Origin of the sequence: Microbispora sp. NPDC049633 (assembly GCF_040675265.1) — a bacterium.
Lineage (GTDB): Bacteria > Actinomycetota > Actinomycetes > Streptosporangiales > Streptosporangiaceae > Microbispora > Microbispora maris.
Genome location: NZ_JBFAOO010000037.1, coordinates 1 through 50060, shown reverse-complemented (window position 1 = coordinate 50060; position 50060 = coordinate 1). Strand labels below are relative to the sequence as shown.

40 protein-coding genes are annotated in these 50060 nt (G+C 72.5%); 16 read left to right on the top strand and 24 right to left on the bottom strand.

Going from position 1 to position 50060, the window contains the following annotated elements:
- Positions 1–100 precede the first annotated feature (100 nt).
- The 3 genes from ligA to AB0J39_RS12740 all read right to left on the bottom strand — a co-directional run bounded on the left by ligA (position 101) and on the right by AB0J39_RS12740 (position 4324).
- On the bottom strand, positions 101–2284 hold the full coding sequence (gene ligA / locus AB0J39_RS12750; RefSeq protein WP_363463777.1) for an NAD-dependent DNA ligase LigA: 2184 nt from the start codon (positions 2282–2284) through the stop codon (positions 101–103).
- A 380-nt stretch (positions 2285–2664) separates the two neighbouring features.
- Positions 2665–3096, bottom strand: coding sequence for a hypothetical protein (locus AB0J39_RS12745; RefSeq protein WP_363463775.1), 432 nt, complete (start codon positions 3094–3096; stop codon positions 2665–2667).
- Positions 3097–3319: 223 nt separating this feature from the next.
- A complete protein-coding gene (locus tag AB0J39_RS12740) occupies positions 3320–4324 on the bottom strand; it encodes a methionine synthase (RefSeq protein ID WP_363463774.1) in 1005 nt (334 codons plus the stop codon).
- Between the two features lie 19 nt (positions 4325–4343).
- Here AB0J39_RS12740 and AB0J39_RS12735 point away from each other — a divergent pair, with 19 nt between their 5' ends.
- Positions 4344–4976, top strand: coding sequence for an MBL fold metallo-hydrolase (locus tag AB0J39_RS12735; protein WP_363463772.1), 633 nt, complete (start codon positions 4344–4346; stop codon positions 4974–4976).
- A 1-nt stretch (position 4977) separates the two neighbouring features.
- On the opposite strand, the gene mnmA is transcribed toward AB0J39_RS12735, so the two are convergent.
- Positions 4978–6063 (bottom strand): tRNA 2-thiouridine(34) synthase MnmA, encoded by a 1086-nt coding sequence (gene mnmA / locus AB0J39_RS12730; RefSeq protein ID WP_363463771.1) that lies wholly within the window; start codon positions 6061–6063, stop codon positions 4978–4980.
- A gap of 76 nt (positions 6064–6139) precedes the next feature.
- Between mnmA and AB0J39_RS12725 the strand changes: the two genes are divergently transcribed.
- The 3 genes from AB0J39_RS12725 (at position 6140) to AB0J39_RS12715 (ending at position 8770) form a co-directional block, all read left to right on the top strand.
- Entirely contained in the window at positions 6140–7180 is a 1041-nt protein-coding gene (locus AB0J39_RS12725; protein WP_363463769.1) for a DUF695 domain-containing protein, read from the top strand.
- 118 nt (positions 7181–7298) lie between these two features.
- Positions 7299–8219 carry a Rieske 2Fe-2S domain-containing protein gene (locus tag AB0J39_RS12720; RefSeq protein WP_363463767.1) on the top strand — a complete coding sequence of 307 codons (921 nt, stop codon included), beginning with the start codon at positions 7299–7301 and terminating at the stop codon, positions 8217–8219.
- A gap of 14 nt (positions 8220–8233) precedes the next feature.
- Positions 8234–8770: a hemerythrin domain-containing protein gene (locus AB0J39_RS12715; protein ID WP_363463766.1), complete on the top strand. Its 537-nt coding sequence runs from the start codon at positions 8234–8236 to the stop codon at positions 8768–8770.
- Between the two features lie 56 nt (positions 8771–8826).
- Here the strand turns inward: AB0J39_RS12715 and AB0J39_RS12710 are convergent, their stop codons facing one another.
- The gene (locus tag AB0J39_RS12710; protein ID WP_363463764.1) at positions 8827–9981 is read right to left on the bottom strand and encodes a cysteine desulfurase family protein; all 1155 of its coding nucleotides are present in this window, start codon (positions 9979–9981) and stop codon (positions 8827–8829) included.
- A gap of 103 nt (positions 9982–10084) precedes the next feature.
- On the opposite strand from AB0J39_RS12710, the gene AB0J39_RS12705 reads away from it, so the two are divergent.
- Both AB0J39_RS12705 and AB0J39_RS12700 read left to right on the top strand, forming a co-directional pair.
- Positions 10085–10576: a TetR/AcrR family transcriptional regulator gene (locus tag AB0J39_RS12705; protein ID WP_169984248.1), complete on the top strand. Its 492-nt coding sequence runs from the start codon at positions 10085–10087 to the stop codon at positions 10574–10576.
- A gap of 137 nt (positions 10577–10713) precedes the next feature.
- A complete protein-coding gene (locus AB0J39_RS12700; protein WP_363463762.1) occupies positions 10714–11925 on the top strand; it encodes an MFS transporter in 1212 nt (403 codons plus the stop codon).
- A gap of 286 nt (positions 11926–12211) precedes the next feature.
- Here the strand turns inward: AB0J39_RS12700 and AB0J39_RS12695 are convergent, their stop codons facing one another.
- The 3 genes from AB0J39_RS12695 to AB0J39_RS12685 all read right to left on the bottom strand — a co-directional run bounded on the left by AB0J39_RS12695 (position 12212) and on the right by AB0J39_RS12685 (position 15207).
- Entirely contained in the window at positions 12212–13165 is a 954-nt protein-coding gene (locus tag AB0J39_RS12695) for an electron transfer flavoprotein subunit alpha/FixB family protein (RefSeq protein WP_363463760.1), read from the bottom strand.
- Positions 13166–13176: 11 nt separating this feature from the next.
- Positions 13177–13956 (bottom strand): electron transfer flavoprotein subunit beta/FixA family protein, encoded by a 780-nt coding sequence (locus tag AB0J39_RS12690; RefSeq protein WP_363463759.1) that lies wholly within the window; start codon positions 13954–13956, stop codon positions 13177–13179.
- Between the two features lie 306 nt (positions 13957–14262).
- Positions 14263–15207, bottom strand: a complete 945-nt coding sequence (locus tag AB0J39_RS12685) for a helix-turn-helix domain-containing protein (RefSeq protein WP_363463758.1) — start codon at positions 15205–15207, stop codon at positions 14263–14265.
- A gap of 112 nt (positions 15208–15319) precedes the next feature.
- On the opposite strand from AB0J39_RS12685, the gene AB0J39_RS12680 reads away from it, so the two are divergent.
- Positions 15320–16348, top strand: coding sequence for a saccharopine dehydrogenase NADP-binding domain-containing protein (locus AB0J39_RS12680; protein ID WP_363463757.1), 1029 nt, complete (start codon positions 15320–15322; stop codon positions 16346–16348).
- 26 nt (positions 16349–16374) lie between these two features.
- Positions 16375–16887 (top strand): hypothetical protein, encoded by a 513-nt coding sequence (locus tag AB0J39_RS12675; protein WP_363463755.1) that lies wholly within the window; start codon positions 16375–16377, stop codon positions 16885–16887.
- 62 nt (positions 16888–16949) lie between these two features.
- On the opposite strand, the gene AB0J39_RS12670 is transcribed toward AB0J39_RS12675, so the two are convergent.
- The 9 genes from AB0J39_RS12670 to AB0J39_RS12630 form a co-directional block, all read right to left on the bottom strand.
- A complete protein-coding gene (locus AB0J39_RS12670) occupies positions 16950–17897 on the bottom strand; it encodes a hypothetical protein (protein ID WP_363463754.1) in 948 nt (315 codons plus the stop codon).
- Positions 17898–17962: 65 nt separating this feature from the next.
- Positions 17963–19219, bottom strand: a complete 1257-nt coding sequence (locus AB0J39_RS12665) for a serine/threonine-protein kinase (RefSeq protein ID WP_363463752.1) — start codon at positions 19217–19219, stop codon at positions 17963–17965.
- Positions 19220–19496: 277 nt separating this feature from the next.
- Entirely contained in the window at positions 19497–21407 is a 1911-nt protein-coding gene (locus AB0J39_RS12660) for a serine/threonine-protein kinase (RefSeq protein WP_363463751.1), read from the bottom strand.
- A gap of 11 nt (positions 21408–21418) precedes the next feature.
- Positions 21419–23719, bottom strand: coding sequence for a protein kinase (locus AB0J39_RS12655; protein ID WP_363463750.1), 2301 nt, complete (start codon positions 23717–23719; stop codon positions 21419–21421).
- Between the two features lie 106 nt (positions 23720–23825).
- Complete coding sequence (locus tag AB0J39_RS12650; protein ID WP_363463749.1) at positions 23826–24341, bottom strand: YbaK/EbsC family protein; 516 nt, start codon at positions 24339–24341, stop codon at positions 23826–23828.
- Positions 24342–25922 (bottom strand): FAD-dependent oxidoreductase, encoded by a 1581-nt coding sequence (locus AB0J39_RS12645; protein WP_363463748.1) that lies wholly within the window; start codon positions 25920–25922, stop codon positions 24342–24344. It lies immediately after the preceding gene.
- A gap of 51 nt (positions 25923–25973) precedes the next feature.
- Positions 25974–26828, bottom strand: coding sequence for a M55 family metallopeptidase (locus tag AB0J39_RS12640; RefSeq protein WP_363463747.1), 855 nt, complete (start codon positions 26826–26828; stop codon positions 25974–25976).
- Positions 26813–28033 (bottom strand): DUF6395 domain-containing protein, encoded by a 1221-nt coding sequence (locus AB0J39_RS12635; RefSeq protein WP_363463746.1) that lies wholly within the window; start codon positions 28031–28033, stop codon positions 26813–26815. Before AB0J39_RS12635 ends, AB0J39_RS12640 begins: the two co-directional genes overlap by 16 nt.
- Before the next feature lie 12 nt (positions 28034–28045).
- Positions 28046–28414 (bottom strand): hypothetical protein, encoded by a 369-nt coding sequence (locus AB0J39_RS12630; RefSeq protein WP_363463745.1) that lies wholly within the window; start codon positions 28412–28414, stop codon positions 28046–28048.
- Positions 28415–28522: 108 nt separating this feature from the next.
- Between AB0J39_RS12630 and AB0J39_RS12625 the strand changes: the two genes are divergently transcribed.
- Together AB0J39_RS12625 and AB0J39_RS12620 are read left to right on the top strand one after the other, a co-directional pair.
- Positions 28523–31249 (top strand): AAA family ATPase, encoded by a 2727-nt coding sequence (locus AB0J39_RS12625; RefSeq protein ID WP_363463743.1) that lies wholly within the window; start codon positions 28523–28525, stop codon positions 31247–31249.
- Entirely contained in the window at positions 31230–32114 is an 885-nt protein-coding gene (locus AB0J39_RS12620; RefSeq protein WP_363463741.1) for an alpha/beta fold hydrolase, read from the top strand. The genes AB0J39_RS12625 and AB0J39_RS12620 overlap by 20 nt, the downstream gene beginning before the upstream one ends.
- On the opposite strand, the gene AB0J39_RS12615 is transcribed toward AB0J39_RS12620, so the two are convergent.
- The 3 genes from AB0J39_RS12615 to glgP are packed head-to-tail and all read right to left on the bottom strand — an operon-like array spanning position 32101 to position 36606.
- Positions 32101–32874 carry an enoyl-CoA hydratase-related protein gene (locus tag AB0J39_RS12615; protein ID WP_363463740.1) on the bottom strand — a complete coding sequence of 258 codons (774 nt, stop codon included), beginning with the start codon at positions 32872–32874 and terminating at the stop codon, positions 32101–32103. The genes AB0J39_RS12620 and AB0J39_RS12615 overlap by 14 nt on opposite strands.
- A gap of 22 nt (positions 32875–32896) precedes the next feature.
- Positions 32897–33955 (bottom strand): glycosyltransferase family 4 protein, encoded by a 1059-nt coding sequence (locus tag AB0J39_RS12610; protein WP_363463738.1) that lies wholly within the window; start codon positions 33953–33955, stop codon positions 32897–32899.
- Between the two features lie 53 nt (positions 33956–34008).
- Positions 34009–36606: an alpha-glucan family phosphorylase gene (gene glgP / locus AB0J39_RS12605; protein WP_363463737.1), complete on the bottom strand. Its 2598-nt coding sequence runs from the start codon at positions 36604–36606 to the stop codon at positions 34009–34011.
- Between the two features lie 381 nt (positions 36607–36987).
- Between glgP and AB0J39_RS12600 the strand changes: the two genes are divergently transcribed.
- The 4 genes from AB0J39_RS12600 to glgB are packed head-to-tail and all read left to right on the top strand — an operon-like array spanning position 36988 to position 44425.
- A complete protein-coding gene (locus AB0J39_RS12600) occupies positions 36988–39036 on the top strand; it encodes an alpha-1,4-glucan--maltose-1-phosphate maltosyltransferase (RefSeq protein WP_363463735.1) in 2049 nt (682 codons plus the stop codon).
- Positions 39037–39067: 31 nt separating this feature from the next.
- Positions 39068–40804, top strand: coding sequence for a maltose alpha-D-glucosyltransferase (gene treS / locus AB0J39_RS12595; RefSeq protein ID WP_363463733.1), 1737 nt, complete (start codon positions 39068–39070; stop codon positions 40802–40804).
- Positions 40801–42150, top strand: coding sequence for a phosphotransferase (locus AB0J39_RS12590; protein WP_363463729.1), 1350 nt, complete (start codon positions 40801–40803; stop codon positions 42148–42150). Before treS ends, AB0J39_RS12590 begins: the two co-directional genes overlap by 4 nt.
- Before the next feature lie 46 nt (positions 42151–42196).
- Positions 42197–44425 carry a 1,4-alpha-glucan branching protein GlgB gene (glgB, locus tag AB0J39_RS12585; RefSeq protein ID WP_363463728.1) on the top strand — a complete coding sequence of 743 codons (2229 nt, stop codon included), beginning with the start codon at positions 42197–42199 and terminating at the stop codon, positions 44423–44425.
- A gap of 125 nt (positions 44426–44550) precedes the next feature.
- Here the strand turns inward: glgB and AB0J39_RS12580 are convergent, their stop codons facing one another.
- Positions 44551–45534, bottom strand: coding sequence for an NAD(P)-dependent alcohol dehydrogenase (locus tag AB0J39_RS12580; protein ID WP_363463726.1), 984 nt, complete (start codon positions 45532–45534; stop codon positions 44551–44553).
- Between the two features lie 163 nt (positions 45535–45697).
- Between AB0J39_RS12580 and AB0J39_RS12575 the strand changes: the two genes are divergently transcribed.
- Complete coding sequence (locus AB0J39_RS12575) at positions 45698–46402, top strand: DUF2306 domain-containing protein (protein ID WP_363463724.1); 705 nt, start codon at positions 45698–45700, stop codon at positions 46400–46402.
- A 14-nt stretch (positions 46403–46416) separates the two neighbouring features.
- Here the strand turns inward: AB0J39_RS12575 and AB0J39_RS12570 are convergent, their stop codons facing one another.
- Entirely contained in the window at positions 46417–47046 is a 630-nt protein-coding gene (locus tag AB0J39_RS12570; RefSeq protein WP_363463722.1) for a cysteine hydrolase, read from the bottom strand.
- 52 nt (positions 47047–47098) lie between these two features.
- Positions 47099–48418: an MFS transporter gene (locus AB0J39_RS12565; protein WP_363463720.1), complete on the bottom strand. Its 1320-nt coding sequence runs from the start codon at positions 48416–48418 to the stop codon at positions 47099–47101.
- Between the two features lie 134 nt (positions 48419–48552).
- Between AB0J39_RS12565 and AB0J39_RS12560 the strand changes: the two genes are divergently transcribed.
- Positions 48553–49488 carry a LysR family transcriptional regulator gene (locus tag AB0J39_RS12560; RefSeq protein ID WP_363463719.1) on the top strand — a complete coding sequence of 312 codons (936 nt, stop codon included), beginning with the start codon at positions 48553–48555 and terminating at the stop codon, positions 49486–49488.
- Between the two features lie 18 nt (positions 49489–49506).
- Here AB0J39_RS12560 and AB0J39_RS12555 read toward each other — a convergent pair whose 3' ends face one another.
- On the bottom strand, positions 49507–50013 hold the full coding sequence (locus tag AB0J39_RS12555) for a response regulator transcription factor (RefSeq protein ID WP_363463717.1): 507 nt from the start codon (positions 50011–50013) through the stop codon (positions 49507–49509).
- Positions 50014–50060: the final 47 nt, after the last annotated feature.

Here is a 50060-nt window from a genome sequence, read left to right as displayed (position 1 = left end):
CGTTGGCGCTGCCCTGTGCTCCCGCCGGCGCTGCCCTGTGCTCCAGCCGGCGCTGCCCTGTGCTCCCGCCGGCGTTGCCTCGGCTTCCCCAGGACGCGGGTCACTCCTCGGGGGTGACGGCGGCGGCGCGGGCGGCGTCGGGGCCCTCGCTCAGCAGGGTGTGGAAGCCCTCCTCGTTCAGGATCGGGACGCCGGCCTTGACCGCCTTGTCGTACTTCGACCCTGGGTTGTCCCCCACCACCAGGAAGCTTGTCTTCTTGGAAACCGATCCGGTGACCTTGCCGCCCCTGACGGTGATGGCCTCGCTCGCCTCGTCACGGCTGAAATCCGACAACGTCCCGGTGACGACGAACGTCAGCCTCTCCAGCGGACGCGGCCCCTCGTCCTCGGGCGACTCGTCGGCCATCCGGACACCGGCGGCCCGCCACCTGTCGACGATCTCCTGGTGCCAGTCGACCGCGAACCACTCCTTGATGGTCGCGGCGACCCGCGGGCCGATGCCCTCCACGGCCGCGAGCTCCTCTTCCGACGCCTTGGCGATGGCGTCGATCGAGCGGAACTCCGCGGCGAGCGCGCGGGCCGTGGGCGGCCCGATGTGCCGGATCGTCAGCGCCACGAGCACCCGCCACAGCGGCTGGTCCTTCTTCTGCTCCAGCTGCTCGAGGATCAGCTCGGCGTTCTTGCTCGGCTCTCCGGAGATGTTGGCGAAGAAGGAGACCACCTTCGGCTCGCCGGTCTCCGGATCGGTCTTCGGCAGCCCCGTGTCGGGGTCGCGGACCACCGACCTGATCGGCAGCAGCTTCTCGACGGTCAGGTCGAACAGGTCGGCCTCCGTGCGGACCGGCGGCTCCTGCGGCGGCAGCGGCTGGGTCAGCGCGGTCGCCGCGACGTAGCCCAGACCGTCGACGTCGAACGCGTTGCGCCCGGCCGCGAAGTAGATCCGCTCGCGCAGTTGCGCGGGGCAGGATCGGGCGTTCGGGCAGCGCAGGTCGGCGTCGCCCTCACGCTCGTAGGCCAGCTCGGTGCCGCACTCGGGACAGTGCGTGGGCATCACGAACTCCCGCTCGCCGCCCTGCCGCAGGTCCACGACCGGGCCGACGATCTCGGGGATGACGTCGCCCGCCTTGCGCAGCACCACGGTGTCGCCGATCAGCACCCCCTTGCGCGCCACCTCCGAGCCGTTGTGCAGCGTCGCACGCTCGACGGTGGACCCGGCCACCACCACCGGCTTCATCACGCCGAACGGCGTGACCCGGCCCGTCCTGCCCACGCCGACCTGGATGTCGAGGAGCTTGGTGGTGACCTCCTCCGGCGGGTACTTGAACGCGATCGCCCACCGCGGAGCCCGGCTGGTCGAGCCGAGCTGCCGCTGCACCGGGATGCGGTCGATCTTCACGACCACGCCGTCGATCTCGTACTCCGGGTCGTGGCGGTGCTCGTTGTAGAAGGCGATGAACTCGCGGATCTCGTCGAGGCCCTCGACCACCCGGTAGCGGTCGCTGACCGGCAGGCCGAAGTCGCGCAGCCGCTCGTAGACGGCCGACTGGGTGGCGGGCGGCGGACCGCCGCCCTCCCACTTCCCGACGCCGTGCACGATCATCCGCAGCGGGCGCTGCGCGGTGATCCGCGGATCCTTCTGCCGCAGCGAGCCGGCGGCCGAGTTGCGCGGATTCGCGAACGGCGGCTTGCCCGCGTCCATGAGCTGCTCGTTGAGCTTCTTGAAGCCCTCGACCGGCAGGAAGACCTCGCCGCGCACCTCCAGCAGGTCGGGGACGCCGTCCCCGGTGAGCCGGTGCGGCACGTCGCCGAGCGTGCGGATGTTGGGCGTGATGTCGTCGCCGGTGCGCCCGTCGCCCCGGGTCGCGCCGCGCACCAGGCGGCCCTTCTCGTACATGAGCGCGACGGCCAGGCCGTCGATCTTCAGCTCGCACAGGTAGGGGCCGGGGTCGGCCTCGATCAGCCGCTCCGCCCTGGCCTGCCAGCCGGCGAGGTCGGCGTCGTTGAAGGCGTTGTCGAGGCTCTCCATGCGCTGGAGATGGGTGACGGGAGCGAACTCGGTGGAGATCGGCGCCCCCACCTTCTGGGTGGGCGAGTCGGGCGTGCGCAGATCGGGATGCGCCTCCTCCAGCGCCAGGATCTCCCGCATCCAGCCGTCGTACTCGGCGTCGCTCACCGTGGGCGAGTCGAGCACGTAGTAGCGCCAGTTGGCGTCCTCGAGCAGCTCCGTGAGCTCGGCGTGCCGCTCCCGTGCCTCGGCCGGCGCGCTTTCGGCACTCCCCGTGATCCCGGCGGCGCCCGTCACACTTTCGACCTCGCTCGCGGCCTCCGCGTGCCCGTCCGCCGCGTCCCCGGGCGTGGCGCCGTCGAGCTCGTCAGCCTCGTAAGCCCTGTCGGTCACGTCGCCCGTCTCCCCTCGTCAGACACCCAGGGCAACCGTATCTCCGGCGACCGACAGTTCGCGCAGGACGGGGGCGGGAGCCGCGCCGAGGACGTGGGCGGCTCCCGCCGGACCGCTCGGCGAGAGGGCCGCTCCAGACCGCGCGGCCCCTCGTCTCATTGAGCGATCGAGAATTACGGTAGACCGCTTGCAGCCCACTTTCATTCCTTTTTGTCCGGGTGTACTCGGGCCGGTCTCCGTGGATGGGGAGGGGACCGGCCCGAGGGTCATCCTCCCTGGGTCCAGACCCGCTCCCAGCGAGAGCACTTGCCGGTGACGCGGGTCGCGCTGCCCCGGCAGACCATGGCCTTGGCGAGCAGCATGTACCCGGCGTTCACCGTGAACCTGCGCGGAGTGGACTGAGAGCAGTTCCGGTAGGTCGCCGTGCGGTACTTCCCGCGGTCGGTCAGCCACTTGATCTTCACCCACGAGCAGGTCTTCGCCCCGCCCGCGTCGTAAAGGTCGCCGACGATGCGCAGGCCCGACGAGCCCGACCGGACGTGCCCGTTCGCCCAGCCCCTGGTGTCCGAGGACGCCGTCGGTCCCCACTTCCAGGTCTCCGCCGCGGACGAGGCCGAGGCCTGCGCGGGAGCCGCGGCGAGACCGGCGGCCAGAGCGGCGGTGGCGAGAGGGAGCAGAAGGCGCGCGGCGCTTCGCATGGGGTCTTCTCCTGAACGTCCGAACTTCCAGCACGTCAAGAGATACGTGACAAGGCTTGTGAATCACTTGGGGATGAGCTGGGAGGCCGCTTGGATCGCTCGTGGCGGCCCTGCTTCCGCCCGCACTCCCCGCGCCCTCACTTCCCGCGCCCGCAAGCCCGGCGCACGCGCACGCCGCGCCCGCACGCCCGGCGCACGCGCACGCCGCGCGCCCGTACCGGCCTCACTCGCCGGGGTCCTCGCGCAGCACCAGGGCCGCCTCCCGGCACCGGGCCAGCGCCGCCCTGGCGTACGCCGGAGAGGCTCCGGCCAGGCCGCACGCGGGAGTGAGCACGACCTGCGCGGCGAGCCTCGCCGGTGCGAAGCCGAGCCGCCGCCACAGCTCCACCGCCGGCTTGGCCACCACGCCGACGTCGGCGAGCCGGGAGTCGGTCCCCGGCACGACGCCGAGGAACAGCGCGAGCCCCTTCTCGATCGTCTCCCCGATGGCGTCCTCGTCGCGGCGGCGCAGCAGCGCGGCGTCCACGGACACGCCCCGCGCCCCCGCCGTACGGATGACGTCGTACGGCACACCCGGCGCGCAGCAGTGGACGACCGGGAAGGCGGGCCCGAGCGCGGAGAGCACGGTCTTCAGCCGTTCGGCCGCGATCGGGGACTCCACGGCGCGCAGCCGCCCGAAGCCGGACGCGGTCGGCACCGTGCCCGCGAGCACCCCCGGCAGCCCCGGCTCGTCGATCTGGACGACGAGCTCGGCTCCCGGGATCCGGCGCCGGATTTCCGCCACGTGCTGCGCCAGGCCCTCGGCCAGCGACTCGGTCAGGTCGCGTACGGCTCCCGCGTCGGCGAGCACCTTGTCGCCGTGCCTGAGCTCGATCGCCCCGGCGAGCGTCCACGGTCCGCACGCCTGGATCTTGAACGGCCCCTCGTAGCCCTGCGAGACCTCCTCCAGCCCGTCCAGGTCGCGGGTGAGGTGGTCCCTGGCCCGTTTGAAATCCCGTCCCGGCCGGTCGCTGAGCCGCCAGCCGGACGGCTGCACCTCCACGGGCAGCTCGACCAGCAGGGACGCCGTACGCCCGATCATGTCGGCCCCGACGCCCCGGGCGGGCAGCTCGGGGAGGTAGGGCATGGGAAGTTCGCCGAAGGCCGTCCTGACCGCCTCCAGATGGTCCTCGCCCGGATAGGACCCCACCCCGGTTGCCGTGGCCTCGTTCCACGGATACTCACTCACGGTGACTAGCTTAAGGACTATGAAACTCACCAAACTCGGTCACGCGTGCTGGCGGCTGGAGAAGGACGGCCGGACCCTCGTCATCGATCCCGGCGCGTTCAGCGGCGCAGGGCTCCTCGACGGGGCGGACGCCGTGCTGATCACGCACGAGCACTTCGACCACGTGGACGTGAATCTGTTCAAGGACGCCAGCCCGGACCTGGAGGTGTACACCTGCCAGGCCGTCGCCGACCAGCTCGGTCAGGTCCCGGCGAAGGTCCGGGTCGTCACCCACGGGGACGCCTTCGACACGGCGGGGTTCCACGTGCGGACGGTCGGCGAGTGGCACGCGCTCAACCTTCCCGACGTGCCGCCCGTGCAGAACGTCGGCTTCTTCGTGGACGACGAGGTGTTCTACCCCGGTGACGCCCTCACGCCGCCGGGCGCCGAGGTCCCCACACTGCTCGTGCCGACCAACGCGCCGTGGCTCAAGGGGGCGGAGATGATCATGTATTTGCGCTACGTCCGTCCCGCGCGGGCCTACTCGACCCACGACGGGCTCGTGAACGACATCGGCGCGACCCTGATCGACAACTGGCTCGGCATGGAGGCCGGAAAGCAGAAGGCCGACTTCCGCCGGATCCCGGTCGGGGAGTCCGTCGAGCTCTCGTAGTTCAGCCGGCCGAGGCGATCGTGGCGGAGCCGATGACGACGTCGCCGTCGTACAGGACGGCGCCCTGGCCCGCCGCGACGCCGGTCGCCGGGCGGTCGAGCTGGATGTGCAGCTCGCCGCCGGACACCTGGGCGCGGCAGCCGTACACCTCGCCGTGCGCCCGCAGCTGCACGGTGCAGGTGATCGGCTCGTACGGCTCCGGCAGCGGCCCGTTCCACACCGGCCGCTCCGCCGCGATGGAGGTCACCTCCAGGGATGCGCGCGGACCGACCGTGACCGTGTTGGACACCGGCTCGATCGACAGCACGTAACGCGGCCTGCCGTCGGCGGCCGGCCGGTCGATGTGCAGGCCCTTGCGCTGCCCGACCGTGAAGCCGTACGCCCCCTGGTGGCTGCCGACCACCCGGCCGGTGAGCGCGTCGACGATCGGCCCCTCCGACGCGCCGAGGCGCTCGGCGAGGAACGCCCGGGTGTCGCCGTCGGCGATGAAGCAGATGTCGTGGCTGTCGGGCTTGTCGGCGACGGTCAGCCCGCGCCGCGCGGCCTCCTCGCGCACCTGCGCCTTGGTCGAGCCGCCGAGCGGGAAGATCGCGTGCGCGAGCTGCTCGCGGGTGAGCACCCCCAGCACGTACGACTGGTCCTTGGCCTCGTCGACGCTGCGCCGGAGCACACCGTCCTCCAGCCGCGCGTGATGGCCGGTGGCGACGGCGTCGAAGCCGAGCGCGAGCGCCTTGTCGAGCACCGCCTCGAACTTGATCTTCTCGTTGCACCGCAGGCAGGGGTTCGGGGTGCGGCCGGCGGCGTACTCGCTGACGAAGTCCTCGACCACGTCGCGGTGGAACCGTTCGGCCATGTCCCACACGTAGAAGGGGATGCCGATGACGTCGGCGGCCCGGCGGGCGTCGCGGGCGTCCTCCAGCGTGCAGCACCCGCGCGCGCCCGTGCGGTAGGACTGCGGGTTGGACGACAGCGCCAGATGGACGCCGGTCACGTCGTGCCCCGCCTCGGCGATCCGGGCGGCGGCCACCGCGGAGTCGACCCCGCCCGACATGGCGGCGAGGACACGGAGCTTTCCTGTGGGACCCATAACACATCGAGGTTACCCCCCACGGGAGCGCGCCCGCGTTGGCATCGGGGCGGGCGGGCTGGGAGGATGCGGGGTCATGCGACTGTTCGGGCGCAAGAGCGAGTCCGCCGACCCCGCCGAGGCCATCGCGGAGTTCTGGACCTGGTGGGACCAGGCCCGTCCCCAGATCGACGCGTACGTCGAGGCAGAGGACCCGGAGGCCCTGGCCGAGGTGATCGGCCCCGCCGTCACCGCACTCCATCCCTCCCTCGTCTGGGAGATCGCCCCCGGCCGCATGGCCGTGCACGCCCTGGTGGTCAGCGCGTCGAACGACCCGGAGCTGCGGCCGCTCGCCCACCGGTGGGCCCTGGCCGCGCCGCCGGCGGACGCCATGTGGGAGTTCTATCCGTCGCGGCAGGCGAATCCGCAGGCCGCGGACCTGACGGTCGACGTCGGCGGGCGGGAGTTCGGGCTCGACCGGCTGGTGGTGGCGCTACGCGTGCCGCCCGGCACCCCGCGCGTGGACGTGACCGCCTTCCACCCGATCTTCCCCGACGTCGACGACGACACGCGGACGGAGGCGACCTTCCTCGCGCTCGACTGGCTGCTGGGCGAGGACGAGGTGGCCCGGTGGCTGGGCGAGATCGTGGCCGCGGAGTTCGAGCCGATCGACGCCCTCCCCGCGGTCCACCTGCCCTCCGTCGTCGCCGACGTGGCGGATGGCTTCAAGGAGGAGCAGTGGGCGCTGCTCGAAGGCCACACCGCGACCGGCGGCCGGCTGACCGCCGCCGCCCGCTATCCCCTCAGGCCCGTGGACTTCCCGCTGTTCGACCAGCACATCGCCGTCACGCTGCCGTACCGCGAGGCCGACGGCGACGGGCTGCCGGCGGGGGCATCCCTGGACGCGCTGCGCGACTTCGAGGAGCGGCTGACCGGCCGGCTGGCCGAGGCCGGCTCGGCCGTGCTGACGGCCCACATGAGCGCCGACCGCAGCCGGGTGCTGCACGTGTACGCCGATCCCGCGGCGGCCGTGCCGCCCGTGGTCGAGGAGATCGCCGCCGAGTGGAAGGAGGGGCACGCCCGCGTCGACGTGGCCGAGGACCCCTCCTGGAGCGCGGTGGCCCCCTTCCTGACCTGAACCGGATATTCGGCGCGTTTCACCGCATACGGAGCGGGCACGTCGCAGGAGCACCGCGCGGGCGTGCGCCCGCGTTCCACCCGTTCCCGCAGGCCGCGGGCCGGATTGGGGTTCGGACATGGCTCAGCGCGCACTGGACCGGCTGCCGAACGCGATCGAGGGTGACGGCCGCCTCGACCGGCCGGGGCACCGGCTCGAACAGGGCCTCGCGTTCACGGAGAACCTCCTCGGGATAACCGGAGGGCGCGCCCGCGGCGTCCTGCACGGCGTCTGGCTGGGGCACCCCCTCCATCCGGTGTTCACCGATCTCCCCATCGGCTGCTGGACGACGGCGCTGGTCCTCGACCTCACCGGGCAGAGGCGGGCGGCGCGCGCGGCCGTGGGAGTCGGCATCGCCGGAGCGCTGGCCGCGGCGGTGACCGGCCTGCACGACTGGCAGCACACGCATGACGACGCGCGGCGCGTCGGGATGGTCCACGGCACACTCAACACGCTCGCCCTCGGCCTGTACGGGGTGTCGTGGTGGCAGCGGGGCCGGGGACACCACCTGCGCGGGCTGCTCGCCGCCCTGCTCGGCTATCCCGTGATCATGACGAGCGCCTTCCTGGGCGGCACGCTCGTCTACCGTCACCGGATCGGGGTCGACCATACGGACGAGAGGCTCGAACCCCGCCACTTCACCCGCGTGATGGCCGAGCGCGACCTGCCCGACAGAAGCCCGCATCGGGCGCGGGCCGGGGCCGTGGAGGTCGTCCTGGTCCGCGCGGAGGGCCGCATCCACGCCCTGCAGAACGCCTGCCCGCATCTGGGCGGCCCGCTGTCCCAGGGCTGGCTCAGGGACGGCTCCCTCACCTGCCCCTGGCACGGCTCCCGGTTCGAGCTGTCCAGCGGGGAGAGCCTGAACGGCCCCGCCACCGCACCCGCGCCGTGCTTCCAGACCCGCGTACGCGACGGGTGGATCGAGGTGCGCAGGGCGCCGGCCGTGACCACCGCGGCGCCCGGGAGCGCCCTGGTTCACCAGCAGGAGGTGCAGCCGTGAGGAGGAGGTCGCAGGTGCTCACGGAGGCCCCGGGAGTGCCGGCCGAACAGGGGCGGAAGACGGCGACACGGGTGCTCGTGGAGCACCACGAGGTGGTGCGGGGGCTCATACGGCGCCTGCGGGAGACGCCGCGTTCCCAGCTCGGACGGCGGCGCGCGCTCACCGGCGAACTGTTCGACGAGCTGTGGATGCACGAGCGGATCGAGGAGGCGATCTTCTATCCCGCCCTGCGCGACGTCACCCCGGCCCTCGCCGCGGCCTGGTCCGAGCACCGCCAGCTCACCGACCAGCTCGCTGCGCTGGTGCGCGCCGACCCGCGGACCGAGCGGTTCGACCGGGAGCTGGACGCGCTGCGCGACGTGCTGGAGTCGCACGCCCATCTGCACGAGGAGCGGCAGATGTTCCCGGAGATCGAGCGCTTCGCGGACGAGGAACTGCTCGTCGAGCTGGGCGACCGGCTCCAAGCCCGCCTGGGGCGGCTGCGCTCGTCACGGCGCACCCGGGCGGTCCTCCGCCTGCAGCGGGCGCTGCTGCGCCGTACGGCCCGGTAGGCGTACGGCCCGGTAGGAGGCGTACGGCGCAGTAGGCCTGCGGCGTGGCGGGCGGGTTATGACAGACCGGCACGCCGGGCGCGCTCGACGACGTGCCCGATGACGTCCGCGACCCGGTCGACGTCCTCCTCCACGGACGTGTGACCGAGGGAGAAGCGCAGCGAGCCACGGGCCCGCACGCCGTCCTGGCCCATCGCCAGCAGCACGTGGGACGGCTGGGCCACCCCGGCGGAGCAGGCCGAACCGGTGGAGCACTCCACGCCCTTGGCGTCGAGGAGCATGAGCAGGGCGTCCCCCTCACAGCCGGGGAACGAGAAGTGGGCGTTGCCCGGCAGCCGGTTCACCGGGTCGCCGTTCAGCACCACGTCGGGCACGGCCCGCCGTACGCGCTCGATCAGGTCGTCGCGGAGCGCCGACAGCCGCTCGGCCGTGGCGGGCTGGCGCGCGACGGCCGTCTCGACCGCCGCCGCGAACCCGGCGATGGCCGGCGCGTCGAGAGTGCCGGAGCGGATGTCGCGTTCCTGCCCGCCGCCGTGCAGGACCGGAACCGGGTCGACGCCGCGGGCCAGCAGCAGCGCACCCACGCCCACGGGACCGCCGACCTTGTGGCCGGAGACGGTCATGGCGTCCACGCCGGACTCGGCGAACGAGACCGGGAGCTGGCCCACCGCCTGCACGGCGTCGGTGTGGAAGGGGATGCCGTACTCGTGCGCGATTGCGGCCAGCACGCGCACCGGCTGCACGGTGCCCACCTCGTTGTTGGCCCACATGACGCTCACGAGCGCCACGTCGTCCGGGTCGCGGGCGATGGCCTCGCGCAGCGTCTCCGGATGCACCCGGCCCTGCTCGTCCACCTCCAGCAGCTCGACGCGGGCGCCGTGGTTGTCGCCGAGCCAGTGGGCGGGGTCGAGGGCGGCGTGGTGCTCGACCGAGCTGATCAGGATCCTGGGCCGCTTCCTCGCCCAGTAGAGGCCCTTGATGGCGAGGTTGTCGGCCTCGGTGCCACCGGCCGTGAACACGACCTCGCTCGGGCGGGCGCCGAGTGCGCAGGCGATGGTCTCGCGCGACTCCTCGACGACCCGCCGGGCGCGGCGGCCGGCCGCGTGCAGGGACGAGGGATTGCCGACCTCTCCGAGCTGGGCCGTCATCGCCTGGATCGCCTCGGGCAGCATCGGCGTGGTCGAGGCATGGTCCAGATACGCAGTTCCCACGACCCCTCCCTGACACGTATTCAGCCCACCAAGCGTATCCGGGTAGAGGGAGGACACCGATAACGTGTCGCGGCTGAACCGTCCAGACGGTACAGTAGGCGGCATGAGGAGGGACGAACTGCTGGACGCGGCCGAGGGCCTGCTTCAGGACCAGGGCGCCCAGGCCCTGACCCTGGCGGCGGTGGCCGAGCGCGCCGGCGTCAGCAAGGGCGGCCTCCTCTACCACTTCGCCAGCAAGGAAGCGCTCGTCAAAGGCATGATCGAGCGCCTGATCGCCGACTTCGACGCGCTGATCGAGGCGCAGTCGGAGAGCACCTACACCCGGGCGTACCTCGCCGCGACGTTCGAGGCCGTGGAGACCGGCCGGCTGCGACGATGGGCCGTGGTCACGGGCGCGGCCGGCGATCCCGAACTGCTCGCGCCGCTGCGCGGGGCGATGGCCCGCTGGATGCGGGACGGCCTGGACGACGAGCCCGATCCCCTGGCGTCCCAGGTCGTACGGCTGGCCTGTGAGGGCGTCTGGGAGGTCGCCACCCACTGTGCGGCGATCATCGACTACGCCGCGATCCGCGCCAGGCTGCTCGCCCTGTTGTAGCGCGGCCTGTGATCCCCTGAACACCCATTTGGTGGTCGCCCTTCCTTCCGGCCTTGCCGTGAAAGGGCGACCTGCTGGTGTCTGCCCGTAAATCCGGGCTCGGAAACCCACTTGACACACCTGGAAAGGAAGCTGTGATGACCCGCGCTTTGAGGAAGGCCCGTCACGGGGCAGTCCTCACCTTCGTCCTGGCCGGCCTGATGTGTGGAACTTTCACCGTGCGCCTCCCGGCGCTGGCCGACCGGCTCCGCCTGCCGGAGTCGTCGGTCGGGCTCACCCTGCTCAGCTGGGGGCTCGGCGCGCTGCTCACCATGCAGCTCATGCGCGTCGTCCTGGCCAGGTTCGGCAGCCGCGGCGTCCTGCGCGCGGCCGCCCCTCTGTGCGCGGCGTCACTGGTCCTCGTCGCGTTCGCGCCGTCCCTCCCCGTGCTGGCCGTGGCCGCCGCGTTGTTCGGCATGGCCTTCGGCGCGGTCGACGTCGGCATGAACGCCCAGGGCTCGGCCGTCGAGCGCGCGTACGGCCGGCCGATCATGAGCGGCATGCACGCCGGATGGTGCGTGGGCGCGATCTCGGCGGGCCTGCTCGGCACGGCGGCCATCGCCCTGGGGCTGTCCCTCACCGCCCATATCCTGGTCGTCGCCCTGGTGTCGGTGCCCGCCGCGCTGGCCCTCAGCCGCATGCACCTGCCCGATGCCGCGCAGCGGACGGCCGGCGCCGCGTCGTCCGCCCGCTCCCGGCGCAGGCTCCCCGGGGTCGTCTACCTGCTCGGTGCGATCACCTTCGCCGCGTTCATGGTGGAGGGCGTCGTCGCCGACTGGAACGGCCTCTACCTGATCGGCACGCTGCACGCCTCCGAGGCGGTCGCCGCGCTCGGCTATCCGGTGTTCGAGGCGGGCATGCTGCTCGCCCGGCTGGCCGGCGATCGGCTGCGCGGCCGCTACGGCGCCCGCGGGCTGGTCATGTTCTCCGGCGCCGCCACCGCGCTCGCGTTCCTCGCGGTCATCGCCGCGCCGGTGACCGTGGCGGCCGTGGCCGGGCTGTTCTTCATCGGACTGTCGGTGGCGACCATCACGCCGATGGCGCTGTCGCTGGCGGGGACCGCGACGCCCGAGCCCGGCCCGGCGATCGCGCAGGCGAGCGCCATGGGCTACGCGGGCCTGCTGCTCGGTCCCGTGATGATCGGCTTCCTGTCCAGCGCGGCGTCGCTGCGGGCCGCGATGGGCGTGGCGGTCGTCCTCGGCGTCGTCATCGCCGTGGCCGCACGGCTGCTGCCCGCGTCCCGTACGGAGATCGTCCCGCTGCCGGTGCGGGCGGGAGACGAGGAGACCCCCCTCCGCGCGGCCGCCTGACGCGTGGGCGATGCTCAGGCCTGATCCGCGGGGGCCCGGCGGGAGGTCAGGAACTCACGGATCTGGCTGCGGTTGTCCACGCGGTCCAGGCTGGGCGGCCTCCCAAGCGGCTGGGATGCCCTGGCAGCACACCTTTCGCCGGCGCCTTCCTCCCCACCTGACCGGCTCTTTCACCGGGCAGTGGCGCATAGAACGCGCCGGCGCCCGCCGGGTGACCTGACCCGGCGGGCGCCGTCGATGAGCCTCCGGTCCGTGCCGTGTGGACCCACGGCACGGACCGGACGCGTCACTTGCGCTTGTCGATCTCCTCGGTGAGCTGCGGCACGACCTGGAACAGGTCGCCCACGACACCGAAGTCGGCGATCTCGAACAGGGGCGCCTCGGCGTCCTTGTTGATCACGACGATGGTCTTGGAGGTCTGCATGCCGGCCCGGTGCTGGATGGCGCCGGAGATGCCGGCCGCGATGTAGAGCTGCGGGGACACGGTCTTGCCCGTCTGCCCGACCTGGAACTGGTGCGGGTACCAGCCGGCGTCGGTCGCGGCCCGCGAGGCGCCCACGGCCGCGCCGAGCGCGTCGGCGAGCTTCTCGATGATCGCGAAGTTCTCGCCCGAGCCCACACCCCGGCCGCCGGAGACCACGATCGCGGCCTCGGTGAGCTCGGGACGGGCGCCCTTCTCCTGGACGACCCGCTCGACGATCCTGGCCGCGCGGGCGGCGTCCGACAGCGCGACCTCCACCTTCTCCTCGGCGCCGGCCGCGGCGGCGGCGACGGGGGCCGTGCTGTTCGGGCGGACCGTGATGATCGGCATGCCCTTGGTCACACGGCTGTGGACGTTGACGCCGCCGCCGAAGATGGACTGCTCGGCGACGAAGCCTTCGCCGACGCCCACCGCGTCCGAGATCACACCGGAGTCCGTCTTGATCGCGAGGCGGCCGGCGATCTCCTTGCCCTCACCGGTCGCGGCGACGAAGACCGCGGCCGGGGAGCGCTCGGTCACCAGGTGCGCCAGCACCTCGGCCTTGGGCGCCGCCACGTAGTCGCCGATCTCGTCGGCCGCCGCCACGTAGATCTTCTCGGCGCCGTACTCGGCCAGCCTGGCCTTCGCGGCGTCGGAGTAGCCGGGGCCGGCCCATACGGCGGCCGGCGTGCCCAGCGACCGGGCCAGGGTCAGCAGTTCGAGGGTGACCTTCTTGACGTCACCGTCGACGTGCTCGACGAGAACCAGAATCTCACTCATCACGGGGCCCCTCAGATGAACTTCTTCGACGCGAGGAACTCGGCGGCCTTGGCCCCGCCGTCGCCCTCGTCCTTGATCACGGTGCCCGCGGCACGCGGCGGGGCGGCGGCGAACTCGACGACCTCGCTCCACGAGCTCGCCAGGCCCACCTGGTCGGCCGCGATCTCCGCGTCGGCGACGCCGAGCGTCTCGACGGGCTTCTTCTTGGCGGCCATGATGCCCTTGAACGACGGGTAGCGCGGCTCGTTGATCTTCTCGACCACGGACACGACGGCGGGCAGCGACGCCTCGACCTTGTCGTAGCCGTAGTCGGTGATCCGCTCGACCCGGATCGAGGTGCCCTCGACCTCGACCTTGCTGGCGAGCGTGAGCTGCGGGGCGCCGAGCCGCTCGGCCAGCATCGCGGCGAGCATGCCGGTGCGGGCGTCGGTCGACTCGGAACCCAGGATGACCAGGTCGTAGCCGATCTTCTTCAGGGCCTGGGAGATGGCGTAGGAGGTGCCGAGGGCGTCCGAGCCGTGCAGCGCGTCGTCGTGCAGGTGCACCGCCTTGTCGGCGCCCATCGCCAGGGCCTTGCGGATGGTCTCGGTCGCCTTGGCGGGGCCCATGCTGAGGACGGTTACCTCGCCTCCATGGGCCTCCTTGAGCCGCAGCGCCTCCTCGACCGCGTACTCGTCGAGCTCGTTCACGACGCCGTCGGCGGCGTCGCGGTCGAGCGTCTTGTCATCGGACCTCAGCTTGCGCTCGGTCGCCGTGTCGGGGACCTGCTTCACGCAGACGACGATGTTCATGGCCGGTGGCCGACCTCCCCTTTCCGTACGGCTGACGCCGCGGTTCTCGGTACGTGGCGCGGGGTACGCGCACGTGATGCAAGACTGCCAGGTGCTCGCGGGCGCGCCTGTGCAGGTGGCCCGGGTGTCGAGATGACCCTGGTCCCCCCAGGCGGTATGTTACCCATCGGTAGCTTAGGTGCAAACCTCCAGGTTTTTACGGCCGCGTCCTTCGGTTGAGGAATTCCCAGAACCCGGTCACGCCCACACCCCACCCTACCGAACTATGTTCCGGAGTCGTCGTGGGAGGTCCCTGTCGCCGGGACCTCAGGGGCGGGTTCGCGAGCGGAAGGTACGGCGGTAGGTGTCCGGAGGCACGCCCACCGTGCGGTTGAAGTGCCGGCGCAGCGTCGTGGCGGTGCCCATGCCGGTGGCCACCGCGATGGTGTCGATGCCGTCGTCCGTGGTCTCCAGCAGTTCCTGGGCGTGGCGGATCCGCTGGGTCAGCAGCCATTGCAGCGGGGTGGTGCCGGTCACCGACCTGAAGTGGCGGTTGAGGTTGCGCGAGCTCATCCGCGCCCGGCGGGCCAGGTCCTCCACGGTCAGCGGCCGGTCCAGCCGTTCGATCACCCAGGGGAACAGATCGGCGAGCGGGTGGTTGCCCGGGGCCGGCACCGGCGTGGTGACGAACTGCGACTGGCCGCCGTCCCGGTGCGGGGGCACGACCAGGCGGCGGGCGACCGCGTTGGCGACCGACGAACCGTGGTCGAGGCCGACGAGGTGCAGGCACAGGTCCATGGCCGCGGCCTTGCCCGCGGAGGTGAGCACGCTGCCGCTGTCCACGTACAGGACGTCCGGGTCCACCTGCACCTGGGGGTAGCGGGTGGCCAGGTCGCGGGTGTGCGCCCAGTGGGTGGTCGCCCGCTTCCCGTCCAGCAGGCCGGCGGCGGCCAGCACGAACGCCCCCGTGCAGAGGGAAGCCACCCGCGCGCCCGCCTCGTGGGCCGCGCGCACCGCGTCGACCAGGCCGGCGGGCGGGTCGACGTCGACGTCCGCCCACCCCGGGACGATCACGGTGTGGGCCTGCCGGAGCCGGTCGAGGCCGTAATCGGGCTCCAGCAGAAACCGCCCGGCCCGTACGGCGCCCGGCCCGCAGACGACGAGGTTGTACCAGGGATCGGCCAGGCCGGGGTCGGTCCCGAAGACCTCGTACGCCAGGGACAGCTCGAAGTGCAGCATTCCGTCGGTGGCGGCCAGCGCGACATTGATCACGTCCGAAATTGTACGAGTGATGGCGTTCCAGACACTCACGGTGGGATGCCCGCGATCGCCAGGATTGGTCACAACAGATCGCGGCAGACGATCCGGATAGAAGGAGAACCCCATGGGATCGGGGCTCACGGTGGCGGTGTTCGGCGCGTACGGGCACACCGGGCGGTTCGTGGTGGCGGAGCTGCTCGAGCGCGGGTTCGTACCGGTTCCGTCCGGGCGCGACGCCGACAAGCTCATGAAGCTGGCGTCCGAATTCGGGCTGGAGGCCCGCCCGGCGTCGGTCGACGACCCCGCCTCGCTCGACCGCGCGCTGGCCTGCGCGGCGGCGGTGATCAACTGTGCCGGCCCCTTCGCCACGACGGCAGCGCCGGTCATCGAGGCCGCACTGCGCGCGGGGATCCCGTACGTGGACGTGGCGGCCGAGATCGAGGCCAACGCCGACACCTTCCGGCACTTCACGGACCGCGCCCGCGCCGCGGGAGCGGTGGTCGTCCCCGCGATGGCCTTCTACGGCGGCCTCGGCGACCTGCTGGCGACCGCCGCGATGGGCGACTGGAGCGCGGCCGACGAGGCGCACGTCGCGTACGGGCTGAGCAGCTGGCACCCCACCGCCGGGACACGCGCATCGGGCACGGTCTCCGGGCAGCGGCGCGCCGGCCGGCGCGTCCGTTTCAGGAACGGCCAGCTGGAGTATCACCACGACGACCTGCCGACCCTGGAGTGGCCCTTTCCCGGCCCGATGGGGCCTCGGGCCGTCATCGGGGAGTTCACGATGGCCGACGTCGTCACCATTCCCAGCCACCTGTCCATCCCCGACGTGCGCACCTACATGACGGTCGAGGCGGCCAGGGACCTGTCGGCCCCGGACACCCCGGCGCCCGCCCCCGTGGACCGGCACGGGCGATCCGCGCAGACCTTCCTCGTCGACGTCGTCGTTCGCTCCGGTGGGGCCGAACGGCGCGCCGTGGCGACCGGCCAGGACATCTACGCCGTCACCGCGCCGCTCGCGGTGGAGGCGGTCGATCGCATCCTCACCGGACGGATCAGGACCGACGGCGTCGCCTCCGCCGGCGAGATCTTCGACGCCCCCGACTTCCTCCGCGCGCTGTCCCCGCACATCTCGCTGGAACTGCACTCCTAGGGCGGCGGTGCGGCGACGCCGGAGAGTTGCCCGCGCTCGGCGAGGACCACTTCGCCCGGGCCGGCGCCAAGATCCCCGCGATCCAGCGGCTGCGGCTCGGCGTCGCACAGGCCCGGTTCCACCTGCTCGGCGACGACGCGCCCGCCGCCCGCCCGGCCCTGGACGACGCACTGCGTACGGCGGACCGGCCGGACATGCCGCTCAGGGGCACCCTCGAGGCGTGGGCGGGGCTGGCCGAGGTGCTCTGGGCGCTGGAGGCGGACGACCCGGCCGTCCGGACAGTGCTGCGCCACATGTCCCGGCTGGCTCGCCGTACCCCGTCGGCGGCGGCCCGCATGGGCTGGGCCGCGGCGCTGACGCACGAGGCGGCCGGTCGGCGGCCGAGGGCCCGGCGGGCCGCCGGACATGCCCTGGCCGCCGCTCGCCGTCTGGGCATCGCCTTCGACGAGGCCAGGTCGCTCGAAGTCCTGGGCGAGACCGAGGAGGCCGCCCGGATCCACGCCCGCCTGGGCACCACGCCGCTCACCCGGCCCCGCTGATGGCCGCGGCTCGCGCCGGGCGCCGGGGTCGGCGCGTCGTCCGCCGGCGGCCATCCGAGCCGTCAGCCGGCGAGGACGTAGCCCCCCACCGAGGACGGGATGACGAAGGAGTCGAGCCGGCGCAGCTGGTGCGTGGCGCGGTTCACCCGATACCAGGTGTGCGTCCGGCGCAGGTCACCGTGCACGTGACGGTCGGACCTGGTCAGGACGTCGAGGTGGCCCGCCCTGTCCCAGCGCGCCTTCAGAGCCTCCTCGCCCGCGTGGAGCCGGATGGGGATGCTGCTCTTCTTCGCCGTGGCCAGGTTGCGGGTGAGGACCACGTTCTTGACGGTGCCGCCGGTCTTCGTCCACTTCGGCGAGGCCACCGTGACGCCGTCGGGGGCGAGGTCGCCCCGCATGTAGACGGACCGCCGCAACTTCACCGACCACGTGCCGGTCGCGTACAGCACCGCCGTCCGGTTGTCACCGGCCATCATGCGCTTCCCGTCCGGGCTGAAGTCCCAGGACTGGTATCCCCTCGGCAGGGTGAAGACCTTTCCGCTGGTCGTGTCCACGACCCGCTCGATCTCCCACTCGGCGGCGTTCACGCCGCGCATGCCGACGAACCGGCCGCCCGGGGCGAGGGTCAGCGCGTTCATCTGGAGGTCGTCCGGCCACGTCACCGCGGGAATCTCACGCGCCCTGCCGGTGGCCGCCTCCCAGATCGTGAGCACGCCGTCCTTGCCCGCGAAGTACGCGGCCTGGGCGCCGTCCTGGGAGACCGCGACGACGGCGGCGACGGTGTACTCGCCGGGCGCCACGGTCCTGCGTGCGCCGGGGAGCGCGACGACGCGGCCGTCGCTCAGCCAGAGCTTCAACGGGCCGCACGGCTGCCGGCCGCCGTCGGTCTGAAGGCAGGACCCGAGACCCGCGTAACGGATCACCGGCTTGGCCGCGGCGGCCTCGGCCTGGGGGATGGTCATGAACGCCGCGGCGGCCGTCGCCGCGGCCAACGCTACTCGGGACAGCATTCCGTCATCTTCGCATGATGCGGACGAAGAATCTCGGGTCGTGACAGGGACGGAAAAGGCGGGGTTCAACTCGCGAACACGAGCATGACGAGCAGGAACAGGACGGTCCCGACGGCCATGAGGAGCGTCGCCGTGCTGAACAACGTGGAGAGCAGCGCCCACACCGCGACGGCCCCGGCGCCGCCCGCGAGGTCCACCACGAGCCGCCGCCTGGACTTCCCCAGCAGCCCGAACCCCGCGTCCACCAGCAGGCCGATCCCGTAGAGCACCAGCAGGAGAAGCGACACCTCGGGCAGGTTGGCGCGCGCGGCGGCGGCGAAAAGGCCCACGACCACCGAAGAGCCGATCACCCACCGGCGGTGCAGCCTCTCCCGGCGCGCGGCACGCGTGTCGTCCACCTCTCCCCGCCGGGGACGCCGGGAAGGCCCGCGGTCGCTCTGCCGCTCACCACCGGGGCGCCGGCCACCGGGCCGCCACTCCTGGGTCGGCGCCTCGGACAGCGCGGGCCGCGCCGGCTCGATCCCGTCCAGCGCCGGCGCCGCCTCCTTGAGTAGCCCGGTCAGCTCCTCCGTCGCCGGCCGGTCCGCCGGGCCGGTGCTCAGGCACCGCTCGACGATCGGGACGAGCCAGGACGGCACGCCCGACAGGTCGGGCTCGCGGTGGACGACCCGGTAGGCGATCGCCGCGGCCGGCCCCGTCCCGTACGGCTGCCGCCCCGACGCGGCGAAGGCCAGCGTCGCCCCCCAGGCGAACACGTCGGCCTCCGGCCCGGCGTCCCGGCCCTCCAGCACCTCGGGAGCCAGGTAGCCGGGCGTTCCGGTGACCGCGCCCGACGCGGTGACCGAGGCCGACTCCAGCGCGCAGGCGATGCCGAAGTCGATCACGTACGGCTCGCCCTCGGAGACGATCACGTTGGCCGGCTTGAGGTCGCGGTGGACGACACCGGCCGCGTGGATGGACTCCAGCGCCTCCGCCAGCCCCAGGGCGAGCCGCAGCAGGCCGGCCCCGGCGACGGGACCGTCCTTGGCCACGACCGTGCTGAGCGGCCTGCCCTGCACGTACCGCGTGACGATGTAGGGCCGCTCCCCCGACAGCGAGGCGTCCAGCACCTCGGCGACGTGCGCCCCGCGAACCCGCCGCATCGTCTCCACCTCGCGGGCGAGACGGGCGATCGCGAAACCGTCCGAGGCGACGTGGGGATGCAGGACCTTCACGGCGACCGTACGCCCGTCGGGGTCGAGCGCGAGGTGGACCTCGCCGAACCCCCCGGCGCCGAGCGCGGAGACCAGACGATAGGGACCAAGCCGTTCTGACGTGCCCAAGCTGTGTCTCCCGCTTCGCTCGTCGGGACGCTCTTATCCGGTATCTTCCCTCGTCGCTCGGAGTCGCTACGCTCCCCGCTCGCTCCTCAGTCCAGACACCGGCGCGCCCCTCCGGCTCGCTCGGTGCCTCCCACTTCGCTCGTCGGGACGCTCTTATCCGGTATCTTCCCTCGTCGCTCGGAGTCGCTACGCTCCCCGCTCGCTCCTCAGTCCAGACACCGGCGCGCCCCTCCGGCTCGCTCGGTGCCTCCCGCTTCGCCGTACGGGACCGGGCAGGTCAGGTCCAGAAGGTCAGGAAGCGCAGGCCGATCCTGTCCATGAAGTCCCCGACCACGCCGCCGATCAGGTTGACGACCGTGTCCTGGCCCCTCTGCTTGAGATCCGCGACGATGTGGTCCACCGCCACGGACGGCGGCCGCCAGGGGACCCAGGAGGCGTCCGCGGACAGCGCCGTCATGACCGCGAACAGCGCGACCGTGCCGACCGCGATCGTCACGATCATTCCCGCTCCGGGGCTCCGGATCACCGCGCTCAGCGTCCGGGACACGGCCTTCCGGGGGGCCTTCCCCCCGGGCAGGAGGAACAGCCCGGCCACGAAGGCTCCCGCGGCGTACGCGGCGGCGGGGTCGGGCCTGACCCCGCCGAGGTAGTGGAAGCCGCCCCACACGCACATCGCGAACATCGCGGCCAGCGGCACCTGGACCACCGTCGCCAGCCCTGCCTTGATCAGCGCCCACGGCGTGCCGAGCACCGCGAGGAGCGGGTCGGTCCCGCTCGCGCCCCGCGCGGCCCGGCGGTCGGCCAGGTCGCCGAGCAGGTACTGCCCCACCCGCAGGCACAGCGCCGCCACGACGGCGAACAGGCCCACCACGACCGGCAGCAGGCAGGCCAGCGCCACGAGCGTGGCCAGCAGCAGGGCCGCGAGCACCGGATGCGGCGCCCGGTAGGGGGCCCGCTTCCGCTCGGGTTCGTACGGCGCGGCGGGAGCAGGCGGCGGCGCTACCCGGGGCTCCGGGTAGCCGGCCACCCGCTGGTCGGGATACGGCGGCGGCGGGTACACCGCGGGCTGGTACGGCGGCGGGTGCGGGCCCCCCTGACCGTACGGCGGGGCCTGCGGATGCGCAGGCGGCGGCGCGGACACCGGGCGGCGCTGCCTGGGCGCCCGGGGCTCCCGGCGGGGCCGTTCCGGCTCCACGTAGTTCACCGGCGGCAGCAGGTCGGAGTAGCTGTCGTCGCCGGCCGGCAGCTTGCCGGTGCGGCTCGCGCCGCCTCCGTTCACCCGGCCGCCCGCATCCCTCCGCGCCGGCTCGTCGAGCACCCGGGTGCCGTCGAGGAGGCGCGTCCCGCCGTCACGCGGCGTCTGGGCGCTCTCCTGGAGCACCGTGACCGAGGGGTCGAGCGAGCGGCTGTGCCGCAGCAGCGACGCGGCGCTGGGACGCGACGAGGCGTCGGGCGCCAGGGCGAGGCGCAGCCAGCCCCGCAGCCAGGCCGGCGCGAGGTCGACCTGCGCCTTGCCTTCGAGGATGTTGTAACAGACCGACTCGAACGTGCCCGAGCCGAACGGCGCCTTGCCGGTGGCCGCGAAGAAGACCGTGGCCGCCAGCGCGTGCACGTCGGCGGCCTGGGTGATCGCGGTGTCCCGGATGATCTCCGGGGCGAGGTAGCCGGGCGTGCCGACGAACATCCCGGTCTGGGTCAGCCTTGTGGCGTTGACCAGATGGGCGATGCCGAAGTCGATCACCAACGGCTCGCCGTCCACGAGCATCACGTTGGCCGGCTTGAGGTCGCGGTGGATGACCTCGGCCGCGTGGATGGCGACCAGGGCCTCGCACAGGCCCACCGCGAGCCGGATCACGGCGTCGTCGGAGAGCGGCCCGTCCTCCAGCACCGTCTGCTCTAACGTCCGCCCTGGGGCGTACCGCGTCACGATGTACGGCGCGGCGCCGGTCAGGTCGGCGTCGAGCACCTCGGCGACGCGCTTGCTGCGCACCCGCCGCATGGTCTCGACCTCGCGGGTGAGCCGGTCGCGGGCCTTGAGGTCGGTCGCGACGTGCGGGTGCAGGACCTTGACCGCGACCTCGCGCCCCTCCGTGTCCAAGCCGAGATGGACCACCCCCATGCCGCCCTCGCCGAGCTGCCGCAGCAGCCGGTAGGGCCCGATCCTCTCGGGAGCCTCAGTAGCCGACATGTCGTCCCCCGTCACCCATTCCCCGCCTGGTTACGCAGGTCTTCCAGCCGTTCCTGTATTGACAGAACGTCGATCGGGCCCCAGAAGTGCCCTGCTGTCTGTTTACCCAGGAGACTGGAGATCGCGATCGCCGCCGTCAGCGCCGCGAGCGCGCCGACCCCCCAGGCGAGGCCCTTGGCCGCTCCCTCACCGGGCACCAGCGAGGCGAGCGTCCGCCGCATCTGCCTGCTCGGGCCCACCACCCCGGGCCCCGCGCAGATCGTCCACAGCGCCGTCGCGGTCCCCCAGCTCAGCGCCGCGATCCGGAGCGCGGGCGTGTCGCCGAGGAGGACGGCGAGCAGCAGCGTCACCGGCAGCCCCAGGACCAGCGCGTACGGCACGAGCGCGATCGTGACGCCGATCGACTTGACGAGCTCCGCGGGGCGGCTCAGCACGCGCAGCACGTCGGCCGCCGCGGCGCCGGCCGGACGGCGGGAGTTGAGGTGCGGCTGGGCCATGTCGGCGGCCCGCAGCAGCACCGCGACCGGCACGGCCACCAGGCACACCAGCAGCGGCGCCATGACCGCGGCGGACGTCATCACGACGAGCAGCAGCGCGCTCGTCACGCCGTACGCCTTCGAGCGCTGCAGCAGCCCCCCGGACGGGAACGGCATTGGCGGCACGGTCGGCGGCGGCACCCGCACCGTCGGCATGAACGGCGCGGGGTTCGGCTGGTGGATGTGCGGAGTCCGCTCGTAGATCTCCGGCACGCTCCCGAACAGGGCCCGCTCACGCGCCGCCGCGTCCCCGTGCTCGCCGGCCCCCTGGTGAGAGGACGCCGCGCCGCGCGGTCCCATGGTCTCGCCGGTGACGGCCTGGCGCACCTCCTCGGAGGTCACCCGGCGCGTGGGGATGTCGCCCTCAGGGCGCCGCATCGGCGTCTGCCACTCGTCCGGCTGGGCGCGCGGCGGCACGGGCGGCCCATCGGTGACCGGGCCGCTGCCGGGAGCTGGGCCGGTGCCCGAAGCGCCCGGGAACGCGGACGGGCCGGTGGTGCGGGGCGGGGGCATCCGGGTCGGGATGTCGCCCTCCGCGAGGCCCTGCAACGGGCCCTGTGCCGAACCCTGTGCCGGGCTCTCGGGCGGGGTGGACGGCCCGAGGCCCGCCCTGCGCAGGTCCTCTCCGGTCACCCGTACGGTCGGGAAGGGGTCGCCGGCCTGGCCGCCCTGGGGCGTCTCGCGCAGCAGCGAGACGAACTCCTCGGCCCGGCCGCCCCCGGTGGACGGGGTGACCGGCGGCGTCGCCACGGGCGCCACCGGCGGCGTGATCGGCGGCACCGGCGGCGTGACCGGCGGCGCCGGCGACCCGGTGGACGGCGCGCCGGCGACGGGCCTGCCCGGACCGTGCGGGCCCGCGGCGGGTGCGCCACCGGTGGGCGGGCCGCCCGGAGAGCCGAAGCCGGGCACCTGCTGGCCGCTGGTGTCGTCGACGTTGGGCACCGTGGTGATCTCGTCGGGCACCCGGGGCCTGCCGCCCGGAGTCTGGGGCATGAGCCGCGCGAGCTGCCGCACGAGCTCGGCCGCCGTCGGCCGCCTGGCCGGGTCGCGGTTGAACGCCGCGCGCAGCATCGGCTGGATCGGCGCGGGGGCGGCCTCGACGTTGGCCCGGCCGGAGGTGATGTTGAAGAAGATCATCTCCAGCGTGCCCTTGCCGAACGGCGGCTGGCCGGTGGCGGCGTAGAGCACGGTGCCCGCCCAGGCGTGCACGTCCACCTGCGGCCCGGCCTCGTGGCCCTCGATGATCTCCGGGGCGAGGTAGCCGGGCGTGCCGATGAACATGCCGGTCTGGGTGAGCCGGGTGGCGTCGACCGCCTGGGCGATGCCGAAGTCGATCAGCACCGGCTGGCCGTCCAGCATCAGCACGTTGCCCGGCTTCAGGTCGCGGTGGATGACCCCCGCGGCGTGCACGGCGGCGAGGGCCTGGGCCACCCCGACGGCCACCTTGAGCACGGCGCCGAGGGGCAGCGGCCCGTCGTTCTTGACGACCTCGTCGAGCGGCCGTCCCGGCACGTAGCGCGTGACGATGTACGGCCTGCGCCCGGTGACGTCGGCGTCGACGACCTCCGCGATGTTCGGCCCGCGCACCCGCCGCATGGTCTCGACCTCGCGCGACAGACGTCTGCGCGCGACGTCGTCGCCCGCCACCTCCGAGCGCAGGACCTTGACGGCCACCTGCCTGCCCTGCGGGTCGAGGGCGAGGTGAACCACGCCCATGCCGCCCTCACCGAGCCGCCTCAGCAGCCGGTACGGGCCCAGTCGGTCGTCCTGATTCATCGCCTAAGCACCATACCGACTAAAAGAACGCCCATGAGTGAACCATCGCGCCACATCTCCGCTCCGCACAACGGAGGAAAGGCGCAAACGGGTTCCAGGCGGACGGTCAAACGGTGAGCGCGAGGACCTCCCCCCGGGTCGCCGCGACCAGCGCCTCGCCGGAAAGCGCCAGCTTGGAGCGGCGGACGCCGCTGCCGATCACGACGAACCGCCGCCGGGTCACGTTTTCGTCAACGAGCACCGGCCAGCCCTCGGGCAGCCCTATCGGGGTGATGCCGCCGTACTCCATCCCGGTCAGTTCGACCGCCTCCGCCTGCGGGGCGAACGACGCCTTCCGCGCGTCCAGGTGGCGGCGCACGATCCCGTTGATGTCGGCCCGACCGGTGGCGAGCACCATGACGGCGGCGTACCGCGTCTCCCCGCCCCGCTTCGCGGCGACGATCACGCAGTTGGCCGAGTCCTCCATCGCCACGCCGTACCGCTCGCAGAAGGCGGCGGTGTCGGAGAGCGCGGGATCGATCGCGGCGACCTCCACCTTCACCCCGAGAGAGGCGACGGCCTTGGCGACCGGCTCGGCGAGCAGGTCCGGACGGTCGGACGCGGGAACCCATTCGAGCGGCATTCAGCCCTCCTTGACGGCGCGCTCGTGCAGTCGGGTGACCACCTTACGGGCCGACTCCAGTGCCCCCGCCTGCCAGGCGACGAGATGGGTGAGCCAGTCGCCCGCGAAGTACACCCGGCCGGCCGGTTCCTGCAGGAGCGCGAAGGCGCCCTCGTAGGAGGGCCAGGCGACCCACGCGCCCTCGATGTACGGCTGCCGCCGCCAGGCGATCGAGACGCTGGACAGCAGCTCCGACCGGTACTTCTCGCCGTGGATCTTCCTGCCCTGCGTGAGCGCCCGCCGCTGCCGCTCCGCGTGGGTGAGGCGGCCGTACGCGTCGGCGTCCTCGTCGAGGTTGTAGTAGCCGACCACCAGCCCGCGCGTGCCGTGGAAACCGTACGAGGGATACCAGATGTGGGCGATGTCCAGGTCGGTCTCGGTGATGCCGCCGTAGATGCGGTCGTCGGTCTCCCACCAGCGGCGGCGGTACTCCAGCCCGATCTTCCCGGCCGACACGGGGGTGGGCGTGCGCAGGGCCGCGACGACGCGGGCGTCCAGGTTGCCGGGGATCCGCGCGAGCACGTGCGGCGGCAGGGCCGCGACGCAGTAGTCCGCGCGGGTGCGGCCGCCCGTGTGCTCGACCTCCACGCCGTCGGGCAGGTTGGTGATCTTCTTGACCTCGGCCGAGGTGCGGACGCGGTCGCGGCCGACGGCGTCGGCCAGCGCGACCGCGATGGCGTCCATGCCGCCGACCGGCTGGAACATCGGCATGGCCTGCTCGAAACCGAACGGGAACGCGATCGACCGGCCGAGTCCGTAGCCGAGCACCTCCGACAGGGCCGGCGGGCCGCCGAGCGGCACCCCCGCGCCGGCGCCGGGATAGGTCGCGAAGCCCCTGCGCTCCGACCCCGTGTAGACGTAGCGCCTGCCGATGTCGCCGAACTCCGACAGGAAGTGGAGCAGGCGGTCCTTGTCCGCCGCCGACAGCCGCCGGTCCAGCGCGCCGGTCCTGGTGGCCTTGGCCAGCAGCTCGCTGATGTAGCCGTAGGTGTCCGCACGCGCGGTGCGGGCCCGCACCGGGGCCTTCATCCCGTGGTTGTAGACGTACGCGCCGGAGTTCTCGTTGACGAACAACTCGATGGGCACGCCCAGCTCGCGGCAGTAGTCCAGGGTGACCATCCACTGGGCGATGCGGGCCGGCCCGGCGTTGAAGTAGACGCCCTCCCCGAATCCCGCCTCCTGCGTCGCACCGGACAGCTCGGGCAGCCGGTCGCCGCCGCGCAACGTGAGGCTGCGCCCGCCGGCCCGGTCCCTGGCCTCCAGGATCGTGCAGTCGTACCCCGCCTTGCCGAGTTCGTAGGCGGTGGCCAGGCCGGCGATCCCCGCGCCGAGGATCACCACGGACCCGGCGCCCCTCCCGCTGAGCGCGAAGTCGGAGCGGCTCGGCGGCGTGTAGTCCTTCGGCTGATGGTCGGGCGCGAGCCCGAGAGCGCCCATGGCCGCGTACATCGCCCCGGCGCCTCCGGCCGCGCCGATCCCCACCAGGAAGGCGCGGCGCGTCAGCGCACCCGTACGTTCACGGGTCGCGCCGTCACTGCCCACCCTGCCTGCTCTTTCTTCTTGGGGGAAACCGGATCCGGGGGGGATCCGGCGTCAGCCGTACCGGCCGCTGCCGCAGGCCACCTGACCGCCGATCATGGAGAAGATACCGAACAACGCCATGATCTCGTGGTAGTCGTCCGTGGTGAACTCGGTGTGCCGGGGCCCCGCGAGCCGCACGCCGGGCACGATCGAGCAGGCCGCGGCGATGGCGGTGGAGTTCCACTCCACGCCCAGCGTGTACGGCGGCTCGACGACGTAGGGCCGGAAATCCGGCAGCCGGCCCAGGGCGCGCGCCGTGGCCTCGCGGATCCGCCGCCAGGCGACCGCCGGGGGCAGCAGCTCGGCGGAGAACTTGTCGATGCCCTTCTTCACGGCCACCGTCTCGACGTCGCCGAGCAGTTCCCCTGCCTCCTCGCACACCGCCTCGTCGCCGGTGACGACCGCGACCGGCACGCCCATCGAACCCGCGAAGCCCGCCACGAGCCGGGTCTCGCCGCAGATCTCGCCGTTCAGGTAGACGTTGTGGATCTCCTTGCCCATCCACGTGTGGTTGAGCACCCCGTGCGGCACGCCCGCGCGTGCGTGGTAACCCGCGAAGCAGGCGGCGGCCATGTCGGGCGCCAGGCCCTGCCCCATGCGGTGCGGCTTGCCCGGGCCCCTGACCAGGGTGGCCCGCTCGTCCAGCAGGTCGATCCTGAGGTTCTTGGTGGATCCGTGCGCGTCGTTCACCAGCACGGACGCGGCGCCCGCGTCGAAGGCGCCCTGGACGACCGCGTTGGCGTCCCCGGTCATCAGCTCGCAGCCCCGCTCGTACCCCCGGCCCCCGAGGTGCATCTCCTCGGGGTCGGTCAGCCCGGTGACCCCCTCCATGTCCACCGACAGGTAGATCTTCATCGTTCCCCCCACGTCTCCACCCGGCGCGCCTCGTCCTCCGTCATCAGCCCGATGTGCTCACCGACGTACGCCTCGACCCGGGCGCGCCAGGGATCCGGGATCTCCCGGAGGGCGGGCGGATAACAGTGCTCCAGCCACCGTACGGACTCCGGGGTCGCCCCGAGGAACTCCGCCGCCCTGGCGAAGGGGGTGTCCTCGATGCCCGGGACGTGCGCGCACCCGTATTCGATGGTCTCCTGGCCACCGTACGGCGGCGGCTCCTGCCACTTGCGCGCGGCGGGCATCGTGGCGGTGATCGGCGTGTTCAGCGGCCGCCGCTCCACGGCCGCGAGGATCAGCTCCTTGCGCAGGCACTTGGAGCACTTGGCGCAGGGACCGTCCATGTCCCCGCGCAGGCACCAGCGGACCAGGTGCGCGAGGTCGGACTCCATCGCCATCCGCATGGTCACGGGCTCGCTCAGGCCGCCGGCCGGGAGGACCATCGCGAGCCCCGCCGCGGCGTACAGGCGGCCCCACGGGCCGTCGGCCGCCCACATGGGGTTGTCCGGGCTGTAGCGGTGGGTGTACCGCTCACCGCCCAGCCAGCGCGACCCCAGCTCGTGGCCGAAGGCGACGCCGCCGAGGTCGAGGTCGTCGGCCAGCAGCAGCGCGCCCACCGTCACCGCCTGGTGCTCGGGGAACCCGGGCCGGGGCCGGCTCAGCACGAACTCGAGGTCCGACTGGACGACGTGCGCCTCCCGCCCGGTCATGTGGACGAGCTGCGCCAGCACCTCGGAGCGGTAGTGCGTCCACCGGTTGGGCACCCGGGGGTGACTCACCCGCTGGAAGTGCACGAACGGCGCGTCGGGGAACATCGTGGCCACCGCCATCGAGTCCGCGCCCCCGCTGTAGGAGATCGCCAGCCGGCCGCCGGACCGCGGATCCGCCCCGACCGGCCCGGCGTCCACGCCCCAGCCCGTACGCAGCGCCTCGGCGAGCCCCGGGGAGATCGGCCGGTCGAAGGTCACCCGCCCCCTCGTCCACGGCGCGACGACGGTCCACGCGGCGACGGCGAGCAGGTCGGGATGCGGGGACGCGCCGGCGGCCCCGGTCCGCACGTGACAGGAGTTGGTCCGCAGCTCGATCGGGTGACCGTCGGTGCAGGCTCCCGTGGTCTCGTCCTCCGCGTCGAGCAGGAAGACCAGGCGCCAGACCTCCGCGTCCCGTGTCCATCGCACCCGCACGACCGGCTACCCCGCCCGTCCGGGAGCGCCCACCCGCGCCGACAGGTCGTCGATCGCCTGCCAGATGCGCATCTCGTTCTGCAGCAGCGTGTCCACCGCCTCGGCGGTCTCGGTGGCCAGCCGGTGCGCCTCGGCGGCCTTGGGGTCGGCGGCCGCCCTGGGCGCCGCGGCCGGCTTCGCGGGCGTCGCGGCGGCCCGCCGCAGCCGGTCGACCTCGTCGCGCAGCGCCACGACCTCCCGGCGGAGCATCTGGACCTCCCACAGGGCGTCCTTGAGGTCCTGCCGGTGGTCGGGCTTGGAGACGTACCGGGAGTCGAGCCGGGACAGCAGCGCCCGCCGCAGCCGCGACAGGCCCAGCACTCGCAACCGCATCATGGGCCGCCACGATAGCGGCATTTTTGATCGTTTCTGGATACCCAGTGCATAGTTGCTCAAAGGTGGCTGGGAACCGCCGTCCTCCGCCGCGCAATACAGTCTGCGGTTGTGCTGTACGGCAGATCGGTGGAAACGGCCGCGATCGACGACCTGATCGATCGGGCGCGGAAGGGCTCCGGAAGCGCGCTGGTGCTGCGCGGCGAGGCGGGCGCCGGCAAGACGGCGCTGCTCGACCAGGCGGCCACCCGGGGCGGCGCCATGCGCGTGCTGCGGACCACGGGGGTGGAGGCGGAGGCCGATCTGGCGTTCGCCGCCCTGCACCAGTTGCTGCTGCCGGTGACCGGGCTGCTCGACGCGCTGCCGGAACCGCAGGCCGAGGCCGTGCGCGGCGCGCTCGGGCTGGCCCCGGCGGGTTCCGGCGATCGGTTCCTGCTGGCGGCCGGGGTGCTGTCGCTGCTGGCCGAGGCCGCCGCGCCGGACGGGCTGATCTGCGTCGTCGACGACTTCCAGTGGGTGGACCGGCCGTCGGCCGACGCCCTGTCTTTCGCCGCCAGGCGGCTCGGCACCGAGCCGATCGCGATGCCGCTGGCCGTACGCGGTGACATGCCGGTGAAGGGCCTGCCCTCGCTGGAGATCGGCGGGCTGGCCGGACCGGCCGCCGCCGAACTGCTCGACGCCGGTTTCACGCTCGCGGCGCAGGTCCGGCGCGACCTCGTGGCGCTGACCGGGGGCAACCCGCTGGCGCTGCGCGAGACCGCCCGGTTGCTCACCCCCGCCCAGCGGGCGGGCCGCGAGCCACTGCCCGATCCCCTGCCCGGCGGTGCCCAGCTCTTCGGCGACCGGGTGGCCGCGCTGTCGGCGGGCGCGCGCCTGACCGCCCTGCTGGCGGCGGTCGAGAGCGACGTCGACCTGGTGCTGCGGGCCGCCGCCCGGCTGGGCGCGGGCGAGGCCGCGCTGCCCGAACTCGAGTCCGCCGGGCTCGTCGCCGTGTCCGGGACGCAGGTGCGGTTCCGTCATCCGTTGATCCGGTCGGCGGTGCACGAGACGGCCTCCCCCGCCGGACGCCGCGAGGCGCACGCGGCGCTCGCCGAGCTGTCCGGCGGCGACCGGCGGGCCTGGCACCTGGCCGGTGCCGCCCTCGGCCAGGACGAGTCGGTCGCCGCCGCGCTCGCGCAGGCCGCGGAGCGTGACCGGGACCGGGGCGGGTACGGCGCCGCCGCCACCGCCCTGACCAGGGCCGCCGAGCTCACCCCCGAACCGCTCGTGCGCGCCGGGCGGCTCAAGGACGCCGCCGTGGCCGCCTGGCTCGGCGGGCGGCCCGGCCAGGCGGAGTCCCTGCTGGCCGAGGCCCGTGAGCTCGCCGGGACGGACGCCGCGCTGACCATGGAGATCGCCCAGCTGCGGGGGCGGTTCGAGCTGAACTCCGGCGACGCCGCCGAGGCCGTGCGCATCCTGTCGGCGGGCGACACCCTGGACATGCTGGCCGACGCGGCGGAGGCGGCGTCGTACGTCGGCGACACGGCGGCCATCGTCGAGATCGGGCGGCGGGCGGTGGCCTTCCCCGAGGGGTTCCTGCGCGACGTGCTCGCCGGCATCGGCGCGACGCTCGCCGGCGGCGGCGACGGGCACGACCTGCTCAGGCGTGCGCTCGGCCGTACGGGCGAGCTGCGCGAGGCGGCCGAGTTCCTGTGGGCGTCGGCGGCGGCCAGCCATCTGGGCGAGGTGGACCTGTCCGCCGAGCTGGCCGAGCGGGCCGGTCGGGTCGCCAGGGTCTCCGGGATGACGGGCCAGCTGCCCGTGGTGCTGGAGTTCGTCGCCACCGCCGAACGGCTGGCCGGGCGCCTCGCGGAGAGCCGCGCCGTCTCGGAGGAGGGCCTGGAGCTGGCCCGCGAGGCCGGATACGCCAACACCGTGGCCGCGCACCTGGCCAACCTCGCGGCCGTCGCGGCCCTGCGCGGCGAGGAGGAGCCCTGCGCCCGGTACGCCGGGGAGGCGCTGGCCATCGCCGTCCCGCACCGGGTGGGCCTGCGCGCCGGAGTCGCGGCGTACGCCCTGGCCATGCTCGACCTGTGCCTGGGCCGGTTCGCCGCGGCGCACGACCGGTTCGCCGCGATCGCCGCCGCGGGCCCCGGAGCCGGTCATCCCACCGTCGTCTGGCGAACCGCTCCGGACCGGATCGAGGCCGCCGTCGGCGCGGGCGACACGGACGCCGCCCGGGCGGCACTGGAGGCGTACGAGCGCTGGTCGGCCCACGCGGGGACGGCCGAGTCCCGGGCGCTGCTCGCCCGGTGCCGCGGGCTGGTCCTGCCGGACGACCGGGCCGTCGAGGCGCTCGGCGAGGCGTCGCGGCTGCACGCCAACCCGTTCGAGGCGGCAAGGACGGGACTGCTGCTGGGCGAGCGGCTGCGCCGTACGCACCGGCCGGGAGAGGCCAGGGCGCACCTGCGCGCGGCGTTCGAGACGTTCGAGCGGGCGGGAGCCGCCCCGTGGGCGCGGCGCGCCCACGACGAGCTGCGCGCGGCGGGCGAGAGCGTCCGGCCGGAGAAGGACGCGCCGTCGGCTCCCGAGGTGGCGCCGGACGTGCGGGGCACCGCGCTGGACGCGCTCACCCCGCAGGAACTGCGCATCGCCACCCTGGTGGCGGAGGGCGCGACCAGCAAGGAGATCGCCGCCCGGCTGTTCCTCAGCCCGCGCACCGTCGAATACCACCTGTACAAGATCTATCCGAAGCTCGGCATCACCTCACGTACTGAGCTGGCGCGGCTAGTAGTTCTACGGAAGGCGCACGGCGGCCCCGCACAGCATGCTTTAGCCCATGCCAAACATCTGGAGTGAAGAGTTCGGGGCCGCGGCCGACGAGCCGATCGTGCTGGTGATGGGTTCGATGTCGCAGGGGATCCTGTGGCCGGACGAGTTCGTGGGCCGGCTCGTCGCCGGCGGCCGGCGCGTGATCCGCTACGACCACCGCGACACCGGGATGTCCGACGTCATCGACTTCGAGAAGGATCCGTACACATGGGACGACATCAAGGACGACGTGCTGCGGGTGATGGACGCGCACGGGCTGGACAGCGCGCATCTGGTCTGCCACTCGGCGGGCGGGCTGCTCGGGCAGCTGATCGCGGTGGAGCGGCCGGAGCGCGTGCGGACGCTCACCGTCATCGGCTCGTCGCCGCTCGGCGGCGGTGAGGGCGGAGTGATCATGCGGGCGCTGATGGGCGAGCCGCAGCCCGAGGGCAGCCTGCCCGAGCCCACGCCGGAGTTCGTCGCGTTCTACCGCGAGCTGATCGTCGCGCCGCCGCCGCGCGACCGGCGCGAGCGGATCGAGCGCATGATCGCGGGAGACCGCGTGCTGCACGGCACCGGCCTGCCGTTCGACGAGGACGCCGCACGCAGACTGGCAGAACGCCTGTACGACCGGGCGCGGGACCTCGACGCGGCGGCCAACCACCGGCTGGCGGCGGCGGCGAGGCCCGACTTCGAGCCGGTGGGCGTCCTGCATCGGATCACGGCGCCCACCCTGGTCGTCGAGGGCACGCATGAGCCCGCCAAGCCGGGTCACAGCGCCCTCATCGCCGAGCAGATCCCCGGCGCCCGGCTGATGACGGTCAAGGGGATGGGCCACACCCTGCCGCCGGAGGTGCACGAGGAACTGGCCGGCGCCGTCCTCGCCCACACGGCCGATGTCACTGCCCGGTGAATTTGGGACGGCGCTTCTCGGCGAAGGCCGTCATGCCCTCCCGGGCGTCCTGGGTGGCGAACAGGCCGGAGAACTGGAGCCGCTCGATCTCCAGGCCGGTGTCGAGGTCGGACTCGAGGCCGTGGTCGATCGCGAGCTTGGCCGCCCGGACCGCGGCGACCGGCCCCTCGGCGAACGTCGCGGCGAGTTCGAGCGCCGCCGTGTAGACCTCGCCGTCGGGCACCACGCGGTCGACCAGGCCGATGGCGAGGGCCTCGGCGGCGTCCACGTGCCGCCCGGTGAAGATCAGGTCCTTGGCCCGGGCGGGCCCGACGAGCCGGGGCAGGCGCTGCGTCCCGCCCGCGCCGGGGATGATCCCGAGGGTGATCTCCGGCTGGCCGAGCTTGGCACTCTGCCCGGCCACCCGGAAATCGGCGCAGAGCGCGAGTTCGCAGCCGCCGCCCAGGGCGTACCCGGTGATCGCCGCGATCACCGGCTTGCCGATCCGCGCGACGGCGGTGAAGCAGTCCTGCAAGGTGCGCGAGTGCACGGCCATGTCGGCGTAGGACATGACCGCCATCTCCTTGATGTCGGCTCCGGCCGCGAAGACGCGTTCGCCGCCGTAGACGATGACCGCGTGCGTGTCCGGATCGGCGTCCACGAGCCGCGCGGCCTCCGCGATCTCCTCCTGGACCTGCCGGTTCAGCGCGTTCATCTTCGGCCGGTCGAGCCGGATCGTGGCGATGTGCTCGGAGATCTCCACCCTGACGAATTCACCCATGGCCCCCACCATAGAGGGGTGATCAGCGCCCGAGCGGGAGGGGCCGCCGGGGGCCGGCCGGCGCGGCTTCCGCCACCTCGCGGTAGACCCGCTCGTATCCCTCGACCATGACGGGCACGTCGAAGTGCCGGACCACGCGGGCCCGTACGGCGTGCGGGTCCAGCGCGGAGACCGCCTCGATCGCGGCCGGCAGCTCGGCGGGCGTGTCGCGGACGTAGCCGGTCACCCCGTCCGCCACGACCTCGGGCACCGCGCCCCGCCGCAGCGCCACCACCGGCGTGCCGCAGGCCATCGCCTCGATCATGACCATGCCGAACGGCTCGTCCCACGACAGCGGGAACACCAGGCACCGGGCCCGGGAGAACAGCTCGCTCTTGAGCGCGCCGTCCGCCTCCCCCAGGTATTCGACGTCGGGCCCGAGCAGCGGCTCCACCCGCTCGCGGAAGTAGGCCTGCTCGGCCCGCTCGGCCCGCCTGCCGACCAGCACGATGCGGCGCCCGGCCGCCCGCGCCGCCTCCACCGCGAGGTGCGCGCCCTTGTCGGGGCTGAGCCGCCCCAGCCACAGCACCCAGTCGTCCTTGCGCTCCCGGAACGGCCACGCGGAGACGTCCACCGCGTTGTGCACCCGTCCCACCCAGTTCAGGTCGGCCGCGTGGGCCCGCTGTGCCGAGGAGACTGCCACCAGGGACACGTCCGCGCCGAGGCCCCGGTAGTAGTCGCCGAGCTCCCCGCTCACGTCGTTGTGGCAGGTGACGACCGTCGGCACGAGCCGCCCGGCGGCGGTGAGAGGCCCGGCCAGCGAGTGGTCGTGCACGACGTCCACGACCAGGCCCCGCAGGAGGCGGGCCGCCCTGGCCGCGTGCACCACCTCCGGATACGACTCGCCGATTCGTGCCGAGGGCGGCTCCTCGTAGGTCCGCAGATCCACGCCGCGGCCGGCCCCGACGACGGTGACCCGGTGCCCGCGCGCCCGCAGGCCGCCGACCAGACCGGCGATCACCGCCTCGATGCCGCCGTACGTGCGGGGCGGGACGTCGTACCACGGCGGCGCGACCATCGCGACGCGCAGGGCCCGTGTCATGGTGCTGGTCTACCCCTCTCACCTGCGGCGAAGCGGGCGAGAGGGGTGACCGATCAGCGCAGGGTGCCGTTGGTCATGCCGACCGGCTCCTCCGGGACGGCGACGAGGCCGAGCTCGGCGACCGACGCCATCAGCGGGTGGAACGGGACCACCCGCACGCTGTAGCCGAAGGCACCCGTGCGGTCCAGCGGCACGACGCCGGTGTAGTGCGCCCGGCCGTCGTCACCCGCCGAGTCGGCCTTGAGCGTGACGTAGCCGGGTGACAGCAGCTCGTCGTGCGCGCCCACCCGGCCGTAGGCGGCCTGGACCCGCACGTCCTCGGGCGACAGCTCGCCGAGGGCGATCGTGGCCCGCAGCTCCAGCCGGGCCCCCAGCTCGGGGGTGTCCCCCACGCCGGTCGCCTCGACGTGCTCGACCCGCACACCCGGCCATGCCTTGGCCACACGCAGCTTCCAGGCCGCGAACAGCCGGGCGTCGCCGTAGCCGTCGGCCGCGAGCGCGCGGGCGGAGGCCGCCGCCGGGGCGTACAGGTCGGTCACGTAGTCATGCAGCATGCGCCCGGCGAGCACCTTCGGCCCGAGCGAGCTCAGCGTGTGCTTGACCATCTCCAGCCAGCGCCGCGGCAGGCCGTCGGCGGCCCGGTCGTAGAAGCGGTCGGCGACCTCACGCTCGATGAGGTCGTACAGCGCCGTGGCCTCCAGCTCGTCGCGGCGATCGGGGTCGTCCACGCCGTCGGCGCTGGGGATCGCCCAGCCGTTGTTGCCGTCGTACCACTCGTCCCACCATCCGTCGCGGATGGACAGGTTGAGGCCGCCGTTGAGCGCCGCCTTCATGCCGGACGTGCCGCACGCCTCGAGCGGGCGCAGCGGGTTGTTCATCCACACGTCGGCGCCCGTAACCATGAGCTGCCCGAGCGCCATGTCGTAGTCGGGCAGGAAGACGATGCGGTGCCGCACGTCCTCGGAGTCGGCGAAGCGGACGATCTGCTGGATGAGCTTCTTGCCGCCCTCGTCGGCCGGGTGCGCCTTGCCCGCGATGACGATCTGCACCGGCTTGTCCGGATCCAGCAGCAGCCTGCGGAGCCGGTCGGGCTGGCTGAGCATGAGGGTCAGCCGCTTGTAGGAGGGCACTCGCCGGGCGAAGCCGATCGTCAGCACGTCCGGGTCGAGCGCCTCGTCCACCCAGCCCAGCTCGGCCTCGCTGGCGCCGCGCTGCCGCCACGACTTGCGCAGCCGCCGACGCGCCTCCTCGACCAGGCGAGCGCGCAGCGTGCCCCGGATGCCCCAGATGTCGGCCTCGGAGAGCTTGTGCACGCCCTCCCAGCCCTGCGCCTTGTCGATCAGCGAGGGCAGCTCCTTGCCGGCGAGCTCCATCATCTCCCGGCCGACCCACGTCGGGGCGTGGACGCCGTTGGTGATCGAGCCGATCGGCACCTCGTCCACGTCGAAGCCCGGCCACAGGCCCTGGAACATCTCCCGGCTGACCTGGCCGTGCAGCTCGGACACGCCGTTGACCCGCTGGGCCAGCCGCATGCCCATGACCGCCATGTTGAACACCGACGGGTCGGCGTCGGGGCCCTCAGGCTCCGCGCCGAGCTCCAGGATGCGGTCGACCGACACCGTCGGCCAGGCGTTCGAGCCGCCGAACTGCCGGGCGATCATCTCGGCGGGGAACCGGTCGATGCCCGCGGGGACCGGCGTGTGCGTGGTGAACACCGTCCCGGCGCGTACGGCCTCCAGGGCCTCCTCGAACGACAGGCGGGCCTCGGTGAGCTCGCGGATGCGCTCGAGGCCGAGGAAGCCCGCGTGGCCCTCGTTGGTGTGGAACACCTCGGGCTCCGGGTGGCCGGTGATCCGGCAGTAGGCCCGGATGGCCCGCACGCCGCCGACGCCGAGCAGCAGCTCCTGCATCAGCCGGTGGTCGCCGCCGCCGCCGTACAGGCGGTCGGTCACGTCCCTGGCGACCGCGTCGTTCTCGGCGACGTCGGAGTCGAGCAGGAGCAGCGGCACCCGGCCGACCTGGGCCACCCAGATCTGGGCGTGCAGGACGCGCCCCTCCGGCAGGCCGATCTTGATGCGGGCCGGAGCGCCGTCCTGCTCCTTGAGCAGCGTGAGCGGCAGGCCGCCCGGGTCGAGGGACGGGTAGTGCTCCAGCTGCCAGCCCTCGGCGGACAGCGACTGGGTGAAGTAGCCGTGCCGGTAGAGCAGGCCGACGCCGAGGATCGGCACACCCAGGTCGCTGGCGGCCTTGAGGTGGTCGCCGGCGAGGATGCCGAGGCCGCCGGAGTACTGCGGCAGGGCGGCGGAAATGCCGTACTCGGGCGAGAAGTAGCCGATCGCCCTCGGCGCGCCCTCCAGCGACTGGTACCACCGGGGGGCGGTCATGTACTCGCGGAGGTCGTCGGCGGCGTCGGCCAGCCGGCGCAGGAAACGCCGGTCCTGGGCGAGCTCGCGCAGCCTGCCGGCCTCGACCGCGCCGAGCAGCGCGACGGGGTCGTGATCGACACGCTCCCAGACCTCGGGATCCACCTCGGCGAACAGGTCCATGGTCTCGGGGTGCCACGACCATCGAAGATTTTGGACCAACTCGCCCAGAGGTGCGAGCTGTGAGGGAAGAACGGTTCGGACAGTGAACCTGCGGATAGCTCTCACGGGGCCAGACCCTAGTTACTCAGCGCCACGACGCGCGACCGAATCAAACTTGTCGTACTGCGATGCCAGTTCTCGAACGCTCTCACCACCATCAAACCGGTTCAAACCTCACTAAAGTACCTTTGACCTGGTGATGTGCACGCCGGACGATCTCCGGCGGCACGCAATGATCGATCTCCCGGGGAGACCGTCCCAAACACGGCGAGCGGTCTTTCGTTCGGCAGGGGTAAGAGTGGACTATTAGGGCAACCCCTGTATGAACGAGGAAGGGACCGCGGCCAGCGGGTCCCCGCCTTCCGTGCTGCCCGCCCGACCACATGCAGTTCCTGCCCCGCAAGCCCCGGCGGCACCCGGTGTGCCGCCCCCGGATACGAAGTGACGATGATCGGACGCATTCCCATCCAGGACATCCAGCCCGTCGTCGACTGCGGCCAGTGGCCCGCCAAGGCCGCCGCGGGAGAGACCTTCGAGATCAGCGCGACAGTGTTCCGCGAGGGACACGACGCGGTCGCCGCCGGCGTCGTGCTGATCGACCCGAGCGGCACGCCGGGCCGGATGACGCCCATGCGCGAGATCGCGCCGGGCACCGACCGGTGGAGCGTGGAGGTGACGCTCCCCTCCGAGGGCCTGTGGCAGTTCCGGGTCGAGGCCTGGAGCGACCCGATCGCCACCTGGATGCACGACGCGGGCATCAAGATCCCCCGCAACCTCGACGCCGACCTCATGTGCGAGGAGGGCGCCCGGCTGTTCGAGCGGGCGGCCAAGGGCGTGCGGGCGGCGGACTGCGCGGCGACGGAGGCGGGCGGCACCTGCGGGCACCGCGCCGCGCTGCTGGCCCTCGCGGCCCGCCTGCGGGACGAGGCGGTGGACCCCCGGGCGCGCTTCGCGGTGACCCAGCTGCCCGAAACGGCCGCGTTGATCGCCGCGCACCCGCTGCGCGACCTGCTCACCCGCTCCGGCCGCAACCGCATCAGGGTCGACCGGCGGCGGGCGCTGTTCGGCTCGTGGTACGAGTTCTTCCCCCGCTCCGAGGGGGCCGTGGTCGGGCAGGAGGGCGTCGCGCCCAAGTCGGGGACGTTCAGGACGGCGGCCAAGCGGCTCCCGGCGATCGCCCAGATGGGCTTCGACGTGGTCTACCTGCCGCCGATCCACCCGATCGGCACGCAGTTCCGCAAGGGCCGCAACAACACGCTGACCCCCGACCAGTACGACCCCGGGTCGCCCTGGGCCATCGGCGCGCAGGAGGGCGGGCACGACGCGATCCACCCCGACCTGGGCACGATCGAGGACTTCGACGCATTCGTCGCGAAGGCCCGTGAGCTGGGCATGGAGGTCGCCCTCGACCTCGCGCTGCAGTGCTCCCCCGACCACCCCTGGGTCAAGGAGCACCCGGAGTGGTTCAACATCCGGGCCGACGGCTCGATCGCGTACGCCGAGAACCCGCCGAAGAAGTACCAGGACATCTACCCCCTGAACTTCGACAAGGACCCCGAGGGGATCTACGCGGAGATCAAGCGGGTGGTCCGCCACTGGATGGACCACGGCGTGCGGATCTTCCGGGTGGACAACCCGCACACCAAGCCGGTCCGGTTCTGGGAGCGGCTGCTGTCGGACATCAACTCGACCGACCCCGACGTGCTGTTCCTCGCCGAGGCGTTCACCCGGCCACCGATGCTGCGCACGCTGGCCAAGGTCGGCTTCCACCAGTCGTACACCTACTTCACCTGGCGCAACTCCAAGCCGGAGGTCGAGGACTACCTGCGGGAGCTGGCCCGCGAGACCTCGCACTACCTGCGGCCGAACCTGTTCGTCAACACGCCCGACATCCTGCACGAGTACCTCCAGCACGGAGGCGTCCCGGCGTTCAAGATCCGGGCCGTTCTGGCCGCGTTGATGGCTCCTACGTGGGGTGTGTACTCCGGATATGAGCTGGCCGAGAACGTCCCGGTGCGTCCTGGCAGCGAGGAGTACCTCGACAGCGAGAAGTACCAGTACAGGCCGCGTGACTGGGCGGAGGCGGAGCGTGAGGGCCGAAGCCTTGCCCCGTTCATTACCCAGCTCAATTTGTTGAGAAGAGCACACCCGGCGCTCCAGGAATTGCGTAACCTACGGTTTCACAACGTCGACCAGCCGGACGTGATCTGCTTCTCCAAGCGGCTGCCCGGCGCCTACGACACGGCCACACGACGGCACGGACTAGGCGATGTCGTGCTGGCCGTCGTCAATCTGGATCCACACAACACACATGAGGCGACGGTCCGGCTCGACATGCCGGCCCTCGGTCTCGACTGGCATGCCGAGTTCGTCGTGGACGACCAACTGTCGGGCGAGTCGTACCGCTGGGGGCCGGCGAACTACGTGCGCCTCGATCCGCACGTCCATCCCGCACACATCCTCACGCTCCGCCACGGGTCAGCGCACCGTCCGTGAGCGCAGCTCTGCACATCCGGGGAGTCAACAGGTGAGCTCGACGACACCTCAGCCCAGCCACACGCAGCCCATCCCGAACACCTTCAACGAGGAGGAGCCGCGGGATCAGCGCTGGTACAAACGGGCTGTCTTCTACGAGGTGCTGATCCGTGGCTTCGCCGACTCGAACGGCGACGGCACCGGCGACATCCGCGGCCTCATCGAGAAGCTGGACTACCTCCAGTGGCTCGGCATCGACTGCCTCTGGCTGCTCCCGCTGTACGAGTCCCCTCTCAAGGACGGCGGGTACGACATCTCGGACTACATGAAGATCCTCCCGGACTTCGGTGACCTGGGAGACTTCATCCGGCTGGTGGACGAGGCGCACAAGCGCGGCATCCGCGTCATCGCCGACCTGGTCATGAACCACACCAGCGACCAGCACCCGTGGTTCCAGGCGTCCCGCCACGACCCCGACGGCCCGTACGGCGACTTCTACGTGTGGAGCGACACGGACGAGAGCTACAAGGACGCCCGGATCATCTTCATCGACACCGAGGCGTCCAACTGGACCTTCGACCCCGTCCGGGGGCAGTACTACTGGCACCGGTTCTTCCACCACCAGCCGGACCTCAACTTCGAGAACCCGGCGGTGCAGGACGCGATGATGGAGGTCATCCGCTTCTGGCTCGACCTCGGCATCGACGGGTTCCGGCTCGACGCGATCCCGTACCTGTTCGAGCAGGAGGACACCAACTGCGAGAACCTGCCGGCGACCCACGCGTACCTGAAGCGGGTGCGGGCCGAGGTGGACCGGATCTACCCCGACCGGGTGCTGCTGGCCGAGGCCAACCAGTGGCCGGCCGACGTGGTGGAGTACTTCGGCGACCCGGTCACCGGCGGCGACGAGTGCCACATGGCCTTCCACTTCCCGCTGATGCCGCGCATCTTCATGGCGGTGCGGCGGGAGTCGCGCTACCCGATCTCGGAGATCATGGCCCAGACGCCGAAGATCCCCGAGAACTGCCAGTGGGGCATCTTCCTGCGCAACCACGACGAGCTCACGCTCGAGATGGTCACCGACGAAGAGCGCGACTACATGTACTCCGAGTACGCCAAGGACCCCCGGATGCGGGCGAACGTCGGCATCCGCCGCCGGCTGGCGCCGCTGCTGGACAACGACCGCAACCAGATCGAGTTGTTCACCGCGCTGCTGCTCAGCCTGCCCGGCTCGCCCGTGCTCTACTACGGCGACGAGATCGGCATGGGCGACAACATCTGGCTCGGCGACCGGGACGGCGTCCGCACGCCGATGCAGTGGACGCCCGACCGCAACGCGGGCTTCTCGAACTGCGACCCCGGGCGGCTCTACCTACCCGTGATCATGGACCCGATCTACGGGTACCAGGCGATCAACGTCGAGGCGCAGCAGAAGAGCGCCAGCTCACTGCTCCACTTCACCAAGCGGATGATCGAGATCCGCAAGCGTCACCCGGTGTTCGGCCTCGGCGAGTTCACCGAGCTGAACTCGTCCAACCCGAGCGTGCTCGCGTTCGTCCGTGAGCTGGGCGACGACCGCGTGCTGTGCGTCAACAACCTGTCGCGCTTCCCCCAGCCGGTCGAGCTCGACCTGCGCAGGTTCGAGGGATCCACGCCGGTCGAGTGCATGGGCGGAGTTCCTTTTCCCCCGATCGGCGAGCTTCCGTATCTTTTGACGCTCCCTGGGCATGGGTTCTATTGGTTCACACTGCCCGTCACGCACAGGACGGCCGGCACGAAGGAGGAGTGACGACTTCACTTCAGGGACTCCTGGCCGGCTGGATCACCGGACAACGGTGGTTCGCCGGCAAGGGGCGCGCCATCGACGACCTGTCCATCGAATCCGAGATCGAGGTCGCCGCCGGTGATCCGGCGCTGCTGCATCTGATCGTGTGCGTGCGGCAGGGGGAGCGCCGCACGCGCTACCAGATCCCGGTCGGGCTGCGCGAGCATCTGCCCGACCGGCTCGACCACGTGCGGATCGGCACCTGCCACCGCGACGGCCGCGAGGTCGGCGTCTACGACGCGCTGCACGACTCCGCCCTGACGGGACACCTGCTGGAGGGGATGGCCGGGGACCGCCGGTTCGACGGCCTCGGCTTCCACCGCACCCATGGGGCGGAGATCGACACCTCGCTCCGTAGTCTCGTGCTGACCGCCGAGCAGTCGAACACCTCACTGGTGTACGGCGACAAGTACATATTCAAGCTGTTCCGCCAGCTCAACCCGGGGGTCAACCCCGAGCTGGAGATCATCACGGCACTCGCCGAGACGGGCTCGGCCCACGTGGCCAGGCCGTACGGCTGGATCGAGACCGAGCTCCAGGGCGAGCCGACCACCCTGGCGATCATGCAGGAGTATCTGCAGAACGCCAACGAGGGCTGGTCGATGGCTCTGACCAGCGTGCGCGACCTCTACGCGTGCCCGGAGGGCATGCCGGCGGAGGACGCCGGAGGCGACTTCGCCGGCGAGGCGCAGCGTCTCGGGCTGGCCACCGCGCAGGTGCACCGCGAACTCGCGCGGGCCTTCCCCACCGGGACGATCGAGCCGCCCGAGATCAAGCGGATGACCGAGCGGTTCCGCCGCCGCCTGGAGAAGGCGGTGGCCGAGGTTCCGAGCCTCGGCGAGCACGCGGGCGTCGCCGTCGAGGCGTTCGACCGGCTGGCCGACCTCGGCCATGAGATCCCGGTGCAGCGGGTGCACGGCGACTACCACCTCGGGCAGGTCATGCGGACCATGACCGACTGGGTGGTGCTCGACTTCGAGGGCGAGCCGGGCCAGCCGCTGGCCGAGCGGCGGGCGCTCGACTCGCCGCTGCGCGACGTGGCGGGCATGCTGCGCTCGTTCGACTACGCCGCACGGCACCTGCTGGCCGGGCATCCGAACGCCGACGGGCTGGAGAGCCGGGCCCGGGAGTGGTCGGAGCGCAACCGCGCCGCGTTCCTGGCCGGCTACTCCGAGGGCGGCGGCCGCATCCGCGGCGACGACGCCGTGCTGTTGCGCGCCCTGGAGCTCAGCAAGGCGGTGTACGAGGTCGTCTACGAGTCGCGTAACCGTCCCTCGTGGCTGCCCATCCCCATCGCGGCGTTCCGCTGACAAGATCAGGGTGTTCGGAGGGAAACATCTAGGGCAGGTTGGCGACATGGATTTGGACCGGCTGGCGGGGGGCGCGCACCACGACCCCCATTCCATATTGGGTGCCCATCCCGGGCCCGACGGCGTCACGATCAGGGCCCTGCGCCCCTTCGCGGAGAAGGTCGAGGTGCTGGCCGACGGCGCGGCGCACGAGATGGGCCACATCGGGTTCGGGGTCTTCGAGGTGACGCTGCCCGGCGTCGACAAGATTCCGGACTACCGCCTGCGCATCACCTATCCCGACGCCCCGCCGTACGAGACGGACGATCCGTACCGGCACTGGCCGACGCTGGGCGAGCTCGACCTGCACCTGATCGGTGAGGGACGGCACGAACGGCTGTGGGAGGTGCTCGGGGCGCGGGTGATGCGCCACGAGGACGTGGACGGCACGGCCTTCTCGGTGTGGGCGCCGAACGCGCAGGGCGTGCGGATGATCGGCGACTTCAACCACTGGAACGGCGCCGCCCACCCGATGCGCTCCCTCGGCCGGACGGGGGTGTGGGAGCTGTTCCTCCCGGGGATCGGCGAGGGCACGCGGTACAAGTTCCAGATCCTCGGCCTCGACGGCATCTGGCGGGAGAAGGCCGACCCGATGGCCCGCCGCACCGAGATCCCTCCGGCGACCGCCAGCATCGTCGAGAGGTCCGCGTACGAGTGGCGTGACCAGGAGTGGATGACCGACCGGGCGACCCGTGACGCCCTCGCCGAGCCGATGAGCACCTACGAGGTGCACCTCGGCTCGTGGCGGCCCGGCCTGTCCTACCGCGACCTCGCCCGCGAGCTGGTCGAGTACGTCAAGGACATGGGGTTCACGCACGTGGAGTTCCTGCCGGTCGCCGAGCACCCGTTCGGCGGCTCGTGGGGCTACCAGGTGACGTCCTACTACGCCCCGACGTCGCGGTTCGGCTCCCCCGACGACTTCCGCCACCTGGTGGACGAGCTCCACCGGGCCGGCATCGGTGTAATCGTGGACTGGGTTCCGGCGCACTTCCCGATGGACGAGTGGGCGCTGGCCCGCTTCGACGGCACGCCGCTCTACGAGCACGCCGACCCCGCCCGCGGCACCCACCCCGACTGGGGCACGTACGTCTTCGACTTCGGCCGCAACGAGGTGCGCAACTTCCTGGTCGCCAACGCGCTCTACTGGCTCAAGGAGTTCCACGTCGACGGCCTGCGGGTGGACGCGGTGGCCTCGATGCTCTACCTCGACTACTCCCGCCGCGAGGGCGAGTGGACGCCCAACGAGTACGGCGGCAGGGAGAACCTCGACGCGATCGAGTTCCTCAAGGAGATGAACGCCGTCGTCTACCGCGAGGAGCCGGGGATCGTGACGATCGCGGAGGAGTCGACCGCGTGGCCCGGCGTGTCGCGGCCGGCTTACCTCGGCGGGCTCGGCTTCGGCTTCAAGTGGAACATGGGCTGGATGCACGACACGCTCAGCTACATGTCCCGCGAGCCGGTCTACCGGCAGTATCACCACCACCAGATGACGTTCTCCCTGATGTACGCCTTCTCGGAGAACTTCGTGCTGCCGCTCTCGCACGACGAGGTCGTCCACCTGAAGGGGTCGCTGCTGGGCAAGATGCCCGGCGACGAGTGGCAGCGATTCGCCAACCTGCGGGCGTTGTACGGCTTCATGTGGGCCCACCCCGGCAAGCAGCTGCTGTTCATGGGCGGCGAGTTCGGCCAGGGGGCCGAGTGGTCGGAGGCGGGCGGCCTCGACTGGTGGGTGCTCGACTTCGACTTCCACCAGGGCGTACGCCGCCTGGTGCGGGACCTCAACCGGGTCTACCGCGAGTCGCCGGCGCTGTACTCCCGCGACACCACCCACGAGGGCTTCCGCTGGATCGACGCCGACGACGCCTCGGGCAACGTGCTGTCGTTCCTGCGGTACGGCGCGGACGGCTCGGTGCTCGCCTGCGTCGCCAACTTCTCCGGCTCCCCGCACGAGGACTACCACCTCGGCCTGCCGACCCCCGGCCGGTGGGAGGAGATCCTCAACACCGACGCGTACGAGTACGCCGGCAGCGGTGTCGGCAACATGGGCGCGGTCGATTCGGTCGAGGTGCCGCGGCACGGGCTGCCCTGCTCGGCCCGGCTGCGGGTGCCGCCGCTCGGCGTCGTGTGGCTGCGGCCGGTGGAGAGTCCCACGGCCGTGAGCCCGGAGATGGACGAGCGCGCCGAACCGGAGGAAGCGGCGGAGGCCGAGCCCGAGGGTCTGATCGCCGAATCCTGAGCTCTTACGGCCGGGGTCCGCGGCGCGGGCCCCGGCGGGGCGGACCCGGTCAGACGCGGCCGCGGAAGAGCTCGCGCAGGTCCCTTCCGCGGCGAGGCGGTTGAGACAGGCCCCACCGCGGCCGGTCAGAGCGTGACGACGACCTTTCCGGGGGCGTGTCCCTGTTCCACGTACCCGACGGCCGCCGGGATCTCGGCGAACGGATAGCTGCGGCCGATCACGGGAGTGACCTTGCCGGCCTCGATGAGCTCGGTCAGCCGTGCCAGGTCGCCCGGGATGTTCCGGGCGCCGATCACCTGGGTCATGACCACACGCTGGGAGACGAACGGCGACACCGCGAGCGTCGCGATCGTGTGGCCGACGGGCTGCAGCCACCGTCCGGCCGGCCCGCCGACGAGGACGTGGGTCCCCCGGGGCTTCAGCACCCGCGCGCAGGCCCTCAGGGCGCGGGTGCCCGCGATGTCGAGCAGCACGTCGTGGCGCGTCCCGCGCCGGGTGAAGTCCTCCTTCGTGTAGTCGACGACATCGTCCGCGCCGATCGACCGCACCAGGTCCGCGTTCCGGCCGCTGCACACACCGGTGACCTCGGCGCCGAACGCCTTGGCGAGCTGCACGGCGAAGGTCCCCACGCCCCCCGACGCCCCGTTCACGAGAACGGCCTGGCCGGGCTGGACTCCTCCCTGGTCGAGCGCCATCAGTGCGGTGACGGCCGCCAGCGGCACCGCGGCCGCCTGCTCGAACGACAGGTTCTCCGGTTTGCGGGCCAGCGCGCTCTCCCGCACGCACACGTACTCGGCGAAGCCGCCCTGCGTGAGCAGCGCGAACACCTCGTCGCCGGGGCGGAACCCGGTGACGCCCGCGCCGACCGCCTCGACCTGTCCGGCCACGTCGGCGCCCAGGACGCCGATCCGCGGCCGGCGCGGCCCGAGCGTGCCGCCCATCAGGCGCGCGACGTACGGCTCGCCCCTCATGTGGTGCCAGTCGTACGGCTGGACGGAGGTGGCGCGCACCCGGACCAGCACCTCGCCGGGACCGGGCACGGGCGTGTCGAGGTCGGTGAGCTCCAGGACGTCGGGCGAGCCGTACGAGCGTAAGACGAAGGCCTTCATCGGTTTCTCCTCGTCGCTTCGGCGGTGGGGAGATTCAGCGTAGGAAGCGCCGCCGACAGGGCGTATCAGCCGAAAGTACGCCCGATCGGCAGCCGATCGGGCGGTGTGAATCCGGCCGTTCCGCCGATGATCCGCACCGGCCTCGCGAATCATCATCGGGGTCATGACCGAAGGAATATCGACGGAACGGCCCACGCCCGCACGGAGCGGCTCGCCGGGCAGGAACCGCAGGACGGGATGGCTGGTGCCCGCCGCGCTGATCGCGCTCAGCGCCGTCCCCGTGATCGCCGGCGCCACCCGGCTGGGGCAGCTGACCGGCGGCGGGCCGGTCACGCACGACAGCGCCCGGTATTTCGCGACGCCCGCGCCCGTCGTCGCGCACATCGTCGCCGTCACCCTCTTCAGCCTCCTGGGGGCCCTCCAGTTCGCCCCGGGGTTGCGCCGCCGCAGGCCCGCCTGGCACCGCGCCGCCGGGCGGCTCGTGGTTCCGTCCGGGCTCGTCAGCGCGTTCTCGGGTCTGTGGATGACGCTGTTCTATCCCCCGCTGCAGAACGACAGCGCCCTCCTCGTGGGCCTGCGACTGGCGTTCGGCATCTTGATGATCGTGTCCCTCGTCCTCGGCTTCGCGGCGATCCGGCGGCGGGACGTCACCCGTCATCGCGCCTGGATGACCCGGGGCTACGCGATCGGCATGGGCGCGGGCACCCAGTTGCTGACCGTCGGGCCCTGGATGGCGCTGGCCGGCGAGCCCGGCCCGCTCCCCCGGGCGCTGCTGATGGGCGCCGGCTGGATGATCAACCTCGCCGTCGCCGAATGGGCCATCCGCAGAGGCCCCAAAGTCCCGGCCATGTCCCCCGAAGTGAGGTAGCCGTGCGTGCGGCCTCAGCCCGCGGGCTCGCCCTCCTCGCCCTCGGCGCGGCGGCTCTCGTGCAGGAGCGAACGCAGTCCGGCGGTGTCGATGACGTGGGCCAGTCTCGGGAAGACGCCGGTCATCAGGGCCTGGTGGACGTGCGGGTCCGGGTCGGTGACGCCGTCGGACAGGACGTAGAGCCGGTAGTCGCGATCGGCGGCGTCAGTGAGGGTGGACAGCACGACGCCGCTGGTGGTGATGCCGGCGACGACCAGGGTGGTGATCCCGCGGTCCCGCAGTCGCCGGTCCAGGTCCGTCGTGGAGAGCGCGCCATAGCGGGTCTTGCGGACGGTGATGTCGCCGGGCTCGGGAGCGAGCCGGTGGTCGATGCCCGCGCCGGGGTCCGCGTGGTGCAGGAGACGCTGCCGGCCGACGAAGGAGAACGCCTTGTTGGCCGGTGGGATCGCCGCCCAGTCGGCTTCGGTGAACCCGACTCGCACGTAGGCGACGGCGGCGCCGTGCGCGCGCATGTCGGCGATGGCGCCGGCCACCCGTGACAGCAGTGATTCCGTGTCGGGGAGCGAGGCCAGGATCGCCTGCTGGTAATCCATGACGAGCAGCGCGGCCGTCCGGGGGTCCAGCGCCGGGGTCGTGACGGTCATCTTCTCTCCTTGGGTGACGAGGATCGGGGTGAGCGACGGCCGTGGCGGCCCGTCAGGCGCGGCTCGCCGGGGCGGGCTCCGCCTCGGCGAAGGGCTCGGAGAGGGGCTCGGAGACGGGCTCGGAGACGGGCTCGGAGACGGGCTCGGAGACGGGCTCGGCGACGGGTGCCGCGGCACGCCGGGGGAGCAGCAGCGGGGTGGCCAGCAGGAGCACGCCGGCCAGGCCGATGGCCGCGCGCGGACCGAGCAGGCCGCCCAGCACGCCCCATACGGCCGTCAGCAGCGCGGTCGAGGCCTTGGTCGTCACCGTCCAGGCGGACAGCGTGCGGGCGATCCGCCCGGTCGCGGTGCGCTCGAGACGGTAGGTGGCGCAGACGGGGTTGAAGACCCCGCAGCAGAAGATGAGCCCGAGCTCGACGCCCATCACCAGCAGCAGCCCTCCGGTGCCCGGCCCCACGAAGGCCAGGCCGACGAGCCAGAGCGCGCGCAGCGCCCCGGAGACGACCAGGACCCGGTGCTGGCCGAACCGGGTGACGAGCGGCCGGGCCAGCCGCGCGCCGAGCAGCCCGCCGACGGAGGGCGCGGCGAAGGCGAGGCCGTACTGCCACGGCTCGAACCCGAGCCGCCCGAGCATCAGGACGGCCAGCAGCGCGTCCGCGGCCATCACCAGGCCGTTGAACACGGCGGTGTTGAAGAACAGCGGACGCAGCGTCGCGTCGGCGAGGATGTGCCGCCAGCCGTCGAGCAGATCCCCGGCCCGCATGCGCGCGGTCTCCCTTCGCTCGGGGCGCGGCTCCCGGCCGCCCGTCGCGCGGATGCCCAGGGCCGAGAGCAGGTAGCTGACCGCGTCGGCCACCACCGTCGCCACCGGGCCGAGGAGCCCGATCGCGGCGCCGCCCAGCGGCGGTCCGATGATCGTGGTCGCCCAGGACGTGGACTCGAACCGGGCGTTGGCGACGAGCAGGTGCTCGGCCGGCACCAGCGTCTTCAGGTAGGCGCCGGAGGCGGCGCGGAAGGTGATGTCGGCCGCCGCGACGACCACCGAGACCAGCAGGAGCTGGACGAAGGAGAGCACGCCGAGCGCGAACGCCGCGGGGATCGTCAGCAGCGCCGCGGACCGCACCAGGTCCGTCCCGATCAGCACCGGCCGCTTGCGGCGGAACTCCACCCACGGGCCGAGCGGCACCGCCACCGCCGCGCCCGCCGCCGCCCCCACGGAGGCCAGCGCCGCGACCTGCGCCGGCCCGGCGTGCAGCACCTGGACCGCGATCAGCGGGAACGCGCCGAAGGCGAGCCAGGTGCCGAGCGCGCTGGTTCCGTACGCCGCCCAGAGCCACCCGAACCGCCGCCCCAACCGGTGCCCGTTCCGCATGTCCGACGCCCCTCGCCATTCATCCGTACAACCGATTCGCGATCGGGGACATCAAATCGAGCGCCGTGACCGGAGATCAAACAACCGGAAGGCCACTCAGCCACAACAAACGGTTGTATCCATAAGGTGTCCGCATGGACCTCGACACCGTCCGGACCTTCGTCGCCGCCGCCGACGCGGGGCAGTTCCAGGAGGCCGCCGCCGAGCTGGCGGTCACCCAGCAGGCCGTCTCCAAGCGCGTCGCCGCGCTGGAGCGCGACCTCGGCGTGCGGCTGTTCACCCGCACGCCGCGCGGCGCGGAGCTCACCATCGACGGGCAGGCGTTCCTGCCCCATGCCCGGGAGCTGCTGCGCGCCGCCGACCGGGCCGTCGCGTCCGTGCGCACCGGCCGCCGGCCGCTGCGCGTCGACATGCTCACCTCACGCAGCGCGCCCTCGGGCCTGATGCGCGGCTTCCACCGCGCGCACCCCGACATCGACCTCGACGTGGTCATGCTGTTCGACATCGACAAGGCCGTCGCCGCGATCCGGTCCGGTGCGATCGACGCGTCCTTCCGGGCCGTCGCCATGCCCGGCCGGCCCCTGCCCGAGGAGATCGAGTCCGTCCGGGTGCTCGACGAGCCGCTCCAGCTCCTCGTCGGACCCGCTCACGCGCTGGCCGGCGCCCGGTCGGTGACCGTCGCCCAGCTCGCCGGGCACCGGATCTGGATGCCCGGCCTCGTCCCCGGCACGGAATGGACCGCCTACTACGACGACCTCGTCGCCGAGTTCGGCCTCACCATCGAGGCGACCGGCCCCAACTTCGGCTCCGACGCGCTCCTCGACACCATCGCCGACACCCCGGCCCTGGCCACCTTCATGGGCGGGCAGACCCGCCTCGTCTGGCCCGCCGGCCACGGCCTGCGGCGCATCCCGGTGACCGACCCCACGCCCGTCTACCCGCACTCGCTCCTGTGGCACCGCGACAACCCCCACCCCGCGCTGGCCACCCTCCGCGCCCACCTCGCCTCCGGGGCGGCCGCCCTCGACGCCACCGGGACGTGGGCGCCGGGCTGGGCGGTCCTGCGCTGAGAGCGATGCGGGACCCGGTCAGCTCCCGACGCGGCCGGTCTGGTGGGCCCAGATGGCGATCTCCACGCGGTTGCGGGCGCCGAGCTTGGCCATCAGGCTGGCGACGTGGGTCTTGACCGTGCTGAGCGAGATGTGCAGCTCGGCGGAGATCTCGCCGTTCGTCCGGCCGCGCGCCACGGCGGCGAGGATCTCCTCCTCCCGATGGGTGAGCGCCTCGACGGGCTGCGGGAGGGACGAGGCGCGACCGGTGCGGGCGAAGGTCCCGAGCAGCCGGGCGGTGACACTCGGGGCGATGAGCGCGTCCCCTTCGGCGGCGGCGTGGACGGCCTGGGAGAGCATCTCGGCGCCGGCGTTCTTCAGCAGGAAGCCCCGGGCGCCGGCCTTCAGGGCGGCGTAGACGTACTCGTCGAGGTCGAACGTGGTGATGACGACGACGGCGAGAGGGTCGGCGACGTCCGGCCCGGCGAGGGCTCTGGTCGCCTCGATCCCGTCGACGCCGGGCATGCGGATGTCGAACAGGCACATCCGGGCTTGTCAGGGAAACGCTTCTCTCGCCATATGCGCTCGTGGCC

Excerpts from the sequence above, each read along its gene's own strand:
- AB0J39_RS12600 (WP_363463735.1), top strand. The coding sequence starts at position 36,988 with ATGATCGGACGCATTCCCATCCAGGACATCCAGCCCGTCGTCGACTGC.
- AB0J39_RS12670 (WP_363463754.1), bottom strand. The coding sequence starts at position 17,897 with ATGCTGTCCCGAGTAGCGTTGGCCGCGGCGACGGCCGCCGCGGCGTTC.
- AB0J39_RS12620 (WP_363463741.1), top strand. The coding sequence starts at position 31,230 with ATGCCAAACATCTGGAGTGAAGAGTTCGGGGCCGCGGCCGACGAGCCG.
- AB0J39_RS12725 (WP_363463769.1), top strand. The coding sequence starts at position 6,140 with ATGCGACTGTTCGGGCGCAAGAGCGAGTCCGCCGACCCCGCCGAGGCC.
- AB0J39_RS12555 (WP_363463717.1), bottom strand. The coding sequence starts at position 50,013 with ATGTGCCTGTTCGACATCCGCATGCCCGGCGTCGACGGGATCGAGGCG.
- AB0J39_RS12735 (WP_363463772.1), top strand. The coding sequence starts at position 4,344 with ATGAAACTCACCAAACTCGGTCACGCGTGCTGGCGGCTGGAGAAGGAC.
- AB0J39_RS12615 (WP_363463740.1), bottom strand. The coding sequence starts at position 32,874 with ATGGGTGAATTCGTCAGGGTGGAGATCTCCGAGCACATCGCCACGATC.
- AB0J39_RS12610 (WP_363463738.1), bottom strand. The coding sequence starts at position 33,955 with ATGACACGGGCCCTGCGCGTCGCGATGGTCGCGCCGCCGTGGTACGAC.
- mnmA (WP_363463771.1), bottom strand. The coding sequence starts at position 6,063 with ATGGGTCCCACAGGAAAGCTCCGTGTCCTCGCCGCCATGTCGGGCGGG.
- AB0J39_RS12655 (WP_363463750.1), bottom strand. The coding sequence starts at position 23,719 with ATGAATCAGGACGACCGACTGGGCCCGTACCGGCTGCTGAGGCGGCTC.
- AB0J39_RS12575 (WP_363463724.1), top strand. The coding sequence starts at position 45,698 with ATGACCGAAGGAATATCGACGGAACGGCCCACGCCCGCACGGAGCGGC.
- AB0J39_RS12690 (WP_363463759.1), bottom strand. The coding sequence starts at position 13,956 with ATGAACATCGTCGTCTGCGTGAAGCAGGTCCCCGACACGGCGACCGAG.
- AB0J39_RS12720 (WP_363463767.1), top strand. The coding sequence starts at position 7,299 with ATGGCTCAGCGCGCACTGGACCGGCTGCCGAACGCGATCGAGGGTGAC.
- AB0J39_RS12695 (WP_363463760.1), bottom strand. The coding sequence starts at position 13,165 with ATGAGTGAGATTCTGGTTCTCGTCGAGCACGTCGACGGTGACGTCAAG.
- AB0J39_RS12700 (WP_363463762.1), top strand. The coding sequence starts at position 10,714 with ATGACCCGCGCTTTGAGGAAGGCCCGTCACGGGGCAGTCCTCACCTTC.
- AB0J39_RS12680 (WP_363463757.1), top strand. The coding sequence starts at position 15,320 with ATGGGATCGGGGCTCACGGTGGCGGTGTTCGGCGCGTACGGGCACACC.
- AB0J39_RS12745 (WP_363463775.1), bottom strand. The coding sequence starts at position 3,096 with ATGCGAAGCGCCGCGCGCCTTCTGCTCCCTCTCGCCACCGCCGCTCTG.
- AB0J39_RS12660 (WP_363463751.1), bottom strand. The coding sequence starts at position 21,407 with ATGTCGGCTACTGAGGCTCCCGAGAGGATCGGGCCCTACCGGCTGCTG.
- AB0J39_RS12580 (WP_363463726.1), bottom strand. The coding sequence starts at position 45,534 with ATGAAGGCCTTCGTCTTACGCTCGTACGGCTCGCCCGACGTCCTGGAG.
- AB0J39_RS12565 (WP_363463720.1), bottom strand. The coding sequence starts at position 48,418 with ATGCGGAACGGGCACCGGTTGGGGCGGCGGTTCGGGTGGCTCTGGGCG.
- AB0J39_RS12570 (WP_363463722.1), bottom strand. The coding sequence starts at position 47,046 with ATGACCGTCACGACCCCGGCGCTGGACCCCCGGACGGCCGCGCTGCTC.
- AB0J39_RS12705 (WP_169984248.1), top strand. The coding sequence starts at position 10,085 with ATGAGGAGGGACGAACTGCTGGACGCGGCCGAGGGCCTGCTTCAGGAC.
- glgB (WP_363463728.1), top strand. The coding sequence starts at position 42,197 with ATGGATTTGGACCGGCTGGCGGGGGGCGCGCACCACGACCCCCATTCC.
- AB0J39_RS12630 (WP_363463745.1), bottom strand. The coding sequence starts at position 28,414 with ATGATGCGGTTGCGAGTGCTGGGCCTGTCGCGGCTGCGGCGGGCGCTG.
- AB0J39_RS12560 (WP_363463719.1), top strand. The coding sequence starts at position 48,553 with ATGGACCTCGACACCGTCCGGACCTTCGTCGCCGCCGCCGACGCGGGG.
- AB0J39_RS12650 (WP_363463749.1), bottom strand. The coding sequence starts at position 24,341 with ATGCCGCTCGAATGGGTTCCCGCGTCCGACCGTCCGGACCTGCTCGCC.